We start from the raw sequence: 56396 nt of genomic DNA on the forward strand, positions 1-56396 counted from the left end.
GCCCGCTCGCTCGGCCTGCGGCCTCGCTCGCGGCGACTGTCGGTGAACAGCCTGCCCTTCCCCGAGTCGGACGGCTCTCGCAGCGCTCGAGCCGTCTTCCCGGCCAATCGCCTCAGTTCCGTTCAGTTCAGTCCCACGCCAATTCCGCTCGAACAGTCAAGTACGTGGGCTCCCTACGTCGGCGTGTGTTCATCGATCCCGAGCGGCTCGAGGAGCGACTCCGCGAGGAGTTCGGCGGCACGGCCAGCCAGTCGCGGGTCGTTGTTCGTCAGGCTGTCGATCTCGCCGACTCCGGGCAGTACGAGGCCGACATGGGTGCGACGCTGACGACCGAGCTCGTCGTCGACGAACTGTCGGACGCCCCCGACGGCACCCCGCCGGAGCGGTGGAACTGGTGGCTCGGCTCGCTCGAACTCGCGTATGGCGACTACGAGCGGTTCGGCATCCGAAAATATCGGAAATAGGGCAACACCGATTGTCTTCCACGACGTAGGGCCGCGCAATGAGTGAGCTGTCGCGACCGGTCTGGCCGGCATATCCGCTTTCGGCGCTCGTCGCCGGCCTCGGCCACTGTTATCTCGGACGGTGGAAACGCGGCGGGATCTGGTTCGTCCTGTATGCGCTTGCGCTCGCGTTTCTGAGCGCTCGCTCGCTGTCGGGCGCGCTCGCACTGGACGAACCGTTCGTCGTGACGGCGCTGCAGTTCGACGCGGTGAGTTACGCCGACGTGGCCGTCCCGCTCGCGATTTTGCTCGTTTGTCTGCTTGACGTCTATCTCATCGGATTGACCGACCGAACCGCAGCCCGGACGGCCGGGACGAACGACCATCGCTCGAACAGTTCCTGACGGCGTCTCCGCGTCCGGAACCAATGGAGGCAAACCGACTGAGGCCGAACTCGGTCGTCATGGACGTCCAGTTGCTGGGTGGCGCACGCGAGATCGGGCGGAGCGCGATCTGCATCGACGACACGCTCGTGCTCGATTTCGGGATGGATTCGGGAAACCCGCCGGCGTTTCCGATCGACGATGTCGAGCCGGAAGCCGTCGTCGTCAGTCATGGTCATCTCGACCACGTCGGTGCCGTCCCGACGCTGCTGTCGGGCGACGCGCGCCCGTCGATCCACTGGACGCCACCGACGTACGACCTCACGATGGTGCTGGCCCGCGACACGCTGAAGCTTCACGGGGGAAGCTACGACTGCCCGTTTACCGAGGCGGAACTCGCACGCGTCGCGGAAGTCTCGGAAACACACGGCTACCGCGACCCCTTCGAAGTCGCGGGCTACGAGATTACCTTCTTCGACGCCGGCCACGTGCCGGGCAGCGCCCACGTCCTTGTCGACGACGGCGACACCCGCTTGCTCTACACCGGCGACTTTCACACCGACGAACAGCGATTGCTCGCCGGCACCACCGCCCGGCCCGACGCCGACGCCGTCCTCTGTGAGAGCACTTACTCGGACGTGACGCGCCCGCCACGCGAGGAGATCGAACGCGAGTTCGCCGAGAGTCTGCGGACCACGATCTGGGAGGGTGGCACCGTCGTCGTCCCCGCCTTCGGCATCGGCCGAACGCAAGAGGTGCTTTGTCTCTGCGAGGAATACGACCTCGAGTGTTACGTCGACGGGATGGGGAAACGCGTCACGGAACTCTTTCTTCGAGACGAGAACCGGGGCTTCCTGCGCGATCCCGACCTCCTGCGCCGGGCGAAAGGCAACGCCCGGTTCGTCGACGGCCGCGACGGGCAACGAAAGCGGATCGCGGAGCAAAACACCGTGATCGTCACCACCAGCGGGATGCTCCACGGCGGGCCCGCGATGACCTACGTGCCCGCGATCCGCTCGCACCCGACGAACAAGATCGCCATGACCGGCTATCAGGTCGAGGGAACGCCGGGTCGCGAACTGCTCGAGACCGGCAGCGCCGAACTCGACGGCCGCGTGATGCGAGTCAGTGCACAGGTCGAGCAGTACGACTTTTCGGCGCACGCGGATCGGGCAGGTCTTCGGTCGTACCTCGAGTCCTACACCGACACGCCAATCCTGATCAACCACGGCGATCGCTGCGAGGCGTTCGCCGCGGAACTGCGCGCGGACGGCTACGAGGCGACGGCACCCGAACTGGGCGAGCGACTCGAGGTCTGATGGCGGACTCGCAGTTCGGCCATCGATCCAGCACGTTCAACGGTCAGGGTTTTCCGCCGGGTCGTGGTCCTCGTGTGTGTGACTGACTCCGATTCGAACGTCGGCCCCGAGACGGCCGCCGACCTCGACGACCTCGAGTTGACCGAGGCCGAACAGGCGGCGCTTCACGACCTCCAGTTGAGCATCGAGCACGTCCACCGGGCCTACGGGACGTTGCTCGAGTTCCACCACCAACTCGGCCACGCGATGGATCGGCTGGGCGACACCGAGGACCGCCTTCGCGATGCCGGTCACGAGGCGTGGGCGAACGACCTCCGCGACGACCATCTCCCGGCGGGCGCGATCAGCGACCAGTGGACGTTCGAACTCGTCGAGGAGTTCTCCGACGAGTTCCTCGAGGACGTCGACGCCTTCGAACGAGAGGTCAGAGACGAACTGGCCGACGGCATCGATCACGTCACCGAGCGTCGGCAGAAGCGCCAGTTACGTGAGCGCGCCGAGAACGATCGCGATTAGTTGCCGGCGCGCGATCGCGAGTGTGTGAACCCGCCGGTGGCCTTCGCATGGTTTAAGCCTGCGCTGCCTGCATGTCGACACAATGAGCGACGAGAGTCAAGAACTCGGGATCACCGAGTCGAAATCGCACAAGCCCGGCGAGTGGTACGCCGAGGTCGTCCAGAAGGCAGGCCTCGCTGACTACGCGCCGATGGGCGGCTTTATTGTCACGAAGCCCCGCGGCTACGCCCTCTGGGAGGCCATTCAGGACGCACTGGACGGCTGGTTCAAAGAGACCGGCGTCGACAACGTCTACTTCCCGATGTTCATCCCCGAGAGCTTCTTAGAGCGGGAAAAGGACATCGTCGAAGGGTTCGACCCCGAGGTCGCGTGGGTGACCCAGGGCGGCCACGACGAACTCGAGGAACGCCTCGCCGTCCGCCCCACCAGTGAGTCGATCATCGCGCCGTTCATGGCCGACTGGACGCGTAGCCACCGCGATCTGCCGATGCGGCTCAACCAGTGGTGTTCGGTCGTCCGGTGGGAGGCCACCGAGACCAAGCCCTTCTTCCGGACGAAGGAGTTCATGTGGCAGGAGGGCCACACCGCCCACGCCACCAACGAGAGCGCGTGGGAAGAGGTCTGGACCCGGCTCGGCCAGTACGAGAAGGTCTACGAGGAGGTGCTCGCGATTCCAGTCCTGCGCGGCAAAAAGCCCGAACACGACAAGTTCCCCGGCGCGGACACCACGACGACCGTCGAGGCGTTGATGCCCGACGGCAAGTCCGTGCAGGGAGCGACCAGCCACAACCTCGGCCAGAGTTTCGCCGAGGCGTTCGACATCACCTTCGCCGACGAAGACGAAAACGAGAAGACGGCCTACACGACCTCGTGGGGGCTCTCCTGGCGTGCGCTGGGCGCACTCATCATGACCCACTCCGACGATCAGGGCCTCGTGCTTCCGCCGACGGTCGCACCAACCCAGGTCGTCATCGTCCCGATCTGGCAGGAAGACACCAAGGAGGACGTCCTCGAGTACTCCGAGGGAATCGCCGCGGACCTCGAGGACGCCGGCTTCCGCGTCGAACTCGACGACCGCGACGAGCGCAATCCCGGCTTCAAGTTCAATGAACACGAACTCAATGGCGTCCCGCTCCGACTCGAGATCGGCCCCTACGAGGTCGACGACGAGGAGGCCACGTTAGTCCACCGCCCGGACAACGAGGAAGCCGTCGAGGACCGCGACGAGATCGTCGACGCCGTCGACGAACATCTGGCGGAGATCTACGACAAACTCTACGACGCGGCCGAGGAGAACTTGGAGGAGAACGTCCGCGAGGCCCACAGCCCCGAAGAGATCCTCGGGACGATCGGCAAACACGGCGGCTACGTGAAGACGCCGTGGTGTGGCGACGAAGCCTGCGAGGAGGCCATCAAGGAGAAGATCGCCGCCGAGATCGTCATGCAACCGCTGACCGACGAGGGTGGGACGACGGCCGGCGAGGTCCCCGAACCCGACGTCGACGGGTGTGGCGTCTGTGGCGATCCTGCCGACGAGATCGCGTACTTCGCGAAGTCGTACTGACCGTCCACTGCTTCAGGTGTCCCGACTGTGGAGTTTTGATTGGCTGCGCGCCGTTCTCCGAGAGCGAACTCCCGGAACGACGTAGTATCGGTGTCCGCCGCCGATACTCGAGTCGGCATCGGTCAAATGTATCTGACAGTGATAACTCCGGTTGAATCACTGAGTGGCAACCCCGATAGTTCGTGTGTTCTATTCTCATTCGAACCTAAGTCTTTAGCCCCATATTGCTTACCGGGGGCGCATGACTAGATTTGTGTGGTGTTCACTCTGGTGGGTGAACACTACGTGCCTCTGACACAGTGACCCCGCTGCCGGAAACATCACTTTCCGCAGGGGGTTCGAACGCACGCAATTCTCGAGAACGGTTTCAGGCGGTGAGATAGCTATAACAACAACTGAACCGATTGACACACCGATCGGATCGTCCACGGTTCTCGCTCCGACCCGCGCTCCTGTCGGGCGGCCGGGCGTACAATGACGGTCGGTGCCGACTGTATCCGACAGTCGTCGCTCTGTTACTTCGAACGTGTCTTCTACACATACGTCACATATACAAGGCCACTACAAACACCTTATATTAGTTTATATGTGTTTATAATACACTTAGCCATAATGGATTAGCCTCTTATATTAGATCCCGCTACGGGAGTGTATGTCACAGCCACATCTAGGCTCATCCACCGAGCGTTCACAGGGACTCGCCGATCCCGCGGACGCACGGTCGAACTGCGGTGTCGGCGTCGTCATGGACCTCGACGGGAACGGGGGCCACGATGTCGTCGCCGACGGACTCGAACTACTCCGAAATCTCGAACACCGCGGGACGACCGGTGCGGAGAAAGACACCGGCGACGGGGCCGGCATCATGCTCCAGACGCCCGATTCGTTCTTCCGGAACGTCCTCGAGTCTGAGCTGCCGGACACCTACGCCGTCGGCTCGCTCTTTCTCCCACAGGACGACGCGGCCCGCACCGAACTCGTCTCGCTCGTCGAGGACACCTTCGACACCTACGCTCTCTCGGTTCTCGAGTGGCGGGACGTCCCGACGAACAACGACGACCTCGGGCAGACAGCCGTTGACTCCGAGCCGGATGTCCGGCAGGTCGTCGTCGTCCCCGAGGACGATGTCTCCGGTGACGACTTCGACCGCCGGCTCTACGTCGCTCGACGAGCCCTCGAGAACGAGGTCGAAGCGGCCGACATCGAGAACAAAGAGCGCTTCTACGTCGTCTCGCTGGACGCGGATACGGTCGTCTACAAGGGGCTGCTGAAAGGCGTCCAGGTTCCCTCCTACTACCCCGATCTGACCGACGAGCGGATGGCATCGACGTTCGCGATGGTCCACGAGCGGTTCTCGACGAACACGCTCGGTGCCTGGCACCTCGCCCACCCCTACCGCAACATCATCCACAACGGCGAGTTCAACACCATCCAGGGTAACATCAACTGGATGCGCGCCCGCGAGACCGACCTCGAGAGCGAGGTCTTGGAGGATCTCGAGGCGGTCAAGCCGATCATCGACGACCCGGATCAGTCAGACACTGCGAGCGTCGACAACGCGCTCGAACTCCTGATGCAGGATGGCCGGGATCTGGCTCACGCCCTTCGCATGCTCGTCCCCGAGGCCTGGCGCGGCGACGAGTCGATGGACCCTGACCGCAAGGACTGGTACGACTTCCACGCCTCGCTGGTCGAGCCGTGGGACGGCCCCGCGCTCGTCGCGGCGACCGACGGCGAACGCGTCGGCGCCGTGCTCGATCGCAACGGGCTGCGTCCCTGCCGGTACGACGTCACCACCGACAACCGCCTGATCATGGCCAGCGAGGCCGGCGCGCTCGAGACCGATCCGTCGGAGATCGAAGAGCGCGGCCGCCTCCAGCCCGGTCAGCTGTTCCTCGCCGACCCGAACGAGGGACGGGTCATCCCCGACGAGGAGGTCTTCGAGGACCTGACCGACGACCGCTACGGCGAGTGGGTCGCCCAGGAACAGGTCCATCTCGACGACATCCGGACCACGGACGACCACACGCCCCAGGAAGCCGTCGACGGCCTGCGCGACCACCAAGCTGCATTCGGCTACACCCACGACGAACTCGAGAACCTGATCGAGCCGATGATGAAGAAGGGGAAAGACCCCGTCGGCTCGATGGGTGACGACACGCCGCTGTCCGTTTTGACGGAATTCAACCGGCCGCTGTTCTCCTACTTCAAACAGCTGTTCGCCCAGGTCACGAACCCGCCGCTTGACTACATCCGCGAGGAACTGGTCACCTCGATGGAATCGCGGCTGGGCTTCCAGCGTAATCTGCTCGACGAATCACCCGAACACGCCCGCCAGCTCGTGCTCGACTCGCCGATCCTGACCGACGCCGAGCTCGCGTCGATCCGTGACTGCTCGGCCAACGGCATTACGGCCGCGACGATCGACATCACCTACGAACCCGCAAGCGAGGGGCTCGGCGACGACCTCGAGGCGGCGATCGAACGCGTCCGCGCGGACACCGTCGCAGCGATCGAAGATGGCCACGACGTGATCGTCCTCTCGGACCGCGGCGTCGACGCGGATCGGGTCGCGATCCCGAGTCTGCTGGCGACGGGTGCCGTCCACCACCATCTCGTGCGCAACGGCCTGCGAAACCACGTCGGGCTCGTCGTCGAGTCCGCCGATCCGCGCACCGTCCACCACTTCGCGACGCTGGTCGGGTACGGTGCTGGCGCGGTCAACCCGTACCTGGCCTACCAGACGATCGAGGACATCACCGCCGGTCCCGACGGCGCTGATACCGAAACGGCGATCGACGCCTACGTTGGCGCGATCGAGGACGGCCTCCTGAAGATCATGGCCAAGATGGGCATCTCGACGGTCGAGAGCTACCAGGGCGCCCAGATCTTCGAGGCAGTCGGCCTCGACTCCGACCTCGTCGCGGAGTACTTCGAGGGCACCGAGAACCGCACCGAGGGGATCGGCCTCGCCGAAATCGAGGAAGACCTCCGGGAGCGCCACGCGACCGCGTTTGGCGACAGCGACGAACCCGATCTCGACCGCCACGGCGAGTTCGAACACCGTTCGGAGGGCATCCACCACCAGTGGAACCCCCAGACCGTCGGCGCGCTCCAGCAGGCCGTCCGCTCGAACGACTACGAGCGCTACCAGGACTTCGCCGACCAGATCAACGACCAGCAACAGAACCTCCAGACCCTTCGCGGACTCCTCGAGTTTGACTCCGATCGCGACCCGGTGCCGGTCGAGGAGGTCGAGCCCATCAAAGACATCGTCCAGCGCTTTTCGACCGCGGCGATGAGTCTCGGGAGCCTGTCGCCGGAGGCCCACGAGAACAACTCGATCGCGATGAACCGCATCGGCGGCAAGTCCAACTCGGGCGAGGGTGGCGAGCCGCCGGAGCGATTCGGCACCGAAAAGGAGTGCAACGTCAAACAGGTGGCCTCGGGTCGCTTCGGGGTAACGTCGACGTACCTCTCGAGTGCCGACGAACTCCAGATCAAGATGGCCCAGGGCTCCAAGCCCGGTGAAGGCGGCCACCTCCCCGGCGAGAAGGTCAACGAGATGATCGCCCACGTCCGCAAGTCGACGCCGGGCGTCGGTCTCATCTCCCCGCCGCCGCTGCACGACATCTACTCGATCGAGGACCTCAAGCAGCTGATCTTCGACCTCAAAGCGGCCAACGAGGAGGCCGACATCAACGTCAAACTCGTCTCCGAGGCCGGCATCGGTACGGTCGCGGCGGGCGTCGCGAAGGCCAACGCCGACGTGGTCCACATCTCGGGCCACTCCGGCGGGACGGGTGCGTCGCCGCGCACCTCGATCAAAAACGCCGGCCTTCCGTGGGAACTCGGTCTCGCCGAAGCCAACCAGATGCTCTGTCAGACCGGGCTGCGCGACCGCATCCGCGTCTCGGCCGACGGCGGCATGAAGACCGGCCGTGACGTGGCCGTCGCCGCCCTGCTGGGCGCCGAGGAGTACGTCTTCGGCACCGCCAGCCTCGTGACCTCGGGCTGTGTGATGGCCCGACAGTGTCACAACAACACCTGCCCGGTCGGCGTCGCCACTCAGCGCGAAGACCTGCGCAAGCGCTTCCCTGGCGAACCCGAACACGTCATCAACTACATGACCTTCATCGCGCAGGAACTGCGCGAGCTCATGGCCGAGCTCGGGTTCCGCACCATCGACGAGATGATCGGGCAGGTCGACGTCCTGGAACAGCGCGACGACGTCGACCACCCGAAGGCCCGCAACGTCGATCTCTCGGCAGTGCTGGCCGACCCCGGCAGCGAAGTCCGCCGGAAGATCCGGGAGCAGGACCACGAACTCGAAGAGCAACTCGACCGAGACCTCATCGAGGCAGCGGCCGACGCCATCGAGGGTCAAGAGCCGGTCGCCCTCGAGACCGAGGTCACCAACGTCGACCGCACTGTCGGCGCGATGCTCTCGAACCGGATCACCGACCGCTACGGCGAGCCCGGCCTCCCCGAGGACACGATCACCGTCGACCTCGAGGGCACGGCCGGCCAGAGCTTCGGCGCGTTCCTGGCAAGCGGCGTCTCGATGCACCTCGACGGCAGCGCCAACGACTACGTCGGCAAGGGCCTCTCGGGTGGCAAACTGACGATCCGCACGCCCGAGACCGCCGCCTACGATCCGACCGAGAACGTCGCGATCGGCAACGTCGCACTCTACGGTGCGACCGACGGCCAGCTGTACGTCAACGGCGTCGCCGGCGAGCGCTTCGCGGTGCGCAACTCCGGCGCGAAGGCCGTCGTCGAGGGCGTCGGCGACCACGGCTGTGAGTACATGACCGGCGGCGTCGTCGCCGTGCTCGGCGACACCGGGACGAACTTCGCGGCCGGTATGTCCGGGGGCGTCGCCTACGTCTACGACCCCGATGACGAGTTCAAGACGAAGGCCAACACCGGGATGGTCTCGCTGCACGACGACTTAGAGGAGAAAGACGAGCAGATGCTGCGACGGCTGATCGAAAACCACGTCGCCTACACCGGCTCCGACCGGGGTCAGGAACTCCTCGACGAGTGGGAGCGCACGCTCGAGGCCTTCGTGAAGGTCATGCCAGAGGCCTACGCCGAGGCGATCTCCGAACAGGGCAGCGACGACGTCCGAAACGAACTGCCCGGAACGCCCGAGGCCGACATCGCGGCCGAGTCGGCCAGCTTTGCGGCGAGCGACGACTGACGTCGCTCGCGACGCCACCGCTGGCCGCCAGTGAACAGGGGACGTTTACTGACGACCGAGCGTGTGGAACTCGTCGTTCGGTTGCATCTCCGCGAACATCGCCATCCGGTTGCTCAGGTTGAAGAAGGCCGTCACCGCGGCGATGTCCCAGATCGCTTCCTCGCTGAAGCCGGCCTCGCGCAGCGCCTCGAGATCCGCAGGTTCGACTTCTGTCGGTCGCTCGGTGAGTGTGACCGCGACGTCGAGCATCGTCCGGTGGGCCTCGCTAATGTCCGCGGTTCGGTAGTTCGCGATCAACTGGTCCGCGAGCGTCGGATCTTCGGCGTAGATCCGGACGAGTGCGCCGTGGGCGACGTTACAGTAGTAACAGTGATTGACGCCGGAAACGGCGACGACGATCATCTCGACCTCTTCGCGCGCTAAGGCGGTGTCCTCGACGAGCGCGTCGTGATACTCGAAGAAGGCCCGGAAGTGGGATGGTTTGTACGCGAACGCCGAGAACACGTTCGGGGTGAAGCCGGCGCGGTCGGTTTCCTCGGCGATCCGCTCCTGAAGGTCTTCAGGGAGGTCTTCGAACGCCGGGACGGGGAACCGTTCCATCGCATCGTCGTTGAGGGTCGGGTCGGTACTGCTCTCGGAATCCGTGTCGGTCATAGGGGCCGATTCACACGCATCGGTAATAACTCGCGGGTCCGATTCTCACCGCTTCCCGTCGACGACGCCGCCAGCCTCGAGCGCCGCCTCGCGGACGGTGTCGGCGTCCGACGTGGCGAGCAAATGTCCCGCGCAGTTACAGTCCGAGGCCCCAAAGTCGTCGACCGGCGTGCCCGGTAACTGCGCGGCCAGTTCACACTCCCGGTCGGCATCCGGGAAGGTGATCGCAGTCTCGAGGGTCGTCGACGACTGGCCGAGCAGGTAGTCGATGTGCCAATGGCGGGTCTCGCGCTCGCCGGCGGCGAGCTCGCGGTGACGATCGACGCGACTGAAGCCGCCAGGACCGAACGCGCTGCCGACGTAAGCGTACGTACCGGCGTCGAACGTGCGCTCGCCGAGCGCGCCGACGTCGATACTCGTCGTTCGGGGGACGTCGATCACGAGAACGTACGTACCGCTCATACGAACCGGTCGAGTGAGCGACGGCAAAAACGGGGTGATTTCGGCTCGGCGTACAGCGGTGGGGACGACCCGACGACGAGGTCGCTATCGGGGCCGATACTCCTCGTCGCGGTCCCGTTCGTTATCGGGTGTTGGATCGCCCTCGTGGACGTGACGACGGGTGGTCATGTCCTCGTCGCGGCGCTGCGGGGGACGGTCGCGACGTGAGTCCTGCTCCGTCCTCGAACGGCCGGTCCAGTCGCCCCGTTCGGATCGCTGTCCCTGCTGGCGGTGCTCGAGGCCGCCGCCCGATTGCTCTTGGTTCATGTGATCGCCCGACTGCTCTCGATTCATGCGGCCGCCGGAGGGACGGTCGGTGGTTCCTCGCTCGTGTCGCCCCTCGAACTGCTGGCTGTCCTGATAGTCCCGCTCCGTTTGGCGGCCCCGCTCGTCGCTGCCGCGGGATCGCTGTATTCCCGTCTGATGGCCTTCGCTCCGCTGGTGGCGGCCGTACCCCGGTTGGCCCTGCCGGGGCCTGCCCTGTTCCTCACTGCCCTGCTGGGACTGCCGCCTGTTCTGTCGCTGCTGGCCGCGACGGTGGCGGCTCTGTCCCTGCTCGACGTCGTCTGATTCGGGCCGGCCGCGCTGCCCTCCCAGCTCGTTACCCTGGCGACGTGTTCCTCGCATGCCGCGATCGGACGGTTGCTGTCTTTGCATGTCGCGGTCGGGCTGCCGTTGCTGACCGCCCTGTCGCTGCAGCTCGGGCTGTTGACCGCGCTCGTCTTGCCGCCGGGCTTCGCCGCCGTACTCGAGCTCAGCCTCGTCGATCGCGTCGGTTTCGAACCCGCTGTGCTGTTGGCGACCGCCCTGTCGCTGCTGGTGTCGGCTTCGTCGCTGGGACTCCTGTTGCCGATAATCCCGTGTGCCCTGTTCGCTGAACCGCTGTCCCGGTTCGATCGGTTGGCTGGACTGATCCCGCTGGGGCTGTCGCTCGCCCTGCCGACTGTGGGGCTGCCGTCTACCCTGCTGGCCTCGTTCCTGTTGCTGTCGGCCTTCGGAACGGTGGTTAGGTTGCCGTTCGCGCTGGTGGCCCTGGTCGTCTCGCCTGACGGAACCGCGTCCCCGCCCGGTATTGGCGGCCGTCTCACGGTGGTCTTTCGTCCGTTCGTGCTCACGGCTGCGATGTTCTGGCTCGGGACCTCGAGCGCCGGGTTCGCTGCTCTCGCCGCGGCTGAACGTGCCGTGGAGCCTGCCCCGATCGTCGCCGTACTGCCGCCGGTCGGTACCGCGACCCTGCTCGCCGCCGCGGCGCTGCTCGCGGGGTTCGATATCACTCGCGCTCGAGCGTTCGGTTCGCCGCTCGCCTCGCCGTCGTCGATCGCTGTCGTAGCTGTCGGTCATGGGTATCACTGTGTACTCGTCGGGTGTGTGCCGATCGAAGACTCGCCCCGACCGCTGTGCGAGTCGCTGGTGGTCGTGACGCTGCGGTGGATGCTAGCCCGAACGGCCCGATAAATCCTGAGCGCGCGCTCGCGTGTTCGCTCGTCCAGCGCGCTGTGTCACAGCCATGTTATCGTCCACCTTGCCCGCTCGGCTGTCAGGGCCGGTCCGGCTGTGGCGGCTCGGTTCCGAAATCGTACCCCTGTGGGCCTGTATCCGGACTGGACGCGACCAGCCCGCGAGCCGGTTCGTAATCGTACTGAATCCACTGGGGGAGAAACTGAGCGCCGATCAGCTTCCGGATAGCGAGCTGTTTAAGTCGCGTGTTGGGCGCATGCTGCTCCGTCAATCGAAGGTCGACGATGCCGTCGAATACGTACTCGGACTCGGGACTGTCGTCCGCGTCAGCCGTCGACGCGGCGGCGACGATCGGGACGAACCGCGCTTTACAGACCGTCGCCCGGATCTCTTCGACGAAGTCGTGGACCTGTCGGTCCTGAAAGACCCGCTCGAGTTCGTCCAGCGAGTCGATCGTGACCAGCCCGGTCTCGCTCATCTCGAGGTCGTCGAGTGCGCCGGCGAGGCTGTGGGTCACCTCGCGGCGGTCGCTCGGATCACGCACCTCGACGATCGCGTCGGCGACTGCCTCGCCGAGGAACGTCGGCCACTCGGTGCGTTGTGCGCTGAATTCATCTCGGTCGTCGAGTCGGTGCGTATAGCAGTCGATGAGTCGCAGCCGGTCGTTCTCGAGGGCTGGCAGGACGTTCCAGCCGTTCTGATAGAAACGCTCGAGCGTCGCCGTCGGCGGATTGGCAAGCGAGACGACGACCGCGGGTTCCCCGCGCTCTAGGGCGCGCCAGACGAGTTCGATCCCGAGTTCGGCCCGTCGGGTTCCCTCGTCGCCCGAGAGCAGGACAAACGAGTCAGCAGGGATGCCGTTGGGAACGAGTGAATCGATCGGTTCGACCCCCGTCACGACCCGTTTGTAGGCCTGTGGGTCGGGCAACGTCGCGTTGTCGTCGGCCTCGCGGCAGGCGACCGAACAGTACCGCCCGTCGTCGCTCGCAACGGGCTCGCTTGGAATCGGATAGTGACAGTGATCGCACTCGAGTGGATACTCGGCTGTGTGCTCCGGCCAGCGCTGGTTAGACATATCGACGCGCCCTACCACGGACGGGTCAAAAGAACCCCACCCTGTAGGTCACTGGACTGAACGATCGACGGCCATCTGCGCGTCAATTATAGTAGCCACTGACAGTCAATGCACACCTGATCGCACGGCTGCGTTGCAATCTGTGTGTAAATCGTTTCAGTGGCTACTATAGAAGGCTCGGTTGTGCGCTCCACATCAGCGACGCAGCATGTCGACGGCCCGCTCGAGAAATCGCAGGAACGAGCCGGTTGGTGTCCCGGGCATGTAGACGGGGACATCGGGATCGTCGATCGAAACGCCGGTGATCGGATCTCTGCGTTCGGAGTCGCTCATACGACCGTTTCGAACCGAGGCTATTTACGTATAACCAAATTCAACTCGGAGATAACAAACAAATAATCGTCATTGATAAACTCGCACATGGCATCGAACGTCAGAGGCTACTGGTGGCCGTCGCCCGAGATGCCTCGATACCGATCCTCCATGCGAGGAATCCCACGGCTTTAGCCGTGTGGCGAACATCACAGCAATCTATGAACAGTGCACTCGTCATCGGCGGCACCCGGTTTATCGGCCGCCACCTCGTCGACGACCTGCTCGCACACGACTACGACGTCACCCTGTTTACCCGGGGCAACCGCGAGAATCCGTTCGCGGACGACGACCGCGTCGACCACGTCGAGGGCAACCGGACGAACGACACGGCCCTCGAGGCGACGGCGACGACAGTCGATCCCGACGCGGTCTTCGACTGTGTCGCCTACCAGCCGAAAGACGTTCGCAGCGCAACCACCATCTTCGCGGACTGTGAGGCCTACGTCTACGTCTCGAGCGGCGCAGCCTACGGCCGCGAGGAGATCCCGAAACGGGAAGACGAGACGCCGTTGCACCCGTGTACGGCCGACCAGGCCACCGACGACAGCTTCGACACCTACGGCAACCGAAAGGCAGAGTGCGATCGTGCGGTTTTCGCGGCGGCCGACGACGGCGTCCGTGCGATGGCGGTTCGGCCGCCGATCGTCTACGGCCCCCACGACTACACCGAGCGCCTGGACTGGTGGATCAACCGCGTCAACCGCTTCGATCGGGTCCTCATCCCCGGCGACGGGACGAATCTCCGCCACCGCGTCTACGTCGAAGACGTCGCCAGCGCCTTGCGGCTCGTCGCCGAAAACGGTATTCCCGGCGAGGCCTACAACGTCGGCGACCGGCGGCTCGTCACACTTGAGGAGATGGTCGACCTGATCGCCGACTGTCTCGAGACCGATGTCGAACTCGTCCACGCTGGCCCCCGCGAACTCGCCGCCGGCGACCTCGCCCTCGACGACTACCCGCTCTATCGGACGTATCCGCACGTCCTCTCGACGGCGAAACTCGCTGCGCTGGGCTGGGAGTCGACGCCGCTCGAGGAGGCGATGGAACGGTCTGTCGCGGATCACAGAGAGAGCGACCGGGACGGCGACGAAAACGGGCCGGATCGGGCGGCCGAAGAGCGCGTGCTGGGGATCCTCGAAACGCTTTGACCTCCTCTCGGATCGATTCGTGTCGTGTGCTGGCCGTGTCGATATCGACTGCTTCTTCAGAGTGACTGCCGTTTGGCCGTCTTCAAGAGTCGAAATGAGGACGATATGAAACTATGTGCGAATACGTCCCCCGATGATATATTCGAACATGTGAACCCGAAGGGCTTCACTGGGCTATCGGCCAGTGTGAGGTGATCAGTGGCCCGTTCGGTGCGGCAGCGATCGGCGAAGCGATGTGAGACGCTCGGTGGCCATCCTCCTGGGAGACGCACACGCGACGTGTCACTGTCGCTCTCAGCCGATCACTGGGACGATATAGATACCCTACTGTAACAACGATGAATCGAAGAACCTTCATTACGACCGCCACAGCGGGCGCTGGAATCGTCGTCGCTGGCTGTGTCGGTGATACGACCGAGGAGCCCGATCCGGAAGCGGACGACACGACAGACTCCGGGACAGACAACCAGACAGACGACGAGGTCGATTCCGAGCCGGAACCTGAGCCTGAGCCCGAGCCGATGTTCGTCGGGACCGAAATCGAGGAGTTGATTCCCGACTTCACACAGGAGAATCCGACTCACGACGAACTGGTCCGTGACGACGAGCTCAACGAGAACTTCGACGCGATCTTCATCACCGAGGACGAGCAGGTGGCGGTGATGGTCGACGTCGAAATCGAGTCGTCAATCGAGGATGCCGATGGTCGGATGCAGACCAGGCGGGATCGGGTTAGCGAGTATCACGAGTTCACTCTCGAGGGAGCAGACGATGCCTTCTGGTACGAGGAGCCGGATAACGCTCGGACGTACGTCCGTCTGTCCAACGGCGTTGGCGAAGTCGTGGCAGGACGGATGAGCGAGTCCGATATGATCCCGGACGTGAACCGGTCACAGGAGTACGCGATCGCGTTGATAGAGCACTGGCAGACTATCTAGACCACTGAGGCGAACGGAGAGCCAGCCGCTGTTCGAGCCATCCCGATCCGCCGACCGCTACGTCGGCGTGTTTCAGCCCGGAGCAGGGCGCGAACCTCACTTACTAAATATTTCCGTAAGAAAGGAACGGTATGTTCGAGAAGTCGACGTGGATTCGCCTCCCGCGAAACGTCGTCGTCGGTCACGGCGTTCGCAACGAGGTCCTCGACGTGATCGACGACCTCCACTTACAGGGGCGGCCGCTGTTCGTCACGAGTCCGACGCCCCGCGAGGTCGCCGCGGACCCGATCGCGGCCGACTTCGAGGCTGCTGGAATCGAGCCCGCGATGGTGACGATCGAGAAAGCGACGTTCGACGCCGTCGAGCGAGTCATCGACGTCGCCGAGGCCGAGGACGTCTCCTATCTCGTCGGCATCGGCGGCGGGAAGGCCATCGATATCGCGAAACTGGCCAGTCACCACCTGAACATGGGCTTTTGCTCCGTGCCGACCGCAGCGAGCCACGACGGGATCGTCAGCAATCGCGGCTCCGTTCCGAATGGTGATTCGCGCCACAGCGTCGCCGCCGAGCCGCCGCTTGCGGTCGTCGCCGACACCGGGATCCTCGCGGACGCGCCGTGGGAGCTGACGACCGCCGGCTGTGCCGACATCATCTCGAACTACACCGCGGTGATGGACTGGCGACTCGCCAATCGACTGCAAGACGTCGAGTTCTCCGAGTACGCCGCCGCACTCTCCGAGATGACCGCCGAGATCCTCGTGGGCAACGCTGATCTCATCCGGCCGGGGCTCGAGGAATCGGCCTGGGTCGTCACCAAGGCACTGATGTCCTCCGGTGTCGCGATGAGCATCGCCGGCTCCTCGCGACCTGCGAGCGGCGCCGAACACCTCTTTTCCCACCAGCTTGACCGGCTGGCACCCGGCGCAGCCTTACACGGCCATCAGGTCGGTGTCGGCTCGATCATGACGGCCTACCTCCATCAGGGCGAGGACGGTCTCTGGCGGGACATTCGCGACGCGCTCGCGAGCATCGACGCGCCGACGACCGCAGCCGAACTCGGCATCGACGACGAGACGATCGTCGAGGCGCTGACGACCTGCCACGAGATCCGTGACCGGTATACGATCCTCGGCAACGGGATGAACGAACGGGCGGCTCGAGACGTGGCGCAAAAAACGGGCGTTATCGACTAACGTCGACCGGCATCGCCCGGGCGTCGGTGAATCAGACGTGCTCGTCGAGGAAGTCGGCGATTTCCGAGTAGGCCTCGATGCGATTTGCGAGCTTCGAGAAGCCGTGGCCCTCGTCGTCGAAGATCAGTTTTCGGACGGGCACGCCGTGTGCGCGGACCTCCTCGACGATCTGCTCGGCTTCGCCGACCGGCACGCGGGGGTCGTTCTCGCCATGGAGGACGAACAGCGGCGCTTCGATCCGCTCGACGTTGTTGATCGGCGAGATTTCCTCCAGGAACTCGCGGTCCTCGGCGAGCGAGCCGTACTCGGCCTCGCGGAGTTCGCGCCGCCAGTCGCCGGTGTTCTCGAGGAACGTGACGAAGTTAGCGATGCCGACGATGTCGATCCCGGCGGCCCAGAGGTCGGGGTACTCGGTCAGCGCCGCCAGTACCATGAAGCCGCCGTAGGAGCCACCCTTGGCGGTGATCCGGTCGGGATCGATCGCGGGATGATCCTGGAGCCACTCGGCGCAGGCCTCGATGTCCGCGACCGAGTCCATCCGTTTCTCGACGTCGTCGAGGGCGGCGTAGTCGGCCCCGTAGCCCGACGAGCCGCGCACGTTCGGCTCGAAGTAGGCGTAGCCCCGATCGAGGAAGTACTGTTTGACACTCGAGAAGGAGGGCCGGCGCTGGCTCTCGGGGCCGCCGTGGATGTCGACGATGACCGGTATCTGGCCGTCCTCGTGATCGTCGGGCAGGGTGAGGAAACCGGGCACCTCCAGCTCGTCGAAACTCTCGACGTGGACGAGGTCGGATTCGTCGAACGTCTCACGGGGGATACCTGCGGTCGGGGCGCTCGTCCACCGGTCTGCCGCGCCGGTCCCAATGTCGACGACGAAGACGTTCGTGTTGACCGTGTCTCCGGAGGTCGACAGTGCGAACCGTTCGGCGTCGGGATCGAAGCTCACGCCGCCGGCGACCCCGCCCGGCAGGTCCGGTTCGGGGAACGTTTTGTAGGCGGTGGGCTCGTCAGCGTCGAACTCGCCAACAGTCAGTTCGGTGTAACCTTCGACGTTGCGCGAGCAGACGAACCGGCCGGTTTCGTCGTCCAGCGCAATGCCGTCGACGTTCCACCCGTCCCCGTCGATGACGGTCTCGAGCTCGCCGCTTGCGAGGTCGAGATAGGCCAGATACAGCGTGTCGGCGTCACCCTCGTCAGTCACGAGGTAGATCCCCCCGCCGTCAGGGGCCCAGCTCGCGCTCCCGTAGCGGACGTCGCCCTCGTGGGGCGTCAGATGTTCGAGCTCGGGCTCGTCGGCCTCGAGGTCGAGCACGTACAGGTCCTGATCGAAGTTCGAGTAGGCCTGTGAGACCAACAGTCGGGAATCGTCGGGACTCCAGCCGGCGAGCGAGAGCCAGCCGTCGCCCTCGTAGACGAGCGTTGCGTCCGCACCGGTTTCGTCGCGACCCTGCACGTAGACGTCGAAAACGGCCTCGTCGCGGCGGTTCGAGGTGAAGGCGAAGCGATCGCCGTCGTGGCTCCAGCCGCCCCAGCGGTGTTTGGCGTCGGGCATCGCGGTCAGGTTCTCGATCGCGCCGGTCTCGGCGTCGAGCCGGAAGAGCTGGGCGCGCTCGTTGCCGCCCTCGTCCATCCCGAAGATCAGCTCCGGCCGTTCGGGCGACCACGAGGCGAACGTCACCCGCTCGTCGTAGAAGGTCCGCTGTTCCGGCCAGCCACGTGGCTCCTCGAGGGTCCAGACCTGCGAGGTCCCGGTCGTGTCCATTAGGAAGGACAGGCGCTCGCCGTCGGGTCCGAACGAGGCCCCGTAGGCGCTGCGGATATTGAGGTACCGCTCGATGTCGTAGGGTTCCATGCCAGAGCCGTACGGACTCGAGGGGGTAGTCGTTTCGGTCGATTCGAGGACGGCTCGACACGCGCGAGTAGGGACCGATTACACCCGACTCGGCGACGGCACTGGACTCGAGCGATAGCGTCCGGGTGCCCGGTAGGAGACACTAGACCGGCAATGGCTGCACCTAACAAAACCGTCTCGCATCGTCGGGCCAGTCAATGGCTGGGGAGTCGGATTCGTCATCGATCGCAGCGGTCCTCGTGACGACTGTGCTCATCCTCTCGGTGTTCGGAGTGACCGTCGCGGCCGTCGGCCCGGAGCTGTTCGTGGCTGAATCGGACCAGGAGCCCGAGGCCGACGGCGAGACGGAACCGCTGGGTGACGCAGGGGACGACGGCGGCGAGACGACTGCCAGCGGCGCCGAAGGAGACAGTGGTGACGCGGGAGAGGACGGGTCGACAGCCGATTCGACTGCGCCGAACGGGACCGAAAGCGATCGCGGTGGGACTGATTCCCTCGAGGATTCGACGGGAGCTGGCGACGAAACTGGAGACGACCCCGAAGACGAGCGGGATATCGAGGACGATGACGACACCGAACCCACAGAGACTGACAGCGACGACGATGATGACGGCGAATCGGACGACGTAGACGAGGATGAACCTGCGGGTGAGACGGATGACGACGAAGATGACACTGCGGGTGAGACGGATGACGACGAAGATGACACTGCGGGCGAGACGGACAGTGGCGATGACGACGAGGACGCGACGGACGAGGCGGCCGAGGAGGACGACGATGGGGACATCTTCTCGGGGATCGACTCCCTTTTCGAGGAGTCCGCGACCGACGACGATGGCGACGGCGACGAGTGACCGATCGACCGTTCGATGGTCGTCCTTCGAGCCGTCGAATAGCGTGAAAAAAGTGACTTTATAGCTCAGGACTACGTGGCGGCCGACTATGCGACTCGCGTTCGTCTCGTTCGAAACGGTCCACCACCGCGATAGCGAGACGAACCAGCGGTTTCGGACGATCCTCGAGCTCCTCGCAGCGGACGGCCACGACGTCCACTGTTACTGTGCCGGCTTCTGGGCCGGCGAGAAGTCCACGTACGAGCACGAGAACGTCACCTACCACGCGGTCTCGACCGGCCCGGAGGCCCGGAGTTCGTTTCTCGCGCGGTTGCCGTTCGTGCTCGCGGCTGCGAATCCAGACGTGATCCACGCCAGCGCACGGCCGCCGAGTCAGGTGCTCGCGGCGCGTGTGGGCGCAACGCTTGCGCGCGCGCCGCTGGTCCTCGAGTGGTACGGCGACGACGGCATCCCCGAGACGCGATGGACGCGGCTCGCGGCCGGCCGACCGGATCGGATCGTCACACCGTCGGAACTCGTCGGGACGTGGGTTCGCGAACGCGGAGCCGACGGCGACGTCGTCGACACCGTCCCGAACCCGATCGACTGCGACCGGATTCAGGACGTCGAGCCGGGCGAGGCCGTCGACGTGATCTACGCGCGGCGCCTCGACGAGGGAGCCAACCTCGAGAGCCTCCTGCTGGGGCTGGCCGAGCTTCGCGACCGCGACTGGCAGGCGACTGTCATCGGCGATGGGCCCGAACGGGAGCGCTACGAGCGCCTCGCGAGCGATCTCCGGATCGACGAACGAGTGACGTTCCGCGGCGACCTCGCGCTTGACGAGCGGATCGCAGCCTACCGCGGCGCACACGTCTTCGCCCAGACGGCCGAACACTGCGTCTTCCCGACGGAGATGCTGTGGGCGCTGGCCGCCGGCTGTGTCGGCATTGTCGAGTACCACGCGAACTCGAGCGCCCACGAACTCGTCGAAGGCTGGGACCGGGGATTCCGGACCACCAGCGAGGACGAACTCGCCGAGGCGATCCTCGCGGCGGGCGAGCTCGACCATCGCGAGTACGACGGTCGGTTCGCCGACTACGACCGGTCGGCGGTCGCCGAGCAGTATCTCGACTTGTATCGGACGCTGCAGGACGACCACGGGCTCTTGTAAGCGGTCAGCGGTGCCGTTCGACGGCCGAGCGCTGTGTAGGGGTATCTATATGTCGACTCCGAAGGGACTCTGACTATGGACGAGACCTGTGAGTTTTGCCGGCTCGTCGACGGCGACCAGTCCGCGCACGTCCTCTACGAGGACGAGCGGACCATCGCCTTTCTCGACCGGAACCCGGCCACGACGGGCCACACGCTCGTCGCGCCACGCGCCCACGAAGAGGAGATCCTGACGAGTGACGACCCGGACTCGGGGGCCGTCTTCGAGACGGTCCGGATCGTCGCCAGCGCGCTCGAGGCCGTCCTCGAACCCGACGGGTTCAGCACCTTTCATACGACCGGGCCGCTGGTCGGCACCGTCGATCACGCACACGTCCATCTCGTACCCCGGTTTCCGGACGACGACGTGGCGCTGTCGCTGGCGCGAAGCAAGCTCGATCCCGACGAGGCGGCGGCGCTGACGGCGCAGGTTCGAACGGTGCTCTAACGGACGCCGGGTCGTCTCGTGAGTCGGGGGAGTCGATCCACCCGTTTGAAAAACACGACTCTAGAGGTCGAACTTCGCGGCCGCCGTCTCCATGTCCTTGTCACCACGCCCCGAGAGGTTCACGAGGATCGTGTCGTGCTCACCGGCTTCGGCGAGTTCGATCGCGCGAGCGATCGCGTGGCTGGACTCGAGCGCCGGGATGATCCCCTCGGTTTCGCTGAGTTCGCGAAACGCCGCCAGCGCCTCGTCGTCGGTGACGCCCGTGTACTCACAGCGCCCGATCGCCTGGTACATGGCGTGTTCGGGGCCGGCACCGGGGTAGTCGAGCCCCGCCGAGACGGAGTGGACCTCGACGTCGTCCTCGATGACCCGCGTTTTCATCCCATGGAGAATCTCGTCTTTCCCCTCCGCGAGCGGCGCGGCGTGTCGCGTCGAGTCGGTCCCTTTCCCGCCGCCCTCGGCACCGTAGAACGCGACGTCATCGTCGCGGAAGGCATGGAAGAGGCCGATCGCGTTCGAGCCGCCGCCGACGCAGGCGACCGCAGCGTCGGGCAGATCGCCGGTGCGTTCGATGATCTGCTCGCGGGCTTCCTCACCGATGACCGACTGGAAGTCTCGAACCATCCGCGGGAACGGGTCGGGGCCGACGACGCTGCCGACCAGATAGTGGGTGTTTTCGACGTTTTCCGCGAAGTCCTCGAGTGCGGCGTCGACGGCATCAGCCAGCCCTTCGTCGCCGCGGGTGACCTCGTTGACCTCGGCACCCATCAGACGCATCCGGAAGACGTTCATCTCCTGGCGCTCGACGTCCTTTTTCCCCATGTAGATCTCCGTCTCGAGGCCCAGCAGCGCGCCAACCATCGCCGTCGCGGTGCCGTGCTGGCCGGCACCGGTTTCTGCGATCAGGCGCTCGCGGCCGGCCTTCTTCGCGAGCAGGGCCTGACCGAGCGCGTTGTTGACCTTGTGTGCGCCGCCGTGGAGCAGATCCTCGCGCTTGAGATAGATGTCGGCGCCGTAACGGTCGCTCAGGTTCCGCGCATAGTACAGCGGGCTCGGTCGGCCGGCGAACTCCTCGAGGAGGCCGCGCAGTTCCGACTGGAACGCCTCACTCGCGGCGACGTCGTCGTAGGCCGTCGCCAGTTGCTCGAGCGGTTCCTGGAGCGGCTCCGGAACGTGTCGCCCACCATACCCTTCGAACTCACCGTTGGACATACGTTCGCAGTGGCACGCCGTTGGCAAATACGTTCCGCGTCCGGTTCGTCGCGCCATCGTCTCCGGCCATCAGCCGGCAAATATTGCGTCGACCACCGACGCAGGCACGTCAGAACACCAGCAGCAACACGCCGAGCGATACCGCGCTGCTGACCAGCAACGCCAGCAGCACGACGACGGCGGGCACCGGCCCGGTGTCTCGGAGGTCGGCCAGCCGAATCTCGGTTCCGAGACCGACGAACGCGAGCAGGAACAGCCAGTTGGAGGCGTTCTCGAGGGACGCCTGCTGTGTCGCGGAGAGCACGCCAGCGCTCGCGACGACCGCAAGCGCGAGGAAGCCGAGGACGAACTTCGGGAACTCGTCCCAGAGCGTCCGCACCGACGGACGGCTCCCAGTCCCGGCGCGGGCGTAGTAGCTCGCGTACGCGATGACGACGACGCCGATCAGGGCGTTTCGGGAAAGCTTCGTCATCGTCGCCCACTGCCCGGCGACGTCGGAGTGAGCGAAGCCGACCGCGACGACCGGCCCCGTCGAGAACATGCTGACGCCCGCCCAGACGCCGAACACCGTTCCGGAGAGCGCCAGCACGTCGCCGACGATCGGGTAGACGACGATCGTGATCGCGTCGAACAGCAGGACCGTCGCGGCCGCGTAGGCGATCTGCTCCTCGCGTGCGCGGACGGCACCGGCGACGGCGACGACCGCAGAGACGCCACAGATCCCCGTCCCGGCCGCGAGCAGCGAGCCGAGTCGCTCGGGCAAGTCGAAGGCGGTTCGCGCGAGCAGTTCGACGACGAGCACCGAGAGCGCGGCGACGGCTATCACGAGGGCAAAGACCGGTCCACCGACCTCGAGGACGGTATCGACCGAGATCGAGGCGCCCATGAGGACGATGCCGGCTCCCAGCCACAGTTTGTGCGTCGCGATGCCGGGCTCGAGTCGCGCCGGGACGCCGACGGTGTTCGTGACGACGAACCCGAGCGCGATGGCCAGAAGCAGGTGATTGAATCCAACCGTCGTCGCGAACCCACGTGCAAGCACCGCGCCGAGACAGAGCGCGACGAACCCCGGCAGGAGTCGACGGGTGGCCATCACGTCACCAGGGGATCTGCAGTTCGAGCGCGTTCACGAGTCCTACGATCGCTGCTCCGACGACGACGCTTTTCCAGTCACGCTCGAGCGCCGCCCAGCGAGCCGTCACGACACCGGCGGTCGGCCACCGTCCATCGATCGACATGTATTCGATTTCCGGACGCCACCACAGTTAACGGTTGCCGATTCTGTCAGCGATAGGGGAACATATTGCCGGTATTTCTAACAGAGCCGATCGGGAACCCGGGAGGAGTTCGCGGTCTCGGTCGTGACGCGTGATCGTCCGACGGGATAGTCCAGTCTCGCTCACTTCAGGCGGCGAGTGACCGGCACGCGCGGACGTGCGACGCAGAGACCCGGTCAGCGATCGACGCTTCCCAGAACGATATCGAGACTGCCGAGCGAGGCGACCAGATCCGCGACGTACTCGCCCTCGGCCATCTCGGGCAGCGCCGAGAGGTTGTGGAAACAGGGGCTGCGGATCTTGAACCGGGCTGGCGAGTTCGAGCCGTCCGCGCGGATGTAGATCCCGAGTTCACCCTTCGCACTCTCGACGGCACGATAGGTCTCGGTCCCCGCATCGGGTTTCAGCGTTCGCGGAACGTTGCTCTGGACGGTCCGTTCGTCTTCCGGCCAGTCCTCGAGCAAGTCGAGACACTGCTCGATGATCTTCGCGGACTCCTCGACCTCGCGCAGGCGGACGAGGACACGCGCGTGGTTGTCACAGCCGTCCTCGGTGACGACGTCCCACTCGAGGTTGTCGTAGTAGCCGTAGGGATCGTCCCGTCGGACGTCGTAGTCGATGCCCGACCCGCGGGCGACGGGGCCGGTACAGCCGTAGTCCTTGGCGACCGCGGGCTCGAGAACCCCGGTGTCGAGCGTCCGGATCTGGAAGATTTCGTTGCCGGTCAGCAAGTCGTGATACTCGTCGACCTTGGCGGGGAGTTCGTCGAGGAAGTCACGGCACTTCTCGATAAATTCTGCGCGCGGTTCCGGCAGATCCCAGCAGACCCCACCGAGCCGGAAGTAGTAAAACATCATCCGCTGGCCGGTGAGATCCTCGAGGATGTCCTGGACGACCTCGCGGTCGCGCATGCCGTACTGGAAGATGGCGGTGAAGTCGCCGTAGACGTCCAGCGCGAACGTCGAGACCGCCAGGAAGTGGCCGAGCATGCGGCCGAACTCGGTCGCCATCGTCCGCAGGACCTGCGCGTAGGCGGGCACCTCGATGTCGGCGATATCCTCGATCGCGCGGGCGACCGCCCACTCGTTGGGGAGGTTCGCCGTGTAATCCCAGCGGTTCGAGTAGGGAATGATCTGATGACGATAGGTCCCCTGCTGGCACATCTGTTCCTCACAGCGGTGCAGATAGCCGATGTCGGGAACGACGTTCGCGACCGACTCGCCGTCTAACACCGTCTCGAGGTGGAGCACGCCGTGGGTCGCGGGGTGGTGGGGCCCGATATTGAGCAACATCGTCTCCGACTCGGGGAGGCGCCGATCTTCCTGCAGCGGGTTCGCGTGTTCGGCGTACCGGACGACCTGTGGCTTGTCCTGATCGTAGTCCAGCGCCAGCGGGTGGCCCTGCCACGATTCGGGGAGGAGAATCCGCCGGAGATCGGGGTGGCCTGCGTACTCGATGCCGACGAGGTCGAACGCTTCGCGCTCGTGCCAGTCGGCGGTGCGAAAGACGGGTTCGACCGACTCACAGACGGGCTCGTCGGTCGGCAACGGGACGACCAGCGTCACCTCGTGGGTCCGCTGGTCGTACTTCGTCATGTGGATGAGCGACTCGTAGCGATCTGCGTACTGCTGGGGCGTGAGACACGAGAGGTGGTCGAACCCAGCCTCGTCGCGCAACAGACGGACCACCTCCTGGATCTCGTCCGGGCGGATCACGAAGGCGGGCGCGTTCTCATGGTCGTCCCGGCCGATCGCGTAGTCGGAAAGCAGGGCTTCGAGTGCCGCCTCGTCGACGCCCTCCTCGCGGCGGTGGTCGTACTCCGGATCGATACGCTCGTGCTCGGGTTCGGGCTCAGTTGTCTCGCTCATTGGGCCGGACACCACGCCGACGGCCGGCGTCCCCGAAGGCTACAGGTGACGCGGAAATGAGAGTTTTCCCGAGTGACAGTGACACTCATGGTCGGTGAGACGACGACGACAGCGATCGGCGACGGACGTGGCATGCCGACACCGGAACCGTTTATGTATCCCGTCGCCCGTAGCCTGGGACATGTCTCGAGGACTCGACTGGTTCGACTCGTTTCGCTCGGTCGCCCCCGAATGGAGCGTCGTCCTCCTCGGACTGGTGACCCAGCTCGGCGACGTGTGGTTCCTCGGGCTCCTCGTTGGCACCGTCTACTGGGCGGCGACGCCGGCTCGACGGGACGGGGCCGCAGCCGTCCTCGGACTGACGCTGGCCGGTCTCTCGCTGATCACGGGACTGAAAGACGTCTTTGCGCTCTCGCGGCCCGAGCGGGTGCTCGTGGCAGTCGAGGCGCTTCCGGAAGCAGTCCACCCGCTGTATCGAGCCACCGCGACGGCGACCGGCTACGGCTTTCCGAGTGGCCACGCCCTGATGACGACGATCGTCTATCTGAGTCTGGCCGAGTACCTCTCGGTGGGGACGCGCCGACAGCGGTACCTCGCTGCGGCCGGGATCGTCACGGCCGTCAGTTTCTCCCGCGTCGCGCTCGGCGTCCACTACCTCGTCGATGTCGGGGCCGGCGTCGTCGCCGGGCTGGCGTTCCTCGCGCTCGCAGCCGTACTCCTGTCGCGCGTTCCGGACCACCGCGGCACGATCGGGTTCGCGCTCGCCGTCGTCGTCGCAGTCCTCTCGCTCGTCCCGGCCCGGACGAACCCCGACGCCGTCCTGTTGTTTGGGGCGTCACTGGGCGCGTTCGCCGGCTGGCAACTCGCCGCCCTCGTTCGTGACCTCGAGGCCGGTGCCGGACCGATCCGGTCCAGTCGATCGCTAACCGCCAGAGCCACCGTCGCCACTCTCGTCGTCGTCGCGCTCGGCGCTCTCTCAGTCACGTACTGGACCGCCCCGGTGATCGCCGGCAGCGGCCTCCTCGGGCTGGCCGCCGCTGCGTTCGTCGCGGCACCGGCCCTGTACCGCTCGGACCACGTCGGCGGTCTCGGCGGGCGATCACCCGTCCGATCGCAGTAGTTCGGAACCGCTGGCGTTCGAGGTTACTCGTTTTCCTCGGACTCCTCGTCGTCCGCTGTGTCCGTCTCGTCTGGATCCGACTCGGGTTCGTCCGCGTCCGGCGGATCGGCCTTCATGTGCGAGGCGTCCTCGGCGGGGCTCTCGTCGGGTTCCGTGTCTTCAGTCTGGGTCGGCTGGGCCTGTCGCGGGTCCGGGCCCGTGGCTTCGCTTTCCTCGTCGGCCATGGCCGAGTTGGAGACGTCGACCGCCACCTCGTCGCTCTCGGTGTCGCGTCGCGGGTCTTTCTCCGCTGCTCCGAGATCGGGTCTGGATCGGGATGGATCGTCGTCCGTCCCTTCGGTGAATTCGACCTCGGACCCTTCGTCCCGCGTCTCGTCGAGTTCGGGTTCGTCCGCGATCTCGCCGTCGGGCTGGACCTCGGACACCCGGCCGGCATCGACGCGGTTGGCGGCGGCGCTGGCCTCGTCCGATGTCTGTTTCCCCGCCGTCCCGCCCTCCACGTCCGGGACGCCCTCGCCGGGTTCGGGCTCGCCACTCGAGCGACGATTGCGGAGCCCGAGCCCGACGAGCGCGCCCCCGGCGATGCCGAGCGGGATCGCCCGCGGGCGGTTCGCGGTCAGCGACCTGATCGCCGCCGCGAGCACGAGCCCGCCGCCGACCAGCGGCAGCGTCCCACTCTCGAGCGTCTGGGATACGATCGAGGTGGCCCGCCCGACCGGCGTATCTAGTTCCTCGAGGGCCTCGACCTCGCTCGTCGAGACGTCCGCCGTCGCGTCGTGATCGGTATCTGTAGTCATATGAACGCTGTCAGGGGTACGCGCTACGGCCGGATGAATATTCGACCGGCAAGTGACTACCCGCTGCGCCGGCGGCGGCCGGTACCGGAGCGCGGACCGACGGCGACCGCGTTCGAGTGCGGTCGTCGTCGGCTCGAGTGGAGCCGATCGACATCACATACTGCCGAGATCACCGGTTCTCGCTCCAGTAACGGACGATTTCTTCGGTTTCCGCCCTGCATACTCCGGGCTGATGACCTTCCTTGTCTGTCGTGAGTACCTACCTATGTCGGACTGCAACGGACGTGACGACGAGTCACATAGCACTGTGCGGAACGTCGTTTTCGTCGTTCTCGATACGGCCCGGGCGAAAAGCGTCGACACGCAACTGATGCCGACGCTGACGGGCCTGGCCGCGGATGGAACCGCCTTCGAGAACGCGTTTGCAACCGCGCCCTGGACGCTGCCCTCTCATGCGTCCGTTTTCACCGGGACGTACCCCTCCGAGCACGGCACTCACGGTGGACACACCTATCTCGACGACGATCTGCGAACGCTGCCCGAGGCGTTCGCCGACGCGGGATTCGAGACGATCGGCGTCTCGAACAACACCTGGATCACCGAGGAGTTCGGCTTCGATCGCGGGTTCGACGACCTTCGCAAAGGCTGGCAGTACATCCAGTCCGATGCCGACATGGGTGCGGTCGTCCGCGGCGAGGATCTCCGAGAGAAGCTCGCAGCGACGCGAACCCGACTCTTCGATGGCAACCCGCTGGTCAACGCCGCCAACGTCCTCTACAGCGAACTTTTGCAGCCAGCCGGTGACGACGGCGCCGACCGGGCGACCGACTGGATCGCCGACTGGCTCGTCGGTCGGGACGACGAGCGGCCCTTCTTCCTGTTCTGTAACCTCATCGAGCCCCACGTCGAGTACGACCCTCCGCGGGAGTACGCCGAGCGGTTCCTTCCCGAGGGGACCAGCTACGAGGACGCGACTGCGATCAGGCAGGACCCCCGCGCCTACGACTGCGAGGACTACGACCTCACCGACCGCGAGTTCGCCATGCTTCGCGGCCTGTACCGTGCGGAACTGGCCTACGTCGACCACCAGCTCGGCCAACTCCGGGCCGCGCTCGAGGCTGCCGGCGAGTGGGAGGACACCCTGTTCGTCGTCTGTGGCGACCACGGCGAGCACGTTGGCGAGCACGGCTTCTTCGGCCACCAGTACAACCTCTACGACACGCTGCTTCACGTCCCGCTGGTCGCCCACGGCGGTCCCTTCACCGACGGCGGGCGACGCCACGACCTCGTCCAGTTGCTCGACCTCCCCGCGACGCTGCTCGAGACGGCCGGCATCGACGATCCCGACCTCCGCGAGCAGTGGTCGAGCCGGTCGCTCCACCCTGCCTCGAGCGACGACGCCCGCGACGCGATCTTCGCGGAGTACGTCGCTCCCCAGCCCTCGATCGACAGGCTCGAGGCCCGCTTCGGCGAGATTCCCGAGCGCGTCCGGGCGTTCGATCGGCGCCTACGGGCAGTCCGCACGGCCGAGTACAAGTACGTCCGCGGCGACGACGGCTTCGAACGGCTCCACGACGTCCGAACCGATCCGCTCGAGCGGACGGATATCAGCGACGACGAGCCCCAGCGAGTGCGGGCACTTCGGCGGCGACTCGAGGAGCGCTTCGAGCCGCTCGAGACGACTGACGCGCCGGAGGAGGGTGCGTCGGCGGACGCGGACGTCGAAATGCGCGCGGGGACGAAAGAGCGCCTCGCGGATCTGGGCTACCTGTAACGACGGGTTCGGTATTTAAAGAGACGGTCGAAACTGAACCCTAGATCAGTGCGATCAGGAGAACGGTACTTCCGGCGATGGCAGCAAGAATACCGACCACACGTGCCAGTTTCTCACCCCACGCAACTGACCGTTCGAGCGAGAGCACAACGGCGATGAGCGCCATCCAGACGATATTCATCGAACCTACGATCACCATGAACGCGAACAGCGCCCAACAACAGCCAACGCAGAAGATGCTGAACTGCCAACTCATCCGGACAGCGCCACGCACCCCCGGCTGGTGATGGCTCAAAAGAAACCCGAGCGGTGATCGGCAATTCCGCAGACACCGGTATTTGTATGGTGAGAGCTGATACCCCGATAAGAGCAGCAACGACCCACCCATCAGCAGTCCGCGGTGGGCGTTCGCGAGGCTACCAATCGGCACGAGAGCATTGACGACAAGCGGGACAATTCCCGTCAGCGTCCACACGAGCGCGTACGTCCCGATAAACGCCCCTACTCGGGTTACTTTCCCCGCCGTCGTCGTCCCCTCGAGTGTCTCGGCGTACAGCCGGAAGAGCGGGACCGACGACGGATACATCATGGCGACCATCATCACCCCCCACATGAGAAGGTACAGGCTGATACCGGTCATCCCGTTCGAGAGCGCCATCGCCTCCGGTGCTCCCGGGTCGGACATGCGCATCTGCATCTCCATCTGTCCACCAGGCATCGGGAACCAGCGACCGATGACCGCCGCCCACGCGAGCAACGCGATCACGTAGGTGACAAGCGCGACAATCGGGAGACGCCGGCGGGTAATTCGATCCCGGAACGAGTCCTGTGTCCCCATGATAGATCGTCTGTATCGCTATTCGCCTCTGCTCAGGAGTTCGCTAGTTCGAAGTCCCCAAGGTAGGCGTTGTTCCCCGAAACATCCCACGTGAATTCGTCGTCGTAGGAGACGGTGGCCGTGGTCGACTTGCCGGTCTGCACCTCGAGACTCTTCGTCAGCGGGTGGGGCGAGATCGTACCGACCTCCTCGTTGAACCCGACCGCGCCGCTCGCGTTCATTTCGATGACATTTCCGATCTCGACGGCGAAGTCCGACCCGTCCCGTGAGAAGCTGATTGGAACGGTTGCGACGTCGGCGGACCGGACGTGTGTGTCTGCGACGGGCGCCCAGATACCACCGGCGCGGCCGAAGTAGATGTCCTCGATGGCAGCGCGCTGGTCGCTGTCGGCTGTCTCGTCGACGAGCAACACGACGTCCCACTCCGTCTCGGGGTCGAACATGACCCCCTCAGCGGTCGAAATGAGCATGCCGACGTCGACCCCACTTAGGTCGACGTCGCCGTAGCTGCCCTCTTTGATATGCCACGCCAGCGAGACGGTACAGACGTCATCGTCCGGTGGTTCCATCCACACGCACTGGCAGGCAACATCGCAGTTGCAGGCTTCGACGTAATCGCCTTTGATGGTCCATTCTTGTGCCATTGACGAACACCATGTGGTATGGCACCAAGACCCAGAATAAAGCTATCTGGTGAAAATAGACCACCCGGTGAAACCGTTGGACCGACTTCCCTATTCGTCTGTGCTACTACAGGCGGAGCAGGCCCGCCGCGACGCAGTGTGCGCCACCGCACGTCGAATCTTCGCCGTCCAGCAGACGACGATATCAAACGGACACCTGTACATGCGGGGACGTTTCCGACCGTCGTCGGAACGTGGCTGTGTGTCTCCCGCTTCGCCACCAGAAACGGCGTCGTTTCCGTTCCCGACACAGATCGTTTACGACGGCTCCGCTGACAGGCTTCGCGTCACTGTCGACGTCGATCCGACTCCTGCCGACGGCGTGACGGTCAGGGCCGGTGCGCGTCGCCTCCGGATCACGGTCGATCGCGACGACGGTGTCGTCAAACGAACCGTCACACCCCTCCCGCCCGCCCTCGTTTTCGGCGACGATCGCGAGGCCGTCTACAACAACGGCATCCTCACCATCTCGCTCGAGACCCGCGCGCCACCGGTCGCCGGGACCGAGCGGTAGTCACCGGTAGTCGCCCGCTCTCCGTTGATCACGCGGGATGTAGAATCGCCACTACCGCGATGAGCGACGACTACTACACGAAAGCCGACTTTGCGGACGACCTCGACGAGTCGCGTTTTGATCGACGGCCCGACGAGGAGACGGTCGAGACGGTCGTCTCGAACGTCGAGGATCGAAACATCTCGGTCCACGTCGCCGACGACGGTGAGGCTGCACGCGAGCAGATCCCCGACGGCGTGGCGGTGATGGACGGCCACTTCACGACGCTCGAGGAGATCGGCTTCACCGACGGCCTTGAGGCCGCTGAAGGGTTCGAGAGATCGACGACTGGGTGGCCGCCGTCGAGCGCGTCCGCGAGTTCGCCTATTCGCTCGAGGACGCCCGTGCAGAAGCGGTGTGCGGGCAGGGCAGCGTCGTCGACAAACTCGTCTCCCTGGAGTACGAGCGGGTCGACGATCGGTCCCAGCTCGTATTGATCGACGAGCCACACGGGTTCTGAGAGCGCACTCCGGCCGCCACACGCCGTTGCAGCGTGCTTGCAGCACGCTTTTGCTCGGCAGTCGGATAGTGAGTACACGCTGCGAGGCCGACTAATGGCTACGCACGACGCGCCGTCCGTCGAGGGGTTCGTCCCGTTCTTTCGCCGCTACGCACAGACGTGGGTGCACGCGGTCGCAGCGGCCGGCATGACCGCGTTCGGGACGCTGGCGGTTTTCCACCGCGGGTTCATCATCCTCGCGCTCGCATCGTACGTTCTGCCGCCGATCGTATTGTACCTGCGGGGAGCCTCGGCCGATCGAACCGACAGTGAGACTGCTACCGACCGAGCGGATGCTGTGGCGACCGACGATAGGCCGACGGAAGCGGAGGCGGCGCCGCTCGAGCGGCCAGCCGACGAGACGAGACCCGAACCCGAGCACGCTGGCACCTGGACTCTCGTCGACGCCCCGACCGAGGCGACGCTCAGGGACGTTTGTGTCACCGCGACCGGCGCGGTCCACGCAGTGGGCGAAGACGGGCTGGTTCTCGCCGGAGCGGCCCCCGACGGCGCAGCCCGTGAGTGGTCGATCGCTCTCGAGGACGGACCGGCTGCCGCGGGCGAGGACCTCCATGGGGTCGACGCCACAGCCGATGGCGAGGCCGTCTGGGTCGCGGGCGACAGCGGCGCGGTGGGTCGGCTCGAGGTCACAACTGGCCGACACACCGATTACACGGCACCCGCGGGGATCACCGACAACTGGCTGGGGGTCGCCGTCGGCGGGCCGGCCGGCGACGAGACGATCCTGTTGATCAACGGTTCGGGCGCGGTCCTCCGCGGACGCTATCGCGACGGCGAACTTTCGTGGGCCGATCCCATCACGCCCGGGAGCGGCTCGAGTCTGAGCGGCGTCGCGCTGGCCGACGCGTCGGTCGGCTACTGCTGTGACACGAACGATGGCGTCTTCGAGACGACCGATGGCGGCGACTCCTTTTCCCGCGTCGGTCTCGGGGACGCAAGCGGGACGCTCGAGAACCTCGCGACACTGGGAGAAGGCGACTGTTTCGTGAGTGCCGACGATGGCGTCGTCCACCGCTACGACGGGTCGACGTGGACGCCCGAACGCGTCGGTGAGGAGGCGATCTGTGGAATCGCGCGACGTGAGGTGGAGACGATCGCCTGCGACGCCGACGGCGTGATTCACGAGCGGACTGCGGTGGCCGAGTGGAACCGAGCCGACACGATCGCACCCGAGCCGCTGCTTGCCGTCTCGGTCGACGGCGACGGCCACCGAGCGGTCGCAGTGGGCGAAGAGGGGACCGTCGTCGAACGGTGGTGACGGACGCTCGCCGTGCGACCGACAGTCGATTGCTGCCGGCGTCCGATCGCCTGATAGACTATCACATCCTCGAGACGTTCGTCGACGAATCAAATCGGCGTATTCAGGCCGAACCGACATTGCGCCGCCAGGCGGAGATCGAATACTCACGCCCTCCAGCAGGCCGTCCACCCTGTATTCGGGCGTGGGACGCCCTCGATCATGAGTACACCTACACGAACGGCGACGCGATACTCCGTCCGCGCGTTCGACCCGGCCGATCGAGCGACGTTCCTGTCGATGTACGAAACTGTGTTCGGTCGCGAGAGAAGCGCCGACTGGTTTCGCTGGAAGTTCCGTGAGAACCCGTTCGTCGATCACGTCCCGATCATCGTGGCCAGCGACGACGGCGACCCCGTCGGTTTCCGCTCGTTTTTCGCACAGGAGCTGCGCGCCGGTGATGCCGTGTTGCCCGCGTTCCAGCCCTGTGATACGATGGTCCATCCGGACCACCGCAATCGCGGCCTGTTCGATCGACTGAACGAACGGGCCATCGAGCGCTACTCCGACGGCTCGCCGTCGTTTTTCTTCAACTTCCCGAACGAGCACTCAAAACGTGGGAATCGCAAGCATGGCTGGCGCGAGATCGGGACGATTCCGGCGTACTACCGCCTGCAAAACCCCGCGAACGTCCTCGAGCGAGTGGCCGCTGACAGGCAGCACGCAGCGGAGAGTCCCTCACGAGCAGGCGAGAGAGGCGTGGCCGGCACGGTCGCCGACGGGATGCAGGACGTCGTCGTTGCGACCCACCGGCTCGGTGACCGGCTGATCGTCGATTCCGAAGCCGCCCTCGAGATCGAGCGTGCGACACCGCCGCCGGCCGACACCCTCGCAGCAGTCTATCGACGGTCGATTCCCGATACGATCCACGCGAACCGAACGGCGGCGTTCTACCGCTGGCGGTTCGACAACCCCGCCCAGACGTACACGAGCTACGTCGCACGCCGTGACGGCGAGCCGGTGGCTGCGCTGGTCGTCTCGAGCGCCGACGATCACGTGCGACTCGTCGACACGCTGCCGCGGACGCTCGATGGCGACACGGCGGCGCTCGAGTCCCTGCTCGTGGCGGCACTCGATGACTTCGCGGACCGGAGCTACGTCGAGGCTTTCGGCGAGACGCTCCCCGCGCCGCTTCGCTTCCGGTTCTATCCGGATACGCAAGCGCCGCTGTCGACGGTGCTCCGGCCGACGTCTCGGACGCTGTTCGCACGGAATCTCGCGGACGAGATCGACGTCGAGTCGAGTTCGGCCGCGACGTGGACGTTCTCGCGTCTCGAGCTAGATACGACCTGAGACGACCGCCTGTCTGTCAGTGCCGGCGGGCCACACGACGTGTCGCGGGTGCGCCGAGAAATCGATCACTGTTATTGCCGTCGAACTCACAGTCGCTAGCGTGAGCGATCGACGCGCGGGCGACGACCAGTTCGACCGGTGTCGACTGTGTGGGACGCCCCTTTCGAGGAGTGCCGACGAGCGGCCGGCGAGCGAGTTCTGTTCGACCGGCTGTCGGGACGTTGCCGCCGAGTTCGGCCCGAGCGATGACGAGGACGCACAAGGCGTGCGCGGAGCCGACGCCCACCCCGAAACCGGACCCGACGGAGAGCAGACGGCCACCCGACGAGGGGCCGCGGACGACTCGGACACCGTCCGTACGTTCCTCCGGGTCGACGGGATGCACTCGGCGACCTGCGAGGCGTTCCTCGAGGCCGTCGCCGAGGACCGCGAGGGTGTCACCGAGGCCGAGGCGAGTTACGTCACCGAGACGATCCGGGTCGACCACGATCCGGACCGGGTCTCGGCGGCCGACCTCGAGGACGCGCTGAGCACGGTCGGCTACACGGCCTATCTCCGGGAGGAGGCGACTGCCGACGACGAGACCGGCGGCACGCGGCGCTCGCGGGAGATGACCGGCATTCGGAAGCGCCGCTCGGAGGACATGCTCGAGATGCGCTACATCGTGGGGATCGTCTTCGGCTCGTTCCTGCTGTTGCCGTTCGTGGCCGTCTTCTACCCGATGTACCTGACCGAGTTTACCAACTGGGGCGCGATCTCGCACTTCGAGGGCGCCTTCACCGGATTCAGCGGCCCGCTGTACCTGCCGCTATTTCTGATCATGACCGGGGCGATCCTCTATCTGACCGGCGGCCCCCTCCTCCGGGGCGCGTACATCAGTCTCAAACTCCGGCGACCGACCACGGACCTGCTTGCGGCGCTGACGATCGTCAGCGCGTACGTCTTCAGCATCATCGTCTCCGGGCTCGGGCGGAGCGCTATTTACTTCGACTTGACGATCGTCGTCGCGTCGGTCGTGATGGGCGCGACCTACTACGAGGCGACAGTCAAGCGCCGCGCGACAGATCGGCTGACCGACCTCACCGTCTCACAGGTCGATACGGCTCGCTACTACGCCGACGACGGCTCGACGACGGAGATCCCCGTCGCCGACCTCGAGTCTGGCGATCAGGTCCTCGTCCGGGAGGGCGAGCGCATCCCCGTCGACGGTCGGCTGGCTGAGGGCGAGTGTGCGGTCGACGAGGCCGTGGTCACCGGCGAGTCCCTCCCGGTCACGAAACGCGAGGGCGACGAAGTGGTCGGCGGCTCGATCGTCACGACCGACGCGGCGATCGTCGATGTCGGCGAGCGGACGACGAGCAGTATCGACCGGCTCATGCGAGTCGTCTGGAACGTCCAGAGCGCGGACCACGGCGTCACGCGCCGGGCCGACGAACTCGCGGCGCGACTCGCGCCGGTCGTCCTCGCGGCTCCCGTCGTCGTCGGCGTGGGCTCGCTCCTTCTCGGCGCAAGTGCACTGACGACCGCGTTGGCTGCCCTCATGAGCCTCATGGTCGTCAGTCCGTGGGCGCTCGGGTTCGCGACGCCGTACTCCGTCGCGACGAGTCTCGAGGAAGCGCTCGAGCGCGGTATCGTCGTCTTCGACGAGACGGTCTTCGAGCGCCTGCGCGCGGTCGACGTCGTCGTCTTCGATAAGACCGGCACGCTGACGACCGGCGAGATGTCCGTCCTCGAGGCCGACGCGCCCGACGAGCTGCTGACAGCCGCCGCCGCACTCGAACAGCGCGCAGCCCATCCGGCGGCGACGGCGATCGTCGAGGCGTTCGACTGGGGCGACGATGGCGGCACTCGCACGGACGGCGGGACGGCTGCGGCCGGCGAGCCAGCGGTCCAGGAGTTCCACACCCACGCCACCGGCGTCGAGGGCCGCGTCGACGGCAACCAGGTGTTGGTCGGCCACCCCGACCTCTTCCGGGAGCGCGGGTGGACCATCGACGACGACCTCGCGGCGCGACTCGAGCGAGCGCGCGAGGCCGGCCGACTCCCGGTCGTTGTCGGGCGAGACGGGGCGGCGGAGGGGCTCGTCGTCGTCGGCGACGAGCCCCGCGAGGCATGGAATGAGACGATCACGGCGCTGGACGACGCGGGGATCGACGTCGTGGTCCTGACCGGCGACGACGGGACGGCAGCCGACGTCTTCGACCGGCATCCGGGCGTCGATCACGTCTTCGCCGGCGTCTCGCCGGACGGGAAGACGGCGGCAGTCGAGCGGATGAGAGCTGACAACCGGGTGGCGATGGTCGGCGACGGGACGAACGACGCGCCCGCCCTCGCGGCGGCCGATCTCGGGATCTCACTGGGCAGTGGGACGGCACTCGCCGCCGACGCGGCCGACGTCGCGATCGTCGACGACGACCTGGCGGCGGTCGACCGAGCGTTCGCGCTGGCGCGGGCCGCGCGGGGTCGACTGCGGCAAAATCTCGGGCTCGCATTCGTCTACAACGCGATCGCGATTCCGCCGGCCGTCCTCGGGCTCGTGAACCCGCTGGTCACGACCGTCGCCGTGGTGGTGGGCTCGTTCCTCATTGCCGCCAATGCCGAGCGGTCGCTGATCGACGAGTGATTCACGGCCGACGGCCCCGATCCTCGCCGCTCGTTTCAGCAGCCTCGAGCGCGCCCCACGAGACGGTTCGATCGATGCGGATCGAGATGACGCGGCGCTCGTCGAGATCGTGGGTCGCGTACTGGTCGTATTTGGACTCGAGCGCGCTTACGGCGGCAGCGTGTCTCGATGCGTCGGCGGTCGCCCCTGGCTCGAGAACGCGCGCACGGCCGCGAACCTGCACCCACGCGAGTCGGGACCAGTTCTCGCGGTAGCGGTCGACGAGCAGCGTCACGCGGGGAGTCGCCCGAACGTTGCGAACGCGCTGAAGTTCGCGAGTCGATTTCGGTTTCTCGTCGATCGCCGAGACGATTCGGTCGGTAGACCCGTCGGTATCGCTGCATTGTGGCCCGTTCGTATCCGTCGGGTCTGCCCGGGCCGCGGACTCGAGGAGCGCGAAACAGATCGGAACCGCGTGCGGTCGTCCTTTCCCGTCGACAGTCGCCAGCGAGCCCACGCGAGCCCGCTCGAGGAAGGCCCGTTCCTCCGGCGTCATGGAGTGACAGACGACGGCGGGCGGGAAAGGACTGGGGGCGACGCCGATCGGAGTCACACACCGTGGGACGGAACGAGTCGCCGACCGGTCACGGTCTGGCAGCCTCACCGTCGGAGACGGCTGCGTCCGAGCGACCGACGTCGTATGGCTCCCGTCCGGCAGGATACTGCGACAGCAAACTACTCGAGTCGTCGTCACCCATTCACACCCGGATGATCGAACGGATGATACGGACTGCTGTCAGTCAGTGTCGGTGCAACCGAGATTCGTCGTGCGGTTGCGCGGATAACCAGTGACAGCAGACCGTATGAGCCGACGGCTCGCGTACGGGGCCGTCGTCGCCGGGACGGTCGGCTACGCCTGCCTGATGTTCGTCTGGTTCTCGTTGCCGGCGTATCTCTCGACGATCATCGCCGACCTCGAGCTGTCGGGCACGCAGGCCGGCGTGGTCGCAGGTGCGGTCCCGCTGACGTACATCCCGATCGCGCTTGGGATGGGGATCGTCGTCGACCGCGTCGGACCGGGTCGGAGCCTCACAGCCGGCGTGGTGATCTACGGTATCGCCCAGCTCGCCCGCAGTTTCGCGGCCGGCTTCCCCTCGTTGCTCGCGGCGACGCTGCTGATCGGCGTCGGCGCGACGGCCATCACCTTCGGGCTGCCAAAGCTCGTCTCCGTGCTGTTCCCGCCCGCCGAAACCGGCGTTCCCTCCTCGATCTACCTCGTCGGCGCGTCGGCGGGGACGGCGAGTGCATTCGCCATCGGCCGGCCGATCCTCGGTCCGGCGCTCGGCGGCTGGCGGCCCCTGTTCTTCTGGAGCGGCGTCGTCGCGATCGGCTACGGCCTGCTGTGGGCCGTCGTCGCCCGCCGACTGCACATCGACGCGCGCAATCGCGCGGCCAACGACGCCGACGCGGCGGACTCGTCGCTTTCGCTCGTGGCGATTCGCCGTGATCTCAGGGTCGTACTCACCCATCGTGACCTCCAGCTCGTGGTCGTCGTCGGCACGATGTATCTGCTGATCGCGCACGGGATGCAGGGCTGGCTCCCGACGCTGCTCGAGGCGCGGGGCTATACGCCCGACCGGGCAGGCCGGACGACGAGCCTGCTCGTCGTCGCCAACGTCGCCGGCGTGATGATCGTCCCCGCAGTGGCCGACCGGCTGGGTGCGCGCCGCACCGCTTTGATGGCGTGTGGGCTCGTCGCCGGCCTCGGGGTTTCGGGTGTGATCGCGAGCGACCTCGGCGTCCTGCTGCTCGGGAGCGTCGTCGTCACCGGCTTTGGCTTCGGGGGACTCTCGCCGCTCATCCGGGCGATCCCGCCGGATCTCGAGGGGATCGGTGCGCGGCTAACCGGCACGGCGGTGGGATTCATTTTCGCAGTCGGTGAGATCGGGGGCTTTCTGGGACCGATGCTGGTCGGATCGCTGTACGACCGCACCGGGTCGTACGCGCCCGGGCTCGGACTGCTCGCCATAGCCGGGCTCGTCGTCGCGGTCGCCGGAGCGGCGTTGCGCTCTCTGGACGGCGATTAGCGGTCCTCGGACTCCCGACGTGCTGGCGGCGTCGTCGAGAGATACCGTCCCAACTGATCGCGATTGTTTGCGGCCCACCGATAGGCGCGCTCGCGGTACTGCTCGTAGTCGTCGAACTGGCGGAGGAACGTGACGACATCGTCGACGGGGCCGCCAACGTCGGCGCGGACGAGCGCTTCGTCGATCGCGGCCCCACAGGAGTAGACCTCGTCGTCGGTCACCAGGTGGGCACAGTCCTCGTAGTCGTCGGGCAGGCGCTCGCGCAACTCGTCAGAGAGGTCGCGAAAGCCGACGATGCGGAGGTCCGAGCGTGCGTCGAAGAACTCAGCCCACCACGTACAGAAGCCACAGTCGTCGTCGTAGACGAGGATTGCATCGGTCTCGCTCATAGCTCCCGGAACGTGCTCGAGACACAAACGCTTATACGGACTGCTGTCAGTCAGTTCCGGCACATTCGCAACCCGTCTGCGGGTGCGCAAGGAAACAGTGACTCCAGACCGTATGACTCGACGGCCTCGTTCGGTGCACCGCTGCCAGAACAATAATGAGCGCACTGGCCAATGACGACGCATGAGTAGTGCGGCTGGACCGCTGACGGAACCACAGGTACTGGCCCACACGAAACGGCGGCTCTTCCCGGACGAGGCTGAGTCGACCGCGTACGCGGTGGCCGACACCCAGTTCGCGACGGCGGAATGGCTCCCCGGCCAGCCCATCGAGCCCGCGATCCGGGACCGGCTGGCCCCGTTCAATCACGTCCGGATCGGTGGCGGCTATCCCGATCTCGTCGGCGTACGCTCCCTCGAGTCCGAGCTGCTGGCCGTCGAACGGCTCGGCGACGATCCACCGCTGATCGCCATCGAGGCGAAAGGCCACGCGAGCGGCGGCGTCGACACCCAACGCGGGATCGTCCAGGCCTACGACCGACTCCACGAGGCGAACGCGGCCTATCTGGCCGCGCCAGCAACTGCGATCTCCGAGAGCGACCGGACGCTCGCACGGGAGTTGAACGTCGGCGTGCTCGGTGTGGATGCGGCGGGAACAGTCGAGGTACTCGAGGTGCCCCGCGTCGTCGGCAACCGGACGACGAGCGAGGCGACGGCGCTGCGGTTTCAGGCGAGCACGCAAGGGGTCGCGGAGGCGTCGTTCGGGTTGAACCATCCCAAGAACTACCTCGGCTATCCGCTGGCACACTACGCGGCTGGGGACACCGAGGCCCTGCTGTCGGAGTACAAGATCGTCAGTGCCGTTACGGACGCCCGACGTGGGGCTGCGTTTCTGGGATTGATCGAGGACGGCGTCACTGGTGTCGAACTGACCTCGCTCGGCGAGGAGGTCGTCCGGTTCGCGAAGGCCCACTGTGGGTCCGTCGAGGCAGCGCTCGCGGAGTTCGAGGACTGGTATCGCTCGCCGAAACGGTTCGTCGACCTCGCACCGGCGTGGGGACGGCTGGCTCGACGGGTGGTCTTTGCGTATCCCGCGACCGAACTGCTGGTCACGGAGTTACAGACGATGTTCGAGGACGGGATCACGGAGCCGTCGCTGGTCGACACGGTCGAGTATCTGCACGAACTGCATCCGTCTTTTACCGTCGAGTTGTTCATCCGGGGCGATGACGGCGTCCGAAGCCGGGTGCTGACCGACGACGGTGAGCTTCGGCACTCGGCGCTCGCAGACGGCTCTATCTACCACTCGCCGACAGTGTTCCAGCTGAAAGCGATGCTGTACCACACCGGGATTCTGACCGACCGCGGGGCGGAACCACACCGGCTCGAGCCCCTCGAAGACGTCTGGGCGCTTCGAGAACCCGTGTAAGGTTCGTCGGCTGCGGACGTGTCGGGCAGGTTATGACGATTCGAACCCGTGCCGTTCGCGATGTGCAGCGAGGAATGTCGCGTGTGGCCGCTGTTCCTCGTTCGTGGGCAGCGTAAGTGACTCGTTCTCGAGCGGTGCGAACTCCTCGTACCCCTCGAGATCGGGCCGATCGGCGACCAGGATCCGATAGTCGTCGGCCACCGCGAGCCACCCGCTGTCGAACGCCCAGTGGTGGAGTCGACAGAGGGCGAGCCCGTTTCGAACGGTATCACGCCCGTTCTCTCGTTTGGGATAGATGTGTGCAGCTTCGATATCGGTGGTGCCGTCAGGGGATTCACGGGCGGCTCCACAGATGGCACACCGAGCGTCGTAGGCGGCTGTAACTGTCTTCGCGAACGAACTCGAGCGAACCCGCCGCTGGACTTCGGTGAATTCGTCTTCGTCGTCGGTCAGCGCTGGTTCGTCTTCCTCGATATCTCCGGAAACAGACTCCATAAGCGCCTTGAACCGTTCCGGGCCGATCTCGAGGTTCTTCATGGTGAACTGATAGACCATCCGGCCGTCCCGAGCGACGTACTCGGTGTCGACGACGTCGACCAGTCCTTCGTACCGGAGGGTATCGCTGTCTGCCGGCTGGTAAAAGAAGTACACCGGGACGGTCGAGCACGCTGACTGCTCGAGGAGCGCGCTGTTAGCACCGGTCAACTGTTGATCGCCTTTTTCGGGCACGCCTTCGCCGATGTATGTAAAGCGATCGCCGTCGATCTCGTCGCCGTAGGGGCCGTCCTCGCGAGCTTTGACGATGATGTACGAGAGCTCACCCTCGTCGGTCGTTCGCGGATTGATGCCCTTGATGTAAGAACCGAAGCTGGTATCGAAGGCATCCTCGAGGTCGGTCTGTGTATACGACGCGCCCCGCTCGAGAGCCGGATACGTCGAGGTCTGTCGACGTGCCAGCCCCCGGCCGCTGTTCGTCAGCGAGTTCACGCCGTCGGATCGCTCGACGTAGCCGAGACTCTGCAGCCAGCCCCGATGTTGAGCGGGACCGGACGCGTCAGTCCAGTTGACCTCAGGATGGGCAGCCGTGATCGCCGCCCCTAACTCAGCGTCCGTCTTTGGACCATCGAGCAGCGCCTCGAGCATCGTCTCGAAGCCGCGGACGTTGTCCGAGAGCAGCTCGTAGAGCACCGCCGGATCGGTCTCCGAGAGCCACGTGAGTCCTTGTTGGGTGAGCCGAACGCAATCCGCATCGACCTCGAGCAACTCGATCCCCTCGAGAAAGGTCAGGCGACGCCGGATGCCGTCACTGCTCGTCGCCCGGGTGTTCGACCGACACCACTCGAGGACTGCCGTTTCGGTTGGGTTCTCTGTAAGGACGAACGTGCAAAGGTGCTCGAGAACGGTCGTGTAGTTCCCCGCCCCACCGAAAAACCGGACCGCGATGTTTCGCTTTTGTCTTCCCATCGATGACTGTCAATACTGCTGTCATTGTGCCGACGAGGGTATAAAACGAGCGGCAAGCGCGGTCGACTCGAGCCAGGAGAGCGACTGGATTGGGGCTGGTCGTTCATACTGCCGGACGACAGGGTTCACACCGATCGTCCTCGAGACGCCGTTGCCATCGGCTACAGGCGTCGGGGCACGATTAGATGCGTACGGGCACTCACCGAGAAGTGTCAGTTCGGCTCGTGGGTCCCGACTGTCGTCCGACGCACACCACCGATTCAAGTGAACTGGGTGGCGACACACCACCGTTTCATGTGAATAGATCACACTGGTGGCTGGTTCGATCTACATCCCCTCCGGACACCACTATTGCATGTGAACACACGCCGACTCGAGGGGCGGACTCGATATGATGACTAAACATCACGTACTGCTTGGCGGTAGCACACCACCCGTACAAGTGAAACGCGATGCCAGCACTGGCTCACGTGAAACGGTGCGAAACCGGCGTGGTCCAGTGAGTCACATCGTGCCGACCGGCGTTCACTCGCAAGAGTGGTGTGGGCGGACTCGTCCGTGTGTGAGTGCCGACCGATCGGCGCAGACGGACTGCTGTGACATGGTTCTGGCACACTCGCTGGCTGGTCGCGGACCCACGGAGCGGCGCCCGTCTCAAACGACGCTGTTCATCCGTGCGATGTCGCGAATCGTCTCGATCTCCGCATCGAGATAGAGCACGTCGGCCATCGCGTCGACGGCGCTCGTAAACGGGACGTCGAGTTCGTAACTGTAGTAGTTGCCACGAGACCCGCTGCGGTTTTCCTTCGCCGAGAGGATGCCGAGCATCCGGAGATCGGAGAGGTGGTTGTGCACCGACCGCTGGGCGAGAGAATCCGTCCCCGCCGACTCACACAGCGCCTCGTACTCCTGGTAGAGTTCCCGCGTTCGACAGGGCGTCGACTCCTTGGCAGCCTTCGAGACGACCGCCAGCAAGGCGAGGCGGCCGTGGGTCGTCAGTTCCCGCATTCCTTCTTCGACGCGTTCCTGCTCGAGTTTCGAGCGTGCCTGGTCGACGTGGCGTTCCTGAATCTCGTCGTCGTCGTTGTTCTCCGCGACTTCCCCGGCCAGTCGCAGCAGATCGAGCGCCTGCCTCGCGCTCCCGCTGTCGCGTGCGGCGAGTGCCGCACAGAGATTCAGGACGCCGTCGTCACAGCGCTCGTCCGCGATCGCGACCTCGGCTCGCGACTCGAGGATGTTCGTCAGTTCGGACGCCTCGTAGGGCGGAAACTGGAGTTCACGCTCACAGAGCGTATCCTGCACTCGAGGATCGAGCTGTTCGCGGAACTTGAAGTCGTTACTGATGCCGATGAGGCCGACCTTCGTCGCCTCGAGATAGCCGTTCGAGCGTGCCCGCGGGAGTTCGTACAGCAGTTCGTCTCGGTCGCCGATCGAGTCGATCTCGTCGAGGACGATAACGACCGTGCCGCCGAGTGCCTCGAGTTCGCTGTAGAGTTTCTTGAAGACGGTCTGTTGGGGGTAGCCGGTCGTGCTGATCTCGGCACCGGCGGGCCGGAGCGTGTTGACCAACTCGACGGCGACCTGATACGACGAGTTGAGCGTCTTGCAATTGACGCTGAGCACGGAGAGGTCGACGTCGTCGTACTCGGTGACGTCTTCCTGGAGGACGTCGAGGAGGTAGTCGGTGACGGCGGTCTTACCGACGCCCGTGTTCCCATACAGAAAGATGTTGTTCGGCTCCCAGCCGTCGATGATAGGCTGGAGCGCGTCCATGTACGCCTCGATCTCGTCGTCGCGCTCTTCGATCCGTTCGGGCTGGTATGACTCCCCCAGGGCGTCCTTGTTCCGGAAGATGTTCTGCTTCCGCTCGAACCGAGGCATATCCGTATCAAGCGACATATACTATTTAAAGCCACTCTTTCATCTGATGCAAGTGAACTCACACACACCACTGTTTCATGTGAAGACTAGTCTAGTGGGAGTGCAAGAGAGAACAGTCCACGGTTTCGTCTAAAGCGCTGATAGGTAATTTAGATACTGTATACTAGATCAGTCGGATAAAACCGGCCACAACACGGTTGCTAACCGCTCACGCCGTCTCCTCGGGATCGCGTGGCTCGAGCCACCGGAGGGTTACACCTACCCCCTGTCGCGTTCTGCAGCTTCACTTGCAACAGTGGTGTGTCTCTGTCGATAGCGGTCCGCAATCGCCCCTCATGTAAAACTCCTATAGCTACTGCGCCCGGTTCAGAACCGGACGCGCTCGAGCACTGTACGCTGCCCTCCACGATTACTTGTCGTCACAAAAACGAGGCGCGAGAGGGATTTGAACCACGGTCGTTCCGCTTCGCGTCACTCTCTGATTCAAATCCCTCCGTGCCGGTTCGCTCGTCACTGCGTTCCTCGCTGCACGGGCGCGGAGGGATTTGAACCCCCGACATCTTGGTCCGGAACCAAGGACTCTGTCCACTGAGCTACGCGCCCTCGAGCACTACTAGCCACAACGGAGACATAACGGTTCCCCTTTTTGCGCACCGGCTGCGCGTCTTACGTCGACGATTCGGTGTCTGTAGAGACGCCACTCGAGCCGTCGGCCGAGACGTCCGCATCCACGAGCGAGACCGCAATGCCGTCGTCGCCGCCTGTAACGCGAACGGTGTAGCCGTGATAGCGGAACTCGAGCGTGGAAAAGCCGTCCGCGTCGGCCAGTCCGTCGAGGAGGTCGGGATCGATCGCGTCGTACAGCGGCTCGAGGGCGACCGGATCAGCGTCGTCGGCCCGGGCAACGAGGTCGACGACGGTCATGCTTGGCGAGGTATCGACTGTGGAGGAAGGCGGCTGAAACGATTTCATAACTACTGGTGGGTCGCCGGGAGTAAAGAGAATGACTCAAGCTTTCCGTCGAACGACGCTGGAGAAAAACGCGCCGGGTTTGCCAGTCACTCCCGTCGTGGGACTTCGTGACGGCCGAACCCGTAGCGGAGGCGGTTCGCGAGCCGCCGCGAGAACCGGCCGTCGTCGGCTCGCGACCCGAACCGTTCGGACAGCGCCGTGTAGATCAGCGGTAGGGGAACTTCCTGCTCGAGGCCCTCCTGGACGGTCCACGTGCCGGTCGACCCGCCCTCGACGCGGTCGGCCACCGTCCCGAGGTCGGTGCCCTCTTCGCGGAAGGCCTCCTCACAGAGTTCGAGCAGCCACGAGCGGATCACCGCGCCGTTGTTCCAGACCGAGGCGACGTTCTCGAGATCCAGATCGAACCGTCCCTCGTGGAGTAGCTCGAAGCCCTCGCCGTAGGCCTGCATGAGCGCGTATTCGACGCCGTTGTGGATCATCTTGACGTAGTGGCCCGAGCCGGCGGGCCCCATCCGTTCGTGGCCGTCGGGGCCGGTCGCGACGGCGTCGAAGACCGGCTCGAGTTCGTCGTAGGCCCACTGGGGGCCGCCGACCATCAGCGAGAAGCCGAGTTCGGCACCCGCAGGGCCGCCGGAGGTGCCACAGTCGAGATACGCGGCGGGACAGGACTCGGCACGGCGGACGGAGTCCTCGAAGTAGGAGTTCCCACCGTCGACGACGACGTCGTCCGCGTCGAGATGGGGTTCGAGCTCCTCGAGCGTGACGTCGACCGCCTCGCCGGCGGGCACCATCAGCCAGATGCGTTTCTCCGATCCGAGCTGGTCGACGAAGTCCGCGAGCGAGTCGGCGGGGTCGGCACCGGTGTCGGCCGCCGTCGCGACGGCGTCGTCATCGAGGTCGAAGGCGACGACCTCGTGGCCCGCCGCGAGGGTTCGGCCGACGACGATCTGTCCCATCCGTCCGAGTCCAATCAGGCCCAGTTGCATGGATGGGGCTCTGGTGGCCGCGGTGGTAGTGGTTGCGATTCGGGGCCGACTGACGGTTAGCCCGTCGGCGGCGCGGGAGCGTTATCGTTCGTAACAACTGAACCGATTGGCACCCACGCAGCCCCCGTGCGATCGGGTGTGCAGTGACGGTCGGCGGCAACTAGAGCCCGTAGCTCTCGACGACGACCGCACGAGACGGGGAGGGCAGAACAACCCGGACGTATCCGCGTCGATTACTGAATCGGTTCCTCGAGCCGGGCCCAGCCAATCGCATCGAGGACGACGATGCGGTCGTTGTATCGGACGTAGACGCCGTTGTAGGCGTCGGTGTCGGACTCGTAGTAGGGCAGCGACTCGCGAATCCGGTCGACGACCGACCAGGCTCCGTCGCGCTCGAGTGTGATATGTTCCCACTCGTCGCGCGCGCCGTTGCGGACTGCTCGGTCCAGTGCGCGTCGCGCACCGGGGATTTCGCCGAGCCGTCGCGCGGACGCGTCGACGACCGTCGCGTCGGCCGGCACGTCGGCCGGGCTGACAAGCCGGGCGCCGAGGTCGGCTTTCGATCGCGACGCGGCGGTCCGCGATCGCTCAGATTGGAGGACGTAGCCGGCCACAGCGGCCGTCCCCACTGCGAGAAGTGAGACGACCATTTCTTTACCCCTGATCATTAGCGAGTATCTTACAGTAACCGACTAAGTATCTTTCGCAAGAACGTCCGTCTGGCGCACCAGCGCCGGTCGTATCGGCCCGCCTACAGCAGCCGTGCGACGTTGGCCGAGAGCAGCCCGGCAACGACCAGCAGTCCGATGGAAACGATCGCAGCAGCCCAGAATACCGGCAGTGCCTCGCGCGCCGGCTCGCGGATCTTCTTTCCGGTGAGGCCGGCCTCGAAGCGCTTCGCGCCGATTTCGACGAGCGCAGTCAGGGCCAGCCAGAGCGCGACCATCGCGAGCACCAGCCACCCGTTGATCGATCCAAAGAGGCTCTCGACGGTGTAGGTAGTCCCCGCCAGGTGGCTCCCCGAGAGGAACAGGACGAGCGAGCTCACCCGCGAGACGGTGGTGAGCCTGCCCGAAATGACCTCGAGCGGGCGGGTCGTGTTGAACGCGCCGTCGCGTGCCAGCGGTAAGACGACGGCGGCGACGAAACAGACGCTACCGGCCCAGAGAGCAGCAAATACCAGATGTGTCGTTCTGGCGGCGAGCTGGTCGACCATACTGGGCCGCTTGGTGAGCGAGCGTATCAGCGTTCCGACTTCGGCTCGCGAGACAGTCGCCGAACCCGAACGGTCACTCGAGCCAATCGGGTGTCCACGCGACGAGTCGCCGCCGAACGAGCGCGTAGCACACCGAGACGGCTACGCCACCGGCGATGACAGGAGTGAGCCAGCCGTCGAAGACGACAAGCGCCGGGATCGCGAGCGCGACGGCGACCGCAGCGTCTTCTGGCGCGCCATCGTAGCGGATCCAGCGCCGCGGCCGAATCCACCGGCTGCGGACGTGATCGTACACGGCACGCTCGGTGCGGTCGTTCCACGGGTCCATCTCCAGGCCGCCGTCGATCGCGTCGCTTGCGGCGTGGAGCCAGGCCGTAACGGCGAACGCGGCGACCGCGACGGTCTGACTCGAGGGGAAAACTGCCGCGAGAGCGACGGTCGGAACGGCGATACCGAGTCCGCTGACGGGGAAGTGCAGCGTCCGTCGATGAGCGAAGACGAGATCGAAGTCGGGGGCGATGCCACCGAGGATCGCGCCGACGGCGAGCGCGGCCGCGAACTCGGGGAGGGCGTAGGCGAGCGGCGCGACGACCGCGAGGCCGGTAAACGCGTGGGTGGTCGCCATCATCGGGGCTCGCTCGAGCGTAGGTCGGGGAACGGCAAAACGGTATGCGAACCGGTAGGCGAGGGGACGACGGCGTCAGCGCTAGGTGCCGGTCACTCGAGGTTCTCGCCCTGGTAACTGCCGTCGTAGCTGTCTTCGTGGTCGGCCTCGGCGAAGACGAGCTGGGCGATTCTGGCACCGCGCTCGAGTTCGATGTCGTGGTGGACCTGCAGCAAGCCTTCCCCGCGACCCTCGTAGCCGGCGTCCCACACCGCCGTGTTGAGCATACAGGAGTTGCGCATGAGCGACGACCGGGGGTAGACGAAGCCGATGTGGCCCTCGGGGATCGCGATCCGCTCGCCGTAGCGGACCACGTAGGCCCCCGCCGGCAGGTAGTAGGTGTCGGGATCTTTCTGCTCGAGTTCCTCGAGCGGGCGGGCGATCCGCTCGCCGATCTCTTTGCCGTCCCGGCCGATACGGCCCGGTTCCAGCTGCTCGAAGACGACGTCGGCGGTGAGATCGACCCCGTTGGGCTGGACCTGCGCGTCGGTCGTCGGCGAAACGTGGTCGGCGACGAACACACCGGAACGGAACATACCTGTGCTAACGCCGCGGCGACGAAAAAAGCATGTCCGTTCACGGCCTCTCGAGGCGTCGGTACCACTTGTCACGTCACGTGCTGTCCCGACCGATGCCGTCTCATACGAACTCCTGTCAGTGGGTGCCGGCGCACCCGCGACCCGTCTTGCGGGTGCGCCGGGACATCGGTACAGCAGACCGTGTCACCGATCGACACTGCCTCGATCGACCGTCTCGAGTGCGGTGGCGTCGCAGGCTGCACAGTTCGTCATCGGCACCGACGGCCACGTGCTCACGAGCCCGATTCGGACGTGGAATCCGCAATCGGTGCGGTATCGTCGTGATCGACCGATCGAAACCCATTTTGTTCGATAGTCTCAGTTTAGAAGGCCGTATTATTCCGTTTTACACTATTTTGGGCCATTTGAGTGAGTTCGTCTCGAATTCGCTGACTGGGGTTGGATTTCGTCGAAACACGCTGGTTTTATCAGGATAGACGGCCCAGTTCGGTGTGCTATGGGACAGACACTCACCGAGAAGATCCTCGACGACCACCTCGTCGAGGGCGAACTCGAGACCGGCGAGGAGATCGGTATCGAGATCGACCAGGTCCTCACACAGGACACGACCGGGACCATGGTTTGGCTCCAGTTCGAAGCGATGGGGCTGGACGAGGTCCAGACCGAGATCGCAGCCCAGTACTGTGACCACCAGACCTACCAGTTCGACTTCAAAAACACCGACGACCACCGTTTCCTCCGCTCTGCAGCCGGTACCTACGGCGCCTATTTCTCTCGCCCCGGTAACGGCATCTGCCACAACGTCCACCGCGAGAACTTCGCGGCTCCCGGCAAGACCCTGCTGGGCTCGGACAGTCACACGCCGACGCCCGGCGGCCTCGGCGAACTCGCCATCGGCGCTGGCGGGATCGACGTCACCGTCGCGATGGGTGGCGCACCCTACTACATCGAGATGCCCGAAGTCGTCAACGTCCGTCTCGAGGGCGAACTCCCCGAGTGGGCCACCGCGAAAGACGTCATCCTCGAACTCCTGCGACGGCTGACCGTCAAGGGCGGCGTCGGCAAGATCCTCGAGTACACCGGTCCCGGTGTCGAGTCGCTCACCGCACCCGAGCGGATGACCATCACCAACATGGGCACCGAGCTCGGTGCGACGACGTCGATCTTCCCGACCGACGAGCAGACCAAAGACTACCTCGAGCGACTCAACCGCGGCGACGAGTACGTCGAGCTCCAGCCCGACGACGACGCCGAGTACGACGACGAAATCGTCGTCGACCTCTCGGACCTCGAACCGCTGATCGCCCAGCCCTCGATGCCGGACAAAGTCGTGCCCGTCAGCGAGGTCGCAGGCGAATCCGTCGAGCAGGTCATCGTCGGCTCCTGTACCAACGGCGGCTACGAGGACATTCTCCCGGCCGCGAAGATGCTCGAGGGCCGCGAGGTCAACCCGACGACCGAGATGATCGTCGCGCCCGGCTCCAAGCAGGCCTCCGAGATGCTCGCCCGTGAGGGCTGGGTCGCGGAGATGATGGCCGCCGGCGTCAACTTCTCGGAAGCGACGTGTGGTGCCTGTATCGGAATCGGCCACGTCCCCGCCTCCGATTCGGTCTCGCTGCGGACGTTCAACCGCAACTTCGAGGGCCGCTCGGGGATCGAAGACGACAACGTCTTCCTCTGTTCGCCGGAGGTCGCCGCCGCCGCGGCGATCAAAGGCGAGATCATCGACCCGCGCGACCTCGCCGACGAACTCGGCGACCTCGAGGCACCCGGCATCGAGCTGCCCGACGAGTACGACGGCTCGAAGACCGACCTCATCACGCCCGACGAGGCGCCGGACGACGAGCTCGTCAAGGGCCCGAACATCGGCGACGTGCCGCTGAAAGACCAGCTCGGCTCCGAGATCGAAGGCGACGCCCTCCTCAAAATGGAGGACAACATCACGACCGACCACATCATCCCTGCGACGCAGGACATCCTGATGTACCGGTCGAACATCGACAAGCTCTCGGAGTTCACCCTCAGCCGCGTCGACGAGACCTTCGCGCAGCGGGCCGCTGACGCAGACGGTGGCTTCCTCGTCGCCGGCGAGAACTACGGCCAGGGCTCCTCGCGTGAGCACGCCGCCATGTGCCCGATGTACCTCGGCATCGAGGGCGTCCTCGCACAGAGCTTCGCTCGTATCCACCGTGCGAACCTCTTCAACTTCGGTATCGTCCCGCTGACGATCGACGAGGACACCTACGAGAACATCGAACAGGGCGACGAGATCGAGATCGTCGACGACGTCTACGACGCCGTCACCTCCGGTCAGGAAGAGTTCACCGTCCGCGTCAACGGCGAGGACGAGTACACGGCGACGCTCAACGCCTCCGAACGCGAACGCGCAATCCTCGCGGCCGGTGGCAAGCTCTCCTGGACCAAAGAGCAGGCCCAGGACGGCTCCGGCGCTGCACCCGCCGACGACTGATCGGCTCGACTGACGACCAGGCTGCCATCTCGAATTTCCACTTTTTCGCCTCGCCGAGTGGCAACGCGGTCAGTATCGCGTGAGTGGTGGACTATAGTAGCCACTGAAAGTCAATGCACACCCGATCGCACGATGGCTGTGCGATCGGTGTGAATCGTTTCAGTTGTTACTATAGCTGTGACCGTCGCCGTCCAGCAACGGCCGTCGGACAACGCCATCGTCATACCGCTTCGCCCGATAACACGAGCGAATGCACTCCGGAGGACACGTAAACGCTGGCTACCGACGCCTGTTCGACCACGACTGCCTGACCTTCGGTGCCGGCTTCCCGCTGACGGGCACGAACCGCTCACAGCCGGATATCGACGCCGAACTGCGACTCGCCAAACACGCCGAGGCGGTCGGCTTCGACGGCCTCTGGGCGCGTGACGTCCCGACCTACTGGCCGAAGTTCGGCGACGCCGGCCAGACGTTCGACACCTGGCCGTGGCTCTCACACGTCGCGGCCCACACCGATGAGATCGCGCTCGGCACCTCGAGTGTCGTCCTCACGCTTCGCCATCCGCTCCACGTTGCCAAATCCGCGGCGACGGTCGACCAGCTCTCGGACGGGCGGCTCGTCCTCGGAATCGCCTCCGGCGACCGCGACCCGGAGTACCCCGCTTTCGACGTCGATCCCGACGACCGTGGGCAACTGTTTCGCGAGTCCGTCGACGCCGTCCGGACGGTCTGGCGCGAGGACTTTCCGGAACTCGAGGGTCAGTGGGGATCGCTCGAGGGCGACCTCGACGTCGTGCCGGAACCGACGACGGAGACGATTCCGCTGCTCCCGACCGGCCACGCCCGCCAGTCGAAAGAGTGGATCGCCGAGCACGGCGACGGCTGGCTGTTCTATCACCTGCCCGAGCGCACGCTCGAGAGCTACCTCCACGACTGGCGCGACCGAGCCGGCGAAAAACCCTTCGCGATCGCGGTTCGCGTCGAGTTGGCCGACGACCGAACGGCCGAGCCCGAACCGCTGCATCTGGGCTTCCGGGCTGGCGTCGAGTGGTTCCGCGACTACTTCGGTCGGCTCGAGGAACTGAGCCTCGATCACGCTATTATCGGGATCCAGAATGACGACCGAGAGGCGGCGCTGTCGACGTTTGCCGACGAGATCATCGACCAGCTATAGCGTCTCGGTCCGTGACTGAGTCTCACAACTGACCGTTCGTTTCCTCCGGTTCTCAGAGGTTTATCCGCCTGTCGCCCGCAGGAGTAGTATGAAAGCGATCGAGGTAACAGAATACGGCGACAGCGATCGACTCGCAGTCATCGACACGGACCGTCCAGAGCCAGGCCCGGGCGAGGTCCGCATCGCCGTCGAGGCGGCGGGGATCAACTTCGCGGACATCATGCAGCGTCGCGGCCTCTATCCGGGCGGTCCCGAGCCGCCATACGCTCCTGGGATGGAAGCCGCAGGGCGGATCGACGCGGTCGGTGACGGCGTCGAGGACGTCTCGGAGGGCGACCGCGTCGTCGCGATGGTCGAAACCGGCGGCTACGCCGAATACACCGTCGCGAACGCCGAGATGCTCTTTCCCGTGCCGGAAGCGATGGACTTCGAGGAAGCCGCCGGCTTCCCGATTCAGTTTCTCACCGCGCATAGCTGTCTGTTCGCGTGGGGTGGCCTCGAGGAAGGCGAGTCAGTCCTGATCCAGGCCGCTGCAGGCGGGGTCGGTACGGCTGCGGTTCAGCTGGCGTCGAACGCCGGCGCGGAGGTCTTCGGTACCGCGAGTTCGCAGGAAAAGCTCGACCTGGCAGCCGAACTGGGCTGTGACCACCCGATCAACTACACCGAGACGGACTTCCGCGAGGTCGTCGCGGACGAAACCGACGGCGAGGGTGTCGACCTCGTCTTAGAGAGCGTCGGGGACGACGTCTTCGAACGCAGCCTCGACGCGATGGCCCACTTCGGCCGGATGGTCACCTACGGCGTCGCAAGCGGCGTCCCCGCCGAGGTCAGCAACCGACGATTGCTCTTCGAGAACAAGACCGTCAAAGGCTTCCACCTCGGTCAGGCTGCGACCCACGACCCGAGCCGCGTCATGCAGGCGGTGCCCGACCTCACCGAGAGCCTCGCGAGCGGCGAGCTCGAGGTCGTGGTGGGCGAGTCGTTCGCGCTCGAAGACGCTGCCGACGCCCACCAGTACATCGAGGACCGGCAGAGTTCGGGCAAGGTTGTGTTGAAACCCTAACCCGTCACACCGCTAGCCGATCGACCGCTCAAAACGAGCCGTCCCACTCGAGGTCGTGCCCGACGAACTCGGCTTCGTCGAGGGGCTCGCCGCCTTCGAACCGGAATTCGCCGACGACGGTCCGTCCCTCGAGCACGCCGGGTAGCCACAGGTGATCGTCGTCCCACATCCGATCGTATGGCACGTCCTCGATGGGGACCCATTCCGGGTGGGCCTCGTCGGACGCGGTCGGCTCGCCGGTAAACGACCGCGTGCGAAAGACGTAACAGACCGAGTGGATGTCTCCATCGAGCAGAAAGGTGAGTTCACCGGCTTGCTCGAGGTCTGTGACCTCGAGGCCGACCTCTTCTTCGGTTTCGCGGACGGCACACTCTCGTGGGGTTTCGCCGGGTTCGCACTTGCCGCCGGGGCCGTTGTACCAGCCTTCGCCGAGGCCGCGGCGTTTCTCGATGAGGAGGACTTCGCGATCCGCGTTCGAATCGCCGTCTCGGAGCGGGAAACACAGCGTCGTCTCGAGCATACTCGAGCGTTCGGATGAAGTGGGGAAAAACGTGCGCTCTCGCTCGGCCGGTCCCGAGTTAGGCGGTTACGCCTCGCCGCCGGCGGCGTGCGAGAAGACGAACTCCCGGACGAGTTTCGCGGCTAACGCGGCCGCCTGCCCGTCGTCACGGTCGTTGACTTCGACGACGTCGAAGCCGTCGGCGTGGGGGGCGACCGCACGGACGACATCTCGGAGTTCACGTGGCTCGAGGCCGAACGGTTCAGTCGTTCCCGTCCCGGGCGCGTATCCGGGATCGGCGGCGTCGATGTCGACGCTCAGGTAGACGTTGCGCTCGGCGAGTCGGTCGCCGGGGTCCCAGTCAGCCACGTCCTCGGGCGGTACCACGGTCACGTCGTCCGCCGCTGCCCGTTCCCACTCGGCTTCACTGCCGGTGCGCGCGCCGAGGATGATCGCCTTCTCGACGCTATCGACGTCTTCGATGATCCGTCGGGTGACGGCGGCATGCGAGAGCGGGTTGCCGTCGTAGGCGCCATAGAGGTCGAGGTGGGCATCGAGACAGACGAATACCTCGGGTTCGACCGCGCGTGCGCCCGAGAGCGAGACGGTGTGTTCGCCCCCCAACGTCAGGGGGACGGCGTCGTTCCAGACGGCTTCGCGCAGCGTACTCGTCAGGTAGTCGAGATATGCCGCCACGTCGTCCCACGCGCGGACGTCTCCGTGGTCGACGACGCCCAGTTCGGAGAACTGCTGGCCTGTCCGGTGGTCGTAATCGTCGAACGGTTCGGCAAAAGTGCGGATCCGCTGGGGCCCGAATCGGGTCCCCGGTTGAAAGGTCGTCGTGGCGTCCAGGGGCGCACCGACGACCACGAAGTTCGCATCTCCACGGTCGGCATCGGCCGCCGCGTCGATCCCCTCGCGCTCGTCGCTCGCCCCGGGAAACATTAGACGATCTTTCGCTGGTCTTCCATCTCGAGGTACTCGATGTTCTCGTCGGGGGAGACATCGATGTCCTCGGGGACACGCATCGTGATCGTCTCGTAGGTCTCGAGGTCCATGACCTGCATGTCGTCGCCGTCTACCGAGACGACCTGTCCGTTTTTGCGTTCGATGATCGGGACCCAGATCTTCGCGTCGACGGGCTGGGAGAGCGAGCGCTTCTTGCCGTCGAAGACGCCTTCGGCCTCGACGCGAGCCTTGGCGCTACCGTGTTTGCCTGGCTTGGCCGTCGAGTAGGCGTTGATCTTACACGGCGTATCGTCGATCATCACGTAGCTGCCTTCCTGGAGATCGCGAACTTCGGTCTGCTGTTTCGCCATGTCCCGGCGTAATCAACCGACGGCCATAAACCGTTTGGAATGGCCGCTGGAGCCTGTTCGGTATGCTAACAGGACTATCTCCGTCACTGTAGTCTTGAATCCGCCGACTCGAGCCCACGGCGAACGCGCCGTTTGGCAAACGACGAACCCCCAGCTATTTTACAGCGGACTCGAAACCTGCCGACTGTCCGGGAAAAAACTCACATCCAGGCTGGACCACAGCACTCACATCCATCCAGTCCACCCCGGACTTCTCAACCTTGTCGCCGTCCCGTAAAGTGTTGGCGGCCGAACAAACGTTCCCGTCTCAGCGAAGCTGCAGCCAGGTAAGATATCTCGGGATCGAAACCAGTAGACACACCGAACCGATGGCGAGGTAGCCGAGCGCACGGCGTCCGAGACGGCGGATGACCGCCGCCCGCTCGCCTGCGGTGACGTGTGTCGCCAGCGACCCGTCGTCGATCACTCGCCCGCCGGCGTCGACCTCTCCGACGACCGTGACGGTGTCGCCGGACGCAACCGTCCCCTCGCTGTATCGGTGGTCGGTGCCGCCGATGTCGGTGTCCGCCAGTCGCTCGAGGCGGCCGGGTGCCGGGTCATCCGGCGGCTGGATGGTCGAATCCGGCCGCGGGATGTCGACGTATGCGCTGTTGGGGTCGACCGTCACGTCGCTGTATTCGGCGCCTCGTTCGACGCGGAACGGAACGCCGCCCGAGCCCGATCGAGCTATCGTCCATCCGCTATCGCCGCCGAACCGGTCGTTCGCCTCGAGCGTCCAGGCCCAGCAGACGGCCGGCCGCTCGAACACGGGACTCGGTTCCGCCTCGCCGTCAGCGGTTGGGACGGCGCGGCCGGTCGCAACGATTTCGCCCGGCGGTTCGCGCTCGCCAGTCCGAAGCCGGTAGACGCGGCGGCCGACGAGGAGGCCGCCGACGATGGCGGCACAGCCGACGGACGTCCCGCCGACGAGCAGCATTCCGACGAGTCCGACTGCCCGGACCTCGCGGCGTCCCATCGAGGCCTCGAGCGGCAGGTCTCCCACGGCGGCCAGGAGGACGCACGCGAGAAGCGCCGTTGTCCACGTGATCGCGAGTGGCCGCATCGGGACGTGAAAGCGCCGGCGAAACGTCCGTCGTCGGTGGTCGACGAAAAGCGGGGCGAGCGCGAACACCACGACATGAAACGCCACCAGTAGCGCGACGAGTCCTGTGAGGCCGTCCATCGACGTCGCCAAGACGTTCTGCTCGAGTGACTATAGTCCTGTTGTCATGATCTGGCCGAATGGGACAGCAGGTACC

The 56396-nt window shown here is 65.4% G+C and carries 53 protein-coding genes and 1 tRNA gene (1 of these 54 running past the window's edge); 25 read left to right on the forward strand and 29 right to left on the reverse strand.

The genetic code is table 11. The features are described from left to right. The first annotated feature begins 185 nt into the window (after positions 1-185). The 6 genes from ACFR99_RS07980 to gltB all read left to right on the forward strand — a co-directional run bounded on the left by ACFR99_RS07980 (position 186) and on the right by gltB (position 9431). A complete protein-coding gene (locus ACFR99_RS07980; RefSeq protein WP_390286101.1) occupies positions 186-464 on the forward strand; it encodes a hypothetical protein in 279 nt (92 codons plus the stop codon). 38 nt (positions 465-502) lie between these two features. Next, on the forward strand, positions 503-847 hold the full coding sequence (locus ACFR99_RS07985) for a hypothetical protein (protein ID WP_390286103.1): 345 nt from the start codon (positions 503-505) through the stop codon (positions 845-847). 59 nt (positions 848-906) lie between these two features. Then, entirely contained in the window at positions 907-2145 is a 1239-nt protein-coding gene (locus ACFR99_RS07990; RefSeq protein WP_390286105.1) for an MBL fold metallo-hydrolase, read from the forward strand. A gap of 78 nt (positions 2146-2223) precedes the next feature. Then, positions 2224-2661 carry a hypothetical protein gene (locus tag ACFR99_RS07995; RefSeq protein ID WP_390286107.1) on the forward strand — a complete coding sequence of 146 codons (438 nt, stop codon included), beginning with the start codon at positions 2224-2226 and terminating at the stop codon, positions 2659-2661. Positions 2662-2743: 82 nt separating this feature from the next. After that, a complete protein-coding gene (proS, locus tag ACFR99_RS08000) occupies positions 2744-4225 on the forward strand; it encodes a proline--tRNA ligase (RefSeq protein WP_390286109.1) in 1482 nt (493 codons plus the stop codon). Between the two features lie 652 nt (positions 4226-4877). Continuing rightward, positions 4878-9431 carry a glutamate synthase large subunit gene (gene gltB / locus ACFR99_RS08005; RefSeq protein WP_390286111.1) on the forward strand — a complete coding sequence of 1518 codons (4554 nt, stop codon included), beginning with the start codon at positions 4878-4880 and terminating at the stop codon, positions 9429-9431. 45 nt (positions 9432-9476) lie between these two features. Here the strand turns inward: gltB and ACFR99_RS08010 are convergent, their stop codons facing one another. From ACFR99_RS08010 to ACFR99_RS08020, 3 genes are all read right to left on the reverse strand, one after another. Then, complete coding sequence (locus ACFR99_RS08010; protein ID WP_390286113.1) at positions 9477-10085, reverse strand: peroxidase-related enzyme; 609 nt, start codon at positions 10083-10085, stop codon at positions 9477-9479. Between the two features lie 45 nt (positions 10086-10130). After that, positions 10131-10547 carry a GIY-YIG nuclease family protein gene (locus tag ACFR99_RS08015; RefSeq protein WP_390286115.1) on the reverse strand — a complete coding sequence of 139 codons (417 nt, stop codon included), beginning with the start codon at positions 10545-10547 and terminating at the stop codon, positions 10131-10133. Between the two features lie 84 nt (positions 10548-10631). Next, positions 10632-11213 carry a hypothetical protein gene (locus ACFR99_RS08020; RefSeq protein WP_390286117.1) on the reverse strand — a complete coding sequence of 194 codons (582 nt, stop codon included), beginning with the start codon at positions 11211-11213 and terminating at the stop codon, positions 10632-10634. A 24-nt stretch (positions 11214-11237) separates the two neighbouring features. Here ACFR99_RS08020 and ACFR99_RS08025 point away from each other — a divergent pair, with 24 nt between their 5' ends. Further along, positions 11238-12041: a hypothetical protein gene (locus ACFR99_RS08025; RefSeq protein WP_390286119.1), complete on the forward strand. Its 804-nt coding sequence runs from the start codon at positions 11238-11240 to the stop codon at positions 12039-12041. Between the two features lie 82 nt (positions 12042-12123). Here the strand turns inward: ACFR99_RS08025 and ACFR99_RS08030 are convergent, their stop codons facing one another. Next, entirely contained in the window at positions 12124-13119 is a 996-nt protein-coding gene (locus ACFR99_RS08030) for an ATPase domain-containing protein (RefSeq protein ID WP_390286121.1), read from the reverse strand. A 195-nt stretch (positions 13120-13314) separates the two neighbouring features. Next, positions 13315-13452, reverse strand: coding sequence for a hypothetical protein (locus tag ACFR99_RS08035; RefSeq protein WP_390286123.1), 138 nt, complete (start codon positions 13450-13452; stop codon positions 13315-13317). A 200-nt stretch (positions 13453-13652) separates the two neighbouring features. Here ACFR99_RS08035 and ACFR99_RS08040 point away from each other — a divergent pair, with 200 nt between their 5' ends. From ACFR99_RS08040 to ACFR99_RS08050, 3 genes are all read left to right on the forward strand, one after another. Further along, positions 13653-14642: an NAD-dependent epimerase/dehydratase family protein gene (locus ACFR99_RS08040; protein ID WP_390286125.1), complete on the forward strand. Its 990-nt coding sequence runs from the start codon at positions 13653-13655 to the stop codon at positions 14640-14642. Between the two features lie 338 nt (positions 14643-14980). Next, entirely contained in the window at positions 14981-15580 is a 600-nt protein-coding gene (locus ACFR99_RS08045; RefSeq protein WP_390286127.1) for a hypothetical protein, read from the forward strand. 131 nt (positions 15581-15711) lie between these two features. Then, the gene (locus ACFR99_RS08050; RefSeq protein ID WP_390286128.1) at positions 15712-16773 is read left to right on the forward strand and encodes an NAD(P)-dependent glycerol-1-phosphate dehydrogenase; all 1062 of its coding nucleotides are present in this window, start codon (positions 15712-15714) and stop codon (positions 16771-16773) included. 31 nt (positions 16774-16804) lie between these two features. Here ACFR99_RS08050 and ACFR99_RS08055 read toward each other — a convergent pair whose 3' ends face one another. Further along, entirely contained in the window at positions 16805-18625 is a 1821-nt protein-coding gene (locus ACFR99_RS08055; protein ID WP_390286130.1) for a S9 family peptidase, read from the reverse strand. 197 nt (positions 18626-18822) lie between these two features. Here ACFR99_RS08055 and ACFR99_RS08060 point away from each other — a divergent pair, with 197 nt between their 5' ends. The 3 genes from ACFR99_RS08060 to ACFR99_RS08070 all read left to right on the forward strand — a co-directional run bounded on the left by ACFR99_RS08060 (position 18823) and on the right by ACFR99_RS08070 (position 21115). Beyond that, positions 18823-19479 (forward strand): hypothetical protein, encoded by a 657-nt coding sequence (locus ACFR99_RS08060; protein ID WP_390286132.1) that lies wholly within the window; start codon positions 18823-18825, stop codon positions 19477-19479. Between the two features lie 88 nt (positions 19480-19567). After that, positions 19568-20629 (forward strand): glycosyltransferase family 4 protein, encoded by a 1062-nt coding sequence (locus ACFR99_RS08065; protein WP_390286134.1) that lies wholly within the window; start codon positions 19568-19570, stop codon positions 20627-20629. 75 nt (positions 20630-20704) lie between these two features. Next, positions 20705-21115 carry an HIT family protein gene (locus tag ACFR99_RS08070; RefSeq protein WP_390286136.1) on the forward strand — a complete coding sequence of 137 codons (411 nt, stop codon included), beginning with the start codon at positions 20705-20707 and terminating at the stop codon, positions 21113-21115. Positions 21116-21175: 60 nt separating this feature from the next. On the opposite strand, the gene trpB is transcribed toward ACFR99_RS08070, so the two are convergent. The 4 genes from trpB to ACFR99_RS08090 form a co-directional block, all read right to left on the reverse strand. Beyond that, entirely contained in the window at positions 21176-22327 is a 1152-nt protein-coding gene (trpB, locus tag ACFR99_RS08075) for a tryptophan synthase subunit beta (protein ID WP_390286138.1), read from the reverse strand. Between the two features lie 109 nt (positions 22328-22436). Further along, a complete protein-coding gene (locus ACFR99_RS08080) occupies positions 22437-23420 on the reverse strand; it encodes a YeiH family protein (protein WP_390286140.1) in 984 nt (327 codons plus the stop codon). A 4-nt stretch (positions 23421-23424) separates the two neighbouring features. Then, complete coding sequence (locus tag ACFR99_RS08085) at positions 23425-23565, reverse strand: hypothetical protein (RefSeq protein WP_390286142.1); 141 nt, start codon at positions 23563-23565, stop codon at positions 23425-23427. A gap of 215 nt (positions 23566-23780) precedes the next feature. Next, a complete protein-coding gene (locus ACFR99_RS08090) occupies positions 23781-25472 on the reverse strand; it encodes an NADH-quinone oxidoreductase subunit D (protein ID WP_390286144.1) in 1692 nt (563 codons plus the stop codon). Positions 25473-25653: 181 nt separating this feature from the next. Between ACFR99_RS08090 and ACFR99_RS08095 the strand changes: the two genes are divergently transcribed. Next, the gene (locus ACFR99_RS08095; RefSeq protein ID WP_390286146.1) at positions 25654-26592 is read left to right on the forward strand and encodes a phosphatase PAP2 family protein; all 939 of its coding nucleotides are present in this window, start codon (positions 25654-25656) and stop codon (positions 26590-26592) included. A 23-nt stretch (positions 26593-26615) separates the two neighbouring features. Here the strand turns inward: ACFR99_RS08095 and ACFR99_RS08100 are convergent, their stop codons facing one another. Further along, the gene (locus tag ACFR99_RS08100) at positions 26616-27389 is read right to left on the reverse strand and encodes a prolipoprotein diacylglyceryl transferase (protein ID WP_390286148.1); all 774 of its coding nucleotides are present in this window, start codon (positions 27387-27389) and stop codon (positions 26616-26618) included. Positions 27390-27654: 265 nt separating this feature from the next. Here ACFR99_RS08100 and ACFR99_RS08105 point away from each other — a divergent pair, with 265 nt between their 5' ends. After that, positions 27655-29163, forward strand: a complete 1509-nt coding sequence (locus ACFR99_RS08105) for a sulfatase (RefSeq protein WP_390286150.1) — start codon at positions 27655-27657, stop codon at positions 29161-29163. 40 nt (positions 29164-29203) lie between these two features. Here ACFR99_RS08105 and ACFR99_RS08110 read toward each other — a convergent pair whose 3' ends face one another. Together ACFR99_RS08110 and ACFR99_RS08115 are read right to left on the reverse strand one after the other, a co-directional pair. After that, positions 29204-30001, reverse strand: coding sequence for a DUF2182 domain-containing protein (locus ACFR99_RS08110; RefSeq protein ID WP_390286152.1), 798 nt, complete (start codon positions 29999-30001; stop codon positions 29204-29206). Positions 30002-30033: 32 nt separating this feature from the next. Continuing rightward, positions 30034-30645, reverse strand: a complete 612-nt coding sequence (locus ACFR99_RS08115) for a DUF1326 domain-containing protein (RefSeq protein WP_390286154.1) — start codon at positions 30643-30645, stop codon at positions 30034-30036. Between the two features lie 241 nt (positions 30646-30886). Here ACFR99_RS08115 and ACFR99_RS08120 point away from each other — a divergent pair, with 241 nt between their 5' ends. From ACFR99_RS08120 to ACFR99_RS08140, 5 genes are all read left to right on the forward strand, one after another. Next, positions 30887-31198, forward strand: a complete 312-nt coding sequence (locus ACFR99_RS08120) for an Hsp20/alpha crystallin family protein (RefSeq protein WP_390286156.1) — start codon at positions 30887-30889, stop codon at positions 31196-31198. A 59-nt stretch (positions 31199-31257) separates the two neighbouring features. Next, entirely contained in the window at positions 31258-31674 is a 417-nt protein-coding gene (locus ACFR99_RS08125) for a hypothetical protein (RefSeq protein ID WP_390286158.1), read from the forward strand. A 117-nt stretch (positions 31675-31791) separates the two neighbouring features. After that, complete coding sequence (locus tag ACFR99_RS08130) at positions 31792-33015, forward strand: WD40/YVTN/BNR-like repeat-containing protein (protein WP_390286160.1); 1224 nt, start codon at positions 31792-31794, stop codon at positions 33013-33015. Between the two features lie 201 nt (positions 33016-33216). Next, positions 33217-34347 (forward strand): GNAT family N-acetyltransferase, encoded by a 1131-nt coding sequence (locus ACFR99_RS08135; RefSeq protein ID WP_390286162.1) that lies wholly within the window; start codon positions 33217-33219, stop codon positions 34345-34347. Positions 34348-34447: 100 nt separating this feature from the next. Continuing rightward, the gene (locus tag ACFR99_RS08140; protein WP_390286164.1) at positions 34448-36970 is read left to right on the forward strand and encodes a heavy metal translocating P-type ATPase; all 2523 of its coding nucleotides are present in this window, start codon (positions 34448-34450) and stop codon (positions 36968-36970) included. Position 36971: 1 nt separating this feature from the next. On the opposite strand, the gene ACFR99_RS08145 is transcribed toward ACFR99_RS08140, so the two are convergent. Continuing rightward, the gene (locus ACFR99_RS08145; protein WP_390286166.1) at positions 36972-37505 is read right to left on the reverse strand and encodes a TIGR03668 family PPOX class F420-dependent oxidoreductase; all 534 of its coding nucleotides are present in this window, start codon (positions 37503-37505) and stop codon (positions 36972-36974) included. 307 nt (positions 37506-37812) lie between these two features. Here ACFR99_RS08145 and ACFR99_RS08150 point away from each other — a divergent pair, with 307 nt between their 5' ends. Continuing rightward, on the forward strand, positions 37813-39036 hold the full coding sequence (locus ACFR99_RS08150; RefSeq protein ID WP_390286168.1) for an MFS transporter: 1224 nt from the start codon (positions 37813-37815) through the stop codon (positions 39034-39036). Here the strand turns inward: ACFR99_RS08150 and ACFR99_RS08155 are convergent. Continuing rightward, entirely contained in the window at positions 39033-39425 is a 393-nt protein-coding gene (locus tag ACFR99_RS08155) for a DCC1-like thiol-disulfide oxidoreductase family protein (RefSeq protein ID WP_390286170.1), read from the reverse strand. The two genes, ACFR99_RS08150 and ACFR99_RS08155, sit on opposite strands and share 4 nt — an antisense overlap. Positions 39426-39606: 181 nt before the next feature. Here ACFR99_RS08155 and ACFR99_RS08160 point away from each other — a divergent pair, with 181 nt between their 5' ends. Continuing rightward, positions 39607-40851, forward strand: a complete 1245-nt coding sequence (locus tag ACFR99_RS08160; RefSeq protein ID WP_390286172.1) for a hypothetical protein — start codon at positions 39607-39609, stop codon at positions 40849-40851. 30 nt (positions 40852-40881) lie between these two features. Here the strand turns inward: ACFR99_RS08160 and ACFR99_RS08165 are convergent, their stop codons facing one another. From ACFR99_RS08165 to ACFR99_RS08205, 9 genes are all read right to left on the reverse strand, one after another. Further along, positions 40882-42315 carry an HNH endonuclease gene (locus ACFR99_RS08165; protein ID WP_390286174.1) on the reverse strand — a complete coding sequence of 478 codons (1434 nt, stop codon included), beginning with the start codon at positions 42313-42315 and terminating at the stop codon, positions 40882-40884. A gap of 654 nt (positions 42316-42969) precedes the next feature. Continuing rightward, a complete protein-coding gene (locus tag ACFR99_RS08170; protein WP_390286176.1) occupies positions 42970-44196 on the reverse strand; it encodes an orc1/cdc6 family replication initiation protein in 1227 nt (408 codons plus the stop codon). Positions 44197-44726: 530 nt separating this feature from the next. Further along, a tRNA-Arg gene (locus ACFR99_RS08175) sits at positions 44727-44799 on the reverse strand. Between the two features lie 63 nt (positions 44800-44862). Next, positions 44863-45168 (reverse strand): HalOD1 output domain-containing protein, encoded by a 306-nt coding sequence (locus ACFR99_RS08180; RefSeq protein WP_390286178.1) that lies wholly within the window; start codon positions 45166-45168, stop codon positions 44863-44865. Between the two features lie 86 nt (positions 45169-45254). Beyond that, positions 45255-46154: a phosphogluconate dehydrogenase (NAD(+)-dependent, decarboxylating) gene (gene gnd, locus ACFR99_RS08185; RefSeq protein WP_390286180.1), complete on the reverse strand. Its 900-nt coding sequence runs from the start codon at positions 46152-46154 to the stop codon at positions 45255-45257. A 233-nt stretch (positions 46155-46387) separates the two neighbouring features. Continuing rightward, positions 46388-46822: a hypothetical protein gene (locus ACFR99_RS08190; RefSeq protein ID WP_390286182.1), complete on the reverse strand. Its 435-nt coding sequence runs from the start codon at positions 46820-46822 to the stop codon at positions 46388-46390. An 83-nt stretch (positions 46823-46905) separates the two neighbouring features. Next, positions 46906-47370 carry a copper resistance protein CopD gene (locus ACFR99_RS08195; protein ID WP_390286184.1) on the reverse strand — a complete coding sequence of 155 codons (465 nt, stop codon included), beginning with the start codon at positions 47368-47370 and terminating at the stop codon, positions 46906-46908. A 73-nt stretch (positions 47371-47443) separates the two neighbouring features. Further along, on the reverse strand, positions 47444-47998 hold the full coding sequence (locus ACFR99_RS08200; RefSeq protein WP_390286186.1) for a metal-dependent hydrolase: 555 nt from the start codon (positions 47996-47998) through the stop codon (positions 47444-47446). 89 nt (positions 47999-48087) lie between these two features. Next, positions 48088-48570: a deoxyuridine 5'-triphosphate nucleotidohydrolase gene (locus ACFR99_RS08205; protein WP_390286188.1), complete on the reverse strand. Its 483-nt coding sequence runs from the start codon at positions 48568-48570 to the stop codon at positions 48088-48090. A 499-nt stretch (positions 48571-49069) separates the two neighbouring features. Between ACFR99_RS08205 and ACFR99_RS08210 the strand changes: the two genes are divergently transcribed. The 3 genes from ACFR99_RS08210 (at position 49070) to ACFR99_RS08220 (ending at position 53280) form a co-directional block, all read left to right on the forward strand. Continuing rightward, positions 49070-51043: an aconitate hydratase gene (locus ACFR99_RS08210; RefSeq protein ID WP_390286190.1), complete on the forward strand. Its 1974-nt coding sequence runs from the start codon at positions 49070-49072 to the stop codon at positions 51041-51043. Between the two features lie 250 nt (positions 51044-51293). Next, positions 51294-52217, forward strand: coding sequence for an LLM class oxidoreductase (locus ACFR99_RS08215; protein WP_390286192.1), 924 nt, complete (start codon positions 51294-51296; stop codon positions 52215-52217). A gap of 88 nt (positions 52218-52305) precedes the next feature. Continuing rightward, positions 52306-53280: a quinone oxidoreductase family protein gene (locus tag ACFR99_RS08220; RefSeq protein WP_390286194.1), complete on the forward strand. Its 975-nt coding sequence runs from the start codon at positions 52306-52308 to the stop codon at positions 53278-53280. Positions 53281-53308: 28 nt separating this feature from the next. Here ACFR99_RS08220 and ACFR99_RS08225 read toward each other — a convergent pair whose 3' ends face one another. From ACFR99_RS08225 to ACFR99_RS08245, 5 genes are all read right to left on the reverse strand, one after another. After that, positions 53309-53800 (reverse strand): 8-oxo-dGTP diphosphatase, encoded by a 492-nt coding sequence (locus ACFR99_RS08225; protein WP_390286196.1) that lies wholly within the window; start codon positions 53798-53800, stop codon positions 53309-53311. Between the two features lie 66 nt (positions 53801-53866). Continuing rightward, positions 53867-54724, reverse strand: coding sequence for an agmatinase (speB, locus tag ACFR99_RS08230; protein WP_390286198.1), 858 nt, complete (start codon positions 54722-54724; stop codon positions 53867-53869). Continuing rightward, positions 54724-55098 (reverse strand): translation initiation factor IF-5A, encoded by a 375-nt coding sequence (locus ACFR99_RS08235; RefSeq protein WP_008011277.1) that lies wholly within the window; start codon positions 55096-55098, stop codon positions 54724-54726. Before ACFR99_RS08235 ends, speB begins: the two co-directional genes overlap by 1 nt. 307 nt (positions 55099-55405) lie before the next feature. Beyond that, the gene (locus ACFR99_RS08240) at positions 55406-56320 is read right to left on the reverse strand and encodes a hypothetical protein (RefSeq protein WP_390286200.1); all 915 of its coding nucleotides are present in this window, start codon (positions 56318-56320) and stop codon (positions 55406-55408) included. A 44-nt stretch (positions 56321-56364) separates the two neighbouring features. Further along, on the reverse strand, positions 56365-56396 hold the end of the coding sequence (locus ACFR99_RS08245; protein WP_390286202.1) for an enolase-like domain-containing protein. 1069 nt of this gene lie beyond the right edge of the window; 32 of the gene's 1101 nt are visible here — the last part of the coding sequence; its start codon lies beyond the right edge, outside the window; its stop codon occupies positions 56365-56367.

The sequence above is a fragment of the Haloarchaeobius amylolyticus genome (genome assembly GCF_042678045.1).
Lineage (GTDB): Archaea > Halobacteriota > Halobacteria > Halobacteriales > Natrialbaceae > Natrinema > Natrinema amylolyticus_A.

Coding starts and splice junctions, on each gene's coding strand:
- ACFR99_RS08200 (WP_390286186.1), bottom strand. CDS start 47,998: ATGATGGCGACCACCCACGCGTTTACCGGCCTCGCGGTCGTCGCGCCG.
- gltB (WP_390286111.1), top strand. CDS start 4,878: ATGTCACAGCCACATCTAGGCTCATCCACCGAGCGTTCACAGGGACTC.
- ACFR99_RS08190 (WP_390286182.1), bottom strand. CDS start 46,822: ATGATCAGGGGTAAAGAAATGGTCGTCTCACTTCTCGCAGTGGGGACG.
- ACFR99_RS08110 (WP_390286152.1), bottom strand. CDS start 30,001: ATGGGGACACAGGACTCGTTCCGGGATCGAATTACCCGCCGGCGTCTC.
- ACFR99_RS08235 (WP_008011277.1), bottom strand. CDS start 55,098: ATGGCGAAACAGCAGACCGAAGTTCGCGATCTCCAGGAAGGCAGCTAC.
- speB (WP_390286198.1), bottom strand. CDS start 54,724: ATGTTTCCCGGGGCGAGCGACGAGCGCGAGGGGATCGACGCGGCGGCC.
- ACFR99_RS08145 (WP_390286166.1), bottom strand. CDS start 37,505: ATGACGCCGGAGGAACGGGCCTTCCTCGAGCGGGCTCGCGTGGGCTCG.
- ACFR99_RS07990 (WP_390286105.1), top strand. CDS start 907: ATGGACGTCCAGTTGCTGGGTGGCGCACGCGAGATCGGGCGGAGCGCG.
- gnd (WP_390286180.1), bottom strand. CDS start 46,154: ATGCAACTGGGCCTGATTGGACTCGGACGGATGGGACAGATCGTCGTC.
- ACFR99_RS08125 (WP_390286158.1), top strand. CDS start 31,258: ATGAGCGACGACTACTACACGAAAGCCGACTTTGCGGACGACCTCGAC.
- ACFR99_RS08160 (WP_390286172.1), top strand. CDS start 39,607: ATGAGTAGTGCGGCTGGACCGCTGACGGAACCACAGGTACTGGCCCAC.
- ACFR99_RS08115 (WP_390286154.1), bottom strand. CDS start 30,645: ATGGCACAAGAATGGACCATCAAAGGCGATTACGTCGAAGCCTGCAAC.
- ACFR99_RS07985 (WP_390286103.1), top strand. CDS start 503: ATGAGTGAGCTGTCGCGACCGGTCTGGCCGGCATATCCGCTTTCGGCG.
- ACFR99_RS08015 (WP_390286115.1), bottom strand. CDS start 10,547: ATGAGCGGTACGTACGTTCTCGTGATCGACGTCCCCCGAACGACGAGT.
- ACFR99_RS08165 (WP_390286174.1), bottom strand. CDS start 42,315: ATGGGAAGACAAAAGCGAAACATCGCGGTCCGGTTTTTCGGTGGGGCG.
- ACFR99_RS08070 (WP_390286136.1), top strand. CDS start 20,705: ATGGACGAGACCTGTGAGTTTTGCCGGCTCGTCGACGGCGACCAGTCC.
- ACFR99_RS08215 (WP_390286192.1), top strand. CDS start 51,294: ATGCACTCCGGAGGACACGTAAACGCTGGCTACCGACGCCTGTTCGAC.
- ACFR99_RS08055 (WP_390286130.1), bottom strand. CDS start 18,625: ATGGAACCCTACGACATCGAGCGGTACCTCAATATCCGCAGCGCCTAC.
- ACFR99_RS08040 (WP_390286125.1), top strand. CDS start 13,653: ATGAACAGTGCACTCGTCATCGGCGGCACCCGGTTTATCGGCCGCCAC.
- ACFR99_RS08205 (WP_390286188.1), bottom strand. CDS start 48,570: ATGTTCCGTTCCGGTGTGTTCGTCGCCGACCACGTTTCGCCGACGACC.
- ACFR99_RS08030 (WP_390286121.1), bottom strand. CDS start 13,119: ATGTCTAACCAGCGCTGGCCGGAGCACACAGCCGAGTATCCACTCGAG.
- ACFR99_RS08130 (WP_390286160.1), top strand. CDS start 31,792: ATGGCTACGCACGACGCGCCGTCCGTCGAGGGGTTCGTCCCGTTCTTT.
- ACFR99_RS08135 (WP_390286162.1), top strand. CDS start 33,217: ATGAGTACACCTACACGAACGGCGACGCGATACTCCGTCCGCGCGTTC.
- ACFR99_RS08105 (WP_390286150.1), top strand. CDS start 27,655: ATGTCGGACTGCAACGGACGTGACGACGAGTCACATAGCACTGTGCGG.
- ACFR99_RS08065 (WP_390286134.1), top strand. CDS start 19,568: ATGCGACTCGCGTTCGTCTCGTTCGAAACGGTCCACCACCGCGATAGC.
- proS (WP_390286109.1), top strand. CDS start 2,744: ATGAGCGACGAGAGTCAAGAACTCGGGATCACCGAGTCGAAATCGCAC.
- trpB (WP_390286138.1), bottom strand. CDS start 22,327: ATGTCCAACGGTGAGTTCGAAGGGTATGGTGGGCGACACGTTCCGGAG.
- ACFR99_RS08225 (WP_390286196.1), bottom strand. CDS start 53,800: ATGCTCGAGACGACGCTGTGTTTCCCGCTCCGAGACGGCGATTCGAAC.
- ACFR99_RS08090 (WP_390286144.1), bottom strand. CDS start 25,472: ATGAGCGAGACAACTGAGCCCGAACCCGAGCACGAGCGTATCGATCCG.
- ACFR99_RS08060 (WP_390286132.1), top strand. CDS start 18,823: ATGGCTGGGGAGTCGGATTCGTCATCGATCGCAGCGGTCCTCGTGACG.
- ACFR99_RS08045 (WP_390286127.1), top strand. CDS start 14,981: ATGAATCGAAGAACCTTCATTACGACCGCCACAGCGGGCGCTGGAATC.
- ACFR99_RS08020 (WP_390286117.1), bottom strand. CDS start 11,213: ATGCGAGGAACACGTCGCCAGGGTAACGAGCTGGGAGGGCAGCGCGGC.
- ACFR99_RS08220 (WP_390286194.1), top strand. CDS start 52,306: ATGAAAGCGATCGAGGTAACAGAATACGGCGACAGCGATCGACTCGCA.
- ACFR99_RS08100 (WP_390286148.1), bottom strand. CDS start 27,389: ATGACTACAGATACCGATCACGACGCGACGGCGGACGTCTCGACGAGC.
- ACFR99_RS08170 (WP_390286176.1), bottom strand. CDS start 44,196: ATGCCTCGGTTCGAGCGGAAGCAGAACATCTTCCGGAACAAGGACGCC.
- ACFR99_RS08155 (WP_390286170.1), bottom strand. CDS start 39,425: ATGAGCGAGACCGATGCAATCCTCGTCTACGACGACGACTGTGGCTTC.
- ACFR99_RS08010 (WP_390286113.1), bottom strand. CDS start 10,085: ATGACCGACACGGATTCCGAGAGCAGTACCGACCCGACCCTCAACGAC.
- ACFR99_RS08150 (WP_390286168.1), top strand. CDS start 37,813: ATGAGCCGACGGCTCGCGTACGGGGCCGTCGTCGCCGGGACGGTCGGC.
- ACFR99_RS08195 (WP_390286184.1), bottom strand. CDS start 47,370: ATGGTCGACCAGCTCGCCGCCAGAACGACACATCTGGTATTTGCTGCT.
- ACFR99_RS08180 (WP_390286178.1), bottom strand. CDS start 45,168: ATGAAATCGTTTCAGCCGCCTTCCTCCACAGTCGATACCTCGCCAAGC.
- ACFR99_RS08035 (WP_390286123.1), bottom strand. CDS start 13,452: ATGAGCGACTCCGAACGCAGAGATCCGATCACCGGCGTTTCGATCGAC.
- ACFR99_RS08210 (WP_390286190.1), top strand. CDS start 49,070: ATGGGACAGACACTCACCGAGAAGATCCTCGACGACCACCTCGTCGAG.
- ACFR99_RS08050 (WP_390286128.1), top strand. CDS start 15,712: ATGTTCGAGAAGTCGACGTGGATTCGCCTCCCGCGAAACGTCGTCGTC.
- ACFR99_RS08080 (WP_390286140.1), bottom strand. CDS start 23,420: ATGGCCACCCGTCGACTCCTGCCGGGGTTCGTCGCGCTCTGTCTCGGC.
- ACFR99_RS08240 (WP_390286200.1), bottom strand. CDS start 56,320: ATGGACGGCCTCACAGGACTCGTCGCGCTACTGGTGGCGTTTCATGTC.
- ACFR99_RS08095 (WP_390286146.1), top strand. CDS start 25,654: ATGTCTCGAGGACTCGACTGGTTCGACTCGTTTCGCTCGGTCGCCCCC.
- ACFR99_RS08085 (WP_390286142.1), bottom strand. CDS start 23,565: ATGTCGATCGATGGACGGTGGCCGACCGCCGGTGTCGTGACGGCTCGC.